Genomic DNA, 54,691 nt, shown 5'->3' with positions numbered 1-54,691 from the left:
GCGCTCTAGTTTCCAAAAACAAAACTAATTCGCTGTACTCAGGGTACTCGGAGCGCCGTAGTTTCCAAAAGCAAAACTAATTCGCTGTACGCAGGGTACTCGGAGCGCCGTAGTTTCCTTAAGTAAAACTAATTCGCTGTACGCAGGGTACTCGGAGCGCCGTAGTTTCCTTAAGTAAAACTAATTCGCTGTACGCAGGGTACTGGGAGCGCCGTAGTTTCCAAAAGCAAAACTAATTCGCTGTACGCAGGGTACTCGGAGCGCCGTAGTTTCCTAAAGTAAAACTAATTCATTGTACGCAGGGTAATGGGAGTGCTCTAGTTTCCAAAAGCAAAACTAATTCGCTGTACGTAGGGTACTGGGAGCGCCGTAGTTTCCTAAAGTAAAACTAATTCGCTGTACGCAGGGTACTCGGAGCGCCGTAGTTTCCTTAAGTAAAACTAATCCGCTGTACGCAGGGTACTCGGAGCGCCGTAGTTTCCTTAAGTAAAACTAATTCGCTGTACGCAGGGTACTGGGCACGCCTTGTATTCCCTGCTATCTCCCCCTTACCTACACGATGTTCCTTTACTAAATCGAAATCGCATCCTTGTGTGGACAAAATATTAAAGCCCCGGTCAGCCTGCTCCGGGGGCTTAATGTTTTCAATTCCGCAATCTGCTAAATCCGGCACGTCCCCAATCCGTCCCCAACTGCTTTATCTGATGTATTTTCAGCTTTTACATGTCCTCGAACAAAAATAAAAGAACCCTTATTTATCTAGGGGTCTCGGCGATATTTCATATGGAGCGGGTGAAGGGAATCGAACCCTCGCCTCAAGCTTGGGAAGCTGGCGTTCTGCCATTGAACTACACCCGCATGAATGCGATCCAAGAGGAACGAATGAGTTCTTGGAAGCTGTTATCAAATTATAAAACGGATCTCCCGACTTGTCCAGAAGGCGAGGCCCTCCATATAGAAAGTGTGGGCTGGAGTGGATTGTTCCCCAGTATAGACGCATGCACTGACCGTATATCCGTCTCGACATAAGCTAACCATGTGATATCAATCTTCACGGCAGGGTGGTGATTGCATGAGTTATCCGGTTGGCGGCGTTGGAACTGGCCATTGTTGCGGCGGCGGCGGTATGAGCGCAGCGGCTTTCGCATTGGTGCTGTTCATCCTGCTTGTCATCATCTTGCGTGCCGGTACTGGCATCTACTAAGCCTTAAACCTCCCTACCCGATTTGACGCTATGCCTGGATCGATCCCCGCGCGGACGCGAGAGCCGCGCGGGGATTTGTTCTACTGCTTCACGCAGGCCGGAACTTCCGTATGTCTCCTACGTAAATATACATAAGAGTGAACAATCGCGTAAGGAGCTGATCGCCATGAGATTTCGCGCCGGCGGAGTTATAATCGTGTGCCCCTGCTGCCAGAACGACACCTTCGACAAGGATTATCGCCAGTTGAATTCCAGAGGCGCAACCTTCTTTGGCCTGGATTGGGCCAACCGGAATGCGGTGCTGCTGACCTGCCGAAGATGCACGCACATTTCCTGGTTTATGTCGGAGCCACAGCAGGATCGGTGAAAGCCCCCTATTACAAAGAAACCTTTTAATTTGGAAACTTGTTCTTGCGAAACCCGGATCGGTATGATAAGATACTTTTTGCGTGTCTCAGTAGCTCAGCTGGATAGAGCAACGCCCTTCTAAGGCGTCGGTCGGGGGTTCGAATCCCTCCTGGGACGCCATGTTACTCCAGAAACGAAACCCGTCGACAGCACTCGGTGCTGCAGGCGGGTTTATTGTTTACAACGACATGCAGGTGATTCCATGACCATAAGAGAAGCTGCAAGCCAACATACTTCCGGCCTTGCCCGCCTGATTCTGCTCGCTATCGGGGATATCGCCTTACAGCTTACCGGCGAGACGAACGAGACCGACGCGCAGCATCGCCTGGAGACGCTGATCGATACCGAGGGCAATCGCTTCAGCCGTTCGTGTATCCTCGTCAAGGAAGACCGGGGCCGGCTTGCCGGGATGATTCTGTGCTATCACGGTCAAGACGCCGAACGTCTATACACGCCAATTGTTCAGCACTTGCGCCGCAAGAGCGGACCCGATGCCGTTGCGATCGACCAGGAGGCGGACTCGGACGAGTATTACATCGACGCCCTTGCCGTCGCCGAGCCTTATCAAGGCCGAGGATACGCCAAGGAGCTGCTCGCGGCTGCGGAGGACAAGGCCCGAGCGCTGGGACATCGCAAGATCGCGCTGAATGTTGAGCATTCGAATGAAAGCGCCCATCGGCTATACTTAAAGCTCGGCTACCAAGCCGATAAAGAGATTACAATCAACCGGAAGCCGTTCAGGCACATGGTCAAAATGCTCGGCTGATCTTTCGCGCTCATGTCCGCAAGCCGAATCCAAGAAGCCTACCGGAACCGTTCCCCAATCGGTGCTTGAACGGCGAAAGCATACGGGTAATAAAACGTAGCCCTATCCCGCAGGAGGTTACGAGATGACGATTCTCAGACGTCTATGGCAATTTATCCGGGCCCTGATCGCCCGCGTCCAGGAGGAGGACGTTCCTTCTCTCGGCGCTCAAATGACCTATTATTTGATTCTGGCCTTTTTCCCCTTCCTGATCTTTCTGGTCAGCCTCGTCGGCTACGCCAATCTGTCCACGGAAAGCGTCATGACCGAGCTGATGCGGGCAATGCCGTCGGGAACGGGGGAATTCGTCCGCGATATCGTGACGGAGGTCACCTCTAAGCGGAACGGAACGCTCCTGTCCGTCGGGATGCTGACAACGGTCTGGGCCGCCTCCACGGGCGTGAATGCGATGATCAAGGCGCTCAACAAAGCGTATCAGGCCAAGGAAACCCGGAAATTCTGGCTCGTTCGCATCTACTCCATTATCGCCACCCTGGCTCTCGGCGGGGTAATCGTCATTATTCTGTTGACGCTCGTATTCGGTCAATGGGTCGGCGAATACTTGTTTCGGACGATGGGGCATCCGGAGGTTTTCCCCCGCGTATGGAGCCTTCTGCAGGTCGCCATTCCGCTCATCGTCTTATTCGGGGTGTTCCTGCTCGTCTACCGGCTTCTGCCGAACCGCAAGCTTTCCTGGAAAGACGTCGTGGCCGGCAGTCTGTTCACTACGATAGGCTGGTTCATCATTTCCTCCCTGTTCTCCCTGTACGTGAGCCAATTCGGCAACTACGAGAAAACCTACGGAAGCCTCGGGGCCATGGTCGTCCTGTTGATCTGGCTGTACTGGAGCTCTATCGCTCTTCTGATCGGCGGAGAGATCAACGCAACCCTGACGCTGCGCAGACAGGAGCAATCCGAAGCCGGATTAAACAAAGGCGACAAGGAATCGCATGGGCTAAAGAAAAATCCATATCCTAAGGGTGTAGAAAAGCAGCTTTAAGGAGGCTTCGGGATGGGCATGTGGCTCATTTACGCGCTGCTGTCCGCCGTAACGGCGGCGCTGGTCGCGATCTTCGGCAAAATCGGGCTCAAGGAGATCGACGCGAACTCGGCCACGGCCATTCGAGCCGTCATCATGGCTCTGTTCCTGCTCGGCGTCGTCGCGGTTCAAGGGAAATTCGCTCAGCTCGGGGAAATTATCGCCCAGCGCAAAGCGATGTCTTTCATCGTTCTGAGCGGTGTAGCCGGAGCATTGTCCTGGCTGTTTTATTTCCTCGCCCTGAAGGGAGGCAAGGTCGCGCAGGTCGGCTCGATCGACAAGCTAAGCGTCGTGATCGCTGTCGTGCTGGCTTTTTTCTTCCTGGGAGAAAAGATCTCTTGGGTGAACGCCGCAGGCGTTGCCATGATTGCCGCAGGAGCGATTCTCGCGGCGTTGAAATAGGCTGCGCCATTCAGCGACTATCCCGCGACGTGCCTTAAAAATGCCGGAAGACCAGCCCCAACCGCTGATCCTCCGGCATTTGTTAACCTCGACTAGATGACGGGTCGCCAAGCCTCTTGAGCTTTACCGATTGTGGGGCTGGGCAGGGCTGTTCTGTGCGGGATGAAAGGTATTGTTCTTAAGCGTTTCTTCGACGAATTCCTCGCCCTTCTTGGCCAATTGATTGCCTTTGTTTTTCTTGAAGCGGTCCGCCATTCTCCTTCTCACCTCCCCCCTTATTCCAACTCCTTGAAGTCAAATCGGCCAGCTTCTCCCCAGGGCTTCGGAGACGCCCGGATATGCAAGAATCTGCGAAGCGAAGGAATCCCTGTCGTCCGTGCCAAGATGATCCGGCGAGGACAAGAGGGTATCCGTCACATCCACGAACGCATCATGCAGCGCATTGTCAAACCAGTCGATCTCCGTGTCCGCATCGTTGGCGACGACCCGCAGCAGCGCGAAGCCACCGCCCTCGCGCATGCGGAAATAAGCCAGCATCTGCGGATCTCGCGGATGATCGGTGAACACCTCCACCTCCGCGAACGCCTGGCCTCGCCGATCCACAATCCGGCGAAATTGGGCTTCTCTCACCTGCGTCATTCCTTTCCCCTCCCTCAAGCCTTCACGACAGTATGTTCATCTTCTCAATATGGCTTCTCGTCTCCGGGGTTCCCAGATCGTGCAGCATCCGATAAATGTCCTTAAAGAGCGTGTCATAGGTTTCGTTCTCCGGAGTATCCGAAATCGTAGGCGAGCCGCTGAAATTAAAGATTTCGTCTTCGTCGGCATCCTGGGTTTCCTGAAAAAGCTCCTCCAGCCTATCTATCTCCGCTTCGGTAGCCTGAATAGCGAATTGAAAAGGAGCCGCCTCACGGTCTGTCAGAATCTGTCCGGGGCCTAATGAGACATAATAGGTTTTTCTTGCTCGCTCGGTCGTTTCTTCGTCGCTCATGCTTCTTTCGTCTCCTTTCCTGATCGAGGGACGCGTTTTCTCCGGTATTTTCTCCAGAAGGACAAACATTTTATGCCTTTTTTCGCATATCCATCTTATGATCGGTTTTCATGGAGGGAGGGAAGCGCATGTGCGGGATTACCGGATGGATTGACTGGAATACGGATTTGACGACCCAGGCTGACATACTTGAGAAGATGACGGAGACGCTGGAGCTGCGGGGACCGGATGCAAGCGGGACCTGGCTATCCCGCAGCTGTGCCTTGGGGCATCGCCGGTTGTCCGTCATGGACCCCGCCAACGGAGCGCAGCCGATGATCCGTCCCGCCAAGGGCTCGGACATACACGATTGCGTGCTCGTATATAACGGGGAGCTATACAACGCTCCTGAGCTTCGCAAGGAGCTGGAAGGCCTTGGCTATCGGTTTCGCACGAATTGCGACACGGAGGTGCTGCTGCACGCTTACGTGGAGTGGGGGCCGGCGAGCGTCGAGAAGCTCAACGGCATATTCGCCTTCGCCGTCTGGAGCACGGCGGAACAATGCTTGTTCATGGCCAGGGACCGTCTGGGCGTCAAGCCGCTGTTCTACCGGCGGGAGGAAGGACGTTTGCTGTTCGGATCGGAGCCGAAGGCGATTCTGGCCCACCCGGACGTTCGTCCCGAGCTGGATGCGGAAGGCTTGGCGGAGCTGTTCGTCATCGGGCCCGCCCGTACGCCCGGGCACGGAGTATGGCGGGATTTTCACGAATTGAAGCCGGGGCATTGCCTGTTCTACGACAAAGAGGGCATGCGCCAGCGCGCATATTGGAAGCTGCAAAGCACCGAACATGGGGAAAATATCGCGCAAACCGCGGAAACGGTAAGGGCGCTGCTCTCGGACACGGTTGCCAGGCAGCTTGTCTCCGATGTGCCCATCTGCACGCTGCTTTCGGGCGGTCTGGATTCGAGCGCCCTGACCGCCCTCGCGGTCGATTATTACAAAAGTGCAAGCCAGGATCGGGTCCACACCTTCTCGGTCGATTACGTCGATAACGACAAGCACTTCAGAGCGCACGACTTTCAACCGAACTCGGACGGCCCGTGGATCAAGCGCATGAACGACTACTTGTCGACCGTTCATCATCCGGTGCAGTTCGACACGCCCGAGCTCGTCGAAGCTCTGGAGGCCGCGGTTCTTGCCAAGGATATGCCGGGTATGGCGGATATCGACGCTTCGTTGTATTTGTTTTGCCGCGAGATTAAGAAGGAAGCGACCGTCGCCCTTTCCGGCGAGGCCGCCGACGAAATTTTCGGAGGTTATCCTTGGTTTCATCGCGAGGACGCGCTGCAGGCCGATACATTCCCGTGGTCGCTCGCAACCGGACTGCGCGCCAGCCTGCTATCCCCGGAGCTCAGGGAAAAGCTGCGTCCGCAGGAATATTTGGCCGACCGCTATGCTGAGGCCGTAGCCGAGGTGCCCTATCTGCCGGGGGAGGACGAGACGCGAAGGCGCATGAGACGCATGTCCTACTTGAACATCACCCGCTTCATGCCCACGTTGCTTGATCGCAAGGACCGCATGAGCATGGCGGTGGGTCTGGAAGTCCGGGTACCGTTCTGCGACCATCGGCTTGTCGACTATGTGTTCAATATTCCCTGGGAAATCAAAACGGCGGGCATGCGAGAGAAGGGAATTCTCCGCAAGGCGCTCGAAGGGCTGCTTCCCGACGATGTGCTCTACCGGAAAAAGAGCCCCTATCCCAAGACGCACAATCCCAACTATCTCTCTGCCGTACGCGGTCTTCTTCTCGACCGGCTGGACGATCCGGCTTGTCCGCTCCATCCGCTCGTCGACGCAGCCCGCATTCGGGAGCTCGCTGCGGCCGGCGACGCCAGCTCTCATCTTCCTTGGTTCGGTCAGCTCATGTCAGGGCCCCAGCTATTCGCCTACTTGCTGCAGATGGACTTCTGGCTTAGCCGCTACAAGGTAAATCTGTTATTGTAACCATCGCCGGATCGTTCCTTGCGCCGCGAGTTTCCCAAATGCAAAAAATAAGGTTGGGCTACCGCACGAGCGGGCCCAACCTTATTTGTTACTGTTCGCCGATTCTGTGAAGAAGCTGCCGCAAGGCCATTCCGCGATGGCTGATCGCGTTCTTCTCGTCCACGCTAAGCTCCGCCATGCTGCGCCCGAGCGACGGAATCCACATCAGCGGGTCGTAGCCGAAGCCGCCCGCTCCCCGAGGCTTGTTCAGAATCTGGCCTTCCACATGGCCTTCCGTAACGAGCTTGCTCTTGTCCGACGGATCGTACAGGACAAGACAGCAGACGAAACGCGCCGCGCTAAGCCCAACGCTGCCCTCTCCCGCCTCGGGCAGCGGCATCGCAGCCCCGCCCAGACGGTTCAGCTCCCGAAGAAGCTTCTCGTTGTTCGCCGCATCATTCGCCGGCTCTCCGGCATACCGGGCGGAATATACGCCCGGCGCGCCGTCCAGCGCATCCACGCACAAGCCCGAATCGTCGGCGAGAACAGGCATGCCGACTCTGTCGGCAACCTCCTTCGCCTTCAAAAAAGCGTTTTCCTCGAAGGTGGTTCCCGTTTCCTCGATGTCCGGAACGCCTTCCACCTCATGCAAATCTTTGACTTCAATGCCCAGCTTCAGGAACGCCTCGCGGAATTCCTGCGTTTTCCCGCGATTTCGAGTCGCGAGCAGCAGCGTGCTTCCTTCGCGAATCATGGCTTCCCCTTCCCGATCCGCTCTCCGGCGGCTCCAAGCGATTCCTTCTGCAGCTCGATCAATTGCCGGATGCCGGCTTCCGCCAGCGACAGCATCTCGTCGAATTCCGCCCGCGTGAAGGGAGATTCCTCGCCCGTCCCCTGAACCTCTACGAAGGCTCCCGCACCCGTCATTACGACGTTCATGTCTACTTTAGCCTTGGAATCCTCATCGTAATTCAAATCCACGACCGCCTGATCCTGAATGATGCCGACGCTCGTAGAGGCCAGGTAATCCGTCAACGGATATTTCTCGAAGCCGACCGTACCGGACAGCTTATGTATGGCCAGAGCCAGCGCAATATAGGCCCCTGTAATCGAGGTCGTCCGCGTTCCTCCGTCCGCTTGCAGCACGTCGCAGTCCAGCGTAATCGTTCTCTCGCCCAGCGCGTGAAGGTTCACGACCGAACGAAGCGCCCGGCCGATCAGCCTTTGAATTTCCATCGTTCTCCCGGTCAGCTTGCCCTTGGCCGCCTCTCTCTGGTTGCGGGTATGGGTGGCCCGCGGAAGCATTGCGTATTCCGCCGTTACCCAGCCCTTGCCCTGTCCCTTCAGGAACGGTGGAACCCGCTCCTCCACGGAGGCGGTGCACAGCACCTTCGTGTTGCCGACTTCGATCAGCACGGAGCCTTCCGCGTATTTATTCGGGTGAAGTGTAACCGCGAAGGGTCGCAGGTCACTTTGTTCTCTGCCATCGGATCTCATTGCTTAACCTCCCAATTACTCCATCTCAGCTATTTTACCAAAGGTTGCACGCAAAAGCATCCGACCCTCGGAAATGTTATCCCCTCCGATCAGACGCATATGAATCCTTAACCTTGGGGCAATATACAAAGGATGGAAAATCAAGGAGGAGACGTCCCGATGCTCAGTCTGATCCAACAACAATTCAAAGACGCTACCGACTTGCTGACCGAGACGTTGGACAACGGCTACTGGAAAATGGAGCTGGCTTACTTCCCGTCCCTGTGCGACGAAAAGATTAAAGACGGCCTGTTCATTCCTTTCTCCTATCGCTTCGATCCCGATGAGTTCCGCCGCATGCTGCGCGCCAATCCGAAATACGAGAAGGCCGAAGACAGCGACAAGTGGGCTAACCTGCTGCTGAAGGGGTTTGTTCTGATCGAGATCGAAGGAGAGTGCTATTCCTTTAAATCCGATCGAACGCTGGTCTCGGAGCCGGGAACAAGCGAGGTCGAATCCTCTCTGCAAGGCCCGCAGTCGGCTTTCTCCGAGGATTTGGACATGAACATGTTTCTCGTTCGAATGCGCTACAACGTACCGACCTTGACTGCGGAGCCCTATGACAAAGGCAGCTACTCCAACACCTCGATCATGGTGCTGTATGACCGCGAGCTTGTCAACGCAGACATCCTCAAGAAGCTTCACCTGAAGCTGGATAAGCTGGAGCTTGATCTGCTGCATGCCTCCAGTCAGCTGGTGAAGGAGCTGACGGACCGCAACCATCGCCTGTTCCCGACGATCATGCAGACGGAACGGCCGGATCGCGTGGCGGTTATGCTTCGCAAGGGCAAGATTGCCATCCTGGTCAACGGCAGCCGCTTCGCCTTGCTGCTTCCCGTAAGGATGTTCGACTTCATGCATGCGATGGACGATGATTACGACTCTTATTGGGTCAACCGCTTTCTGACCGTCATGCGGTATGCTGCAATCGGATTGACCATGGTGCTTCCGGCGTCTTATATCGCTATTGTCTCCTATAACCCGGAAATCTTCCGAGTTCAGCTGGCCTTCACGATAGACGGCAGCCGAGCCGGGGTCCCTTATCCTTCCTTCGTAGAAGTATTCGTCATGCTGTTTATGATCGAAGCGCTGATCGAGGCCAGCGTCCGCCTTCCCCGCATCGTCGGCTCCACGGCCACGACGGTGGGCGGCTTGATTCTCGGCCAAGCCGCCCAGCAGGCCGGATTGGTCAGCAGCATTATGATTATCGTCACCTCGGTGGTGGCCATCTCCAACTTCGTCATCCCGAATCCCGATTTCAGCCAATCGATCCGGCTCATGAAGTATCCGTTCGTCGTGATCGCGATGATGTACGGCCTTAGCGGCGTCGTCGTGCTGTTCTTCGCGCTGATCGTCTATCTGTGCAATCTGCGAAGCTTCGGCGAGCCTTATTTGGCCCTGTTCGGATCGCGCGCGAAAAATTCGGCCGCCAAGGAGAAAGGGTGATCGCATGGCCCGCTACTTCTACTATCATGTCATCTATGTCGGCCTGATCAACGTCATGATTTTCGTGCCGTGGACGCTTATGCAGCATCGCTTCAACGGGGCGGTATCCGGCATGGCTATCGCCATCGTGGCAGGCACGCTGATGGCTTACGTCACGACCGCTATGTTTCAACGTTTTCCCGGAATGGGCTTGCCCGATCTGGTGAGAGCCTTCTTGCCGCGCGCGCTCAGAATCCCCTTTAACCTGCTAGGCTCTGTGGTATGGGTAACGGCCGGCATTCTTGTCGTGTACGCCTATTCGACGACGATCCAGCAATTTTTCAACCCAGATATGAATCCCTATCTGTTCTTGCTGCTGATGACGCTTGCGGGGGTATGGGGGGCCAGCAGATGTACGCGAACGGTGCAGTTCGCCCAAGAAATTCTGCTGCTGATATGCGCCCCGCTGATCATTATGATCTTGTTCAAAGCGGTGTTTAACCCTTGGCTGGACTGGAATGCCATACGAGTAACGGCCGGTTACGTGAACAAGCCTCCCTCTTTCGTTTCGCTGTGCGCGGCGCTTTTCGTGTTCGCGGGCTACAATACCTTGGCCGTCTTTAATCGCCTGATTCCTAAGGGAGTAAAAATCCGCCATCTGTGGATTATCCCTTTGTTTTGTTCCTTTTTCCTGCTCGTCTCCTTTTTTATCCCCATCGGATTTCATGGAACGGTAGGCGTTGGCGAATTTCTGTACATCTGGAGTCTCACCGCCGATTCGATGATTATGGAATACGGCTTTGTCTATCGGGTTCTCTACTTGTTCCTGCTGCTCTACACGGCGCTGTCCTTAATGTTCGCCATGAATACCTGGCATACGGCGATGGAATTCATTAAAGCGTGCCACCCCAAGTACGAGCCTCAGCCGGATCAGTACCCGATCAAAGCGGTCAACTGGTGGATCACGCTGACCTTCGGCGCGATGACGATGGCTTATGCCCTATGGTCCAATGAAGAAAGAAATCAGTGGGTGAATCAGCACTGGCTCATCTTTCGTTCCATCACAGACGTTGTGCTGCTCTGCCTGCTTGTCTGGTTTGTGATTCAGAAGAAGCGCGGGCACCCGGAGCTCGTTCCCCCGAGCAAGGGTGCGACCCATTCTCGTTCGTAGGGAGGTGATGCATATGCGGCGGATCGCTCTGCTGATCGCGCTTGCGATAGCGATGATGGGCTTAGGGAGCGGCTGCGGGTTCAAGGATATCGACAAGCGTTTTTTCGTCGTCGCGATGGGGGTAGACAGCGGCCGGCAGCCGAATACCTACAAGGTTACGCTCCGGCTGGCCGTGCCGTCGTCGAAGATTGAAAGCGGCAAAGCCGTTAGCGAGGTGGAATCGTTCGAAGCGCCAACCGTCGCAGAAGCGGTACGCCATCTGAAGTCGCTGGTCGACAAGGAGCTTGATTTCGGTCATTGCCGCGTCATTCTATTCGGCAAGCGGCTGATGGAACAGAGCATGGACGAGCCGCTTAACTGGTTGTCCCGCCGCCGCGACATCTCCATGGTCGCCTTCATGGCGATGGCGGAGCCCAATGCCCACGAGGTGCTTCAGCTCAGCCCCTTGTCGGAGCGCTATCCCGGCAACGCCTTGCTGCTGTCGTTCGGCAGCGAGGGCACAGAATCCTCCTATACGCTGACCGAGTATCTGTTCGACTTCATGCGACGTCGTACGGAAACCGGTATGGACGGTTATCTGCCGATCATCCGGCGGGACCTCGACGGCAATTCGTACCACGTCGACAAGGTCGCGTTCATGGACAAGCGCAAGCTGCGTCTTAGTCTCACCCCGGAAGAAACGCAGCTGTTCAACATATCGGCCAAGCGCTTCGACAAATCGTTCATCGCCATTCCGTACCAGGGAACGCGAATCGTGCTGGCGCTGACTCAGGTCAAGGTCCTGATCCAAGTAAGCGAAGCCGATAATCCTCAGGTAACGCTGCGCATCCGCGCGTCAGGCTTCCTGGAAGAAGGCCCGCCGAATCTGCTCAAAGGAAACGCTTCCATGATCGAGAGTCATCTGCAGAAGGAATTTGGCGGACAACTGGAAGACTTGCTGTACAAGATCCGCAACAACGGCGTCGATCCGTACGGCTTCGGGATTCGTTATCTGGCTCAGCATTTCGGCCAGGCGAAGGAATGGGAGAAATGGAAGAAAGCTTACCCGCAGGCAAGCTTTCGAGTCGTTACCCGCATCGTGATCAACAAAGCCGGCTTGGTCAAATGATCGCTTCGTCTCAATATTGCGGCGTCGGATTCACATAGAGCGGCCGAGACACCGGACGGCTGTAGGAGCGCTGCTCCGAATCGAGGAACGAGTCGTCTCCGTTCATCACGACGCTCACCTGCGGCGCGCCCGTGGCTTCGGTTAAAGTCAGCACGAGAGACTCCATCATCATCGCCGGAACCGGCGATTGCGAAATCAGCGAATCGTCCTGCAAGGAAACGTTGACGGTATCCGCCAGACGGCTCAGCTTCTCGATGGCCACGCCGGGGGCCAATGTAGCATGGAGAGCCTGCGTATCCCTCGGGCCGAGGATAAGCTGCTCCAGCGCCGCTTTGGCGGAATCGGCCTGCCGCTTGATCAGACGGGTAACCGGAACGAAATAGCCTTCGCCCTCCGCCGATTGGGAGGAGAAGTACAAGGTGACGCCCATCGCGTGAGAAGGCTCCACATTTTTGGCCTTCTCCAGATTAATGCCCATGCCACGGGTCAGGACAATGTCCACGGGAAGACCCGAGGAAGGAAGCGATCTGATCGGCTTCCCGCCGACGGAAAGCTTGACCTTGTCGATGCCGGGCAGCTCCGTCAGCGTCCAGACCAGCGCCTCGATGACTTTGCGCTCCCGCGAGGCCGCAATGCCCGGAAACGGAGCCTTGAAGTCAACGGAAATCGTGCGCTCCGGCGTATTCTCGGTAACCGTACTAACCTTCGTCCCCTCCGGAAGCACTGCCGTGAATCCGGGCGGAAGCTGCGAGGCCAATTGCTTGTTGACGGTCATCCAGGCAATCGCGCGCTCCGCAATCGCCGAAGACTGCGACGCTGTCGGCTCTTCTCTTAAAGACATCGGGGCCAAATAGCCGTTGCGGTCGAGAAGGTAGACGGTAATTCGATCGTTGCCGGCCGCCCATGCTGCCTCTTCTACGTTGCTCAGCATGGCCTGTTCAATATCCGATGGCGGCGGATCGATGCCAGCGGCGTTCCCGCCCGTCTTTCCTAGCCCCAGATTACAGGCCGACAGCAGCGGCAGCAAAAGCAGCAGCGCCGACCACCTTGCAAGCTTGCCTGTCTTACGCGATTTCGTCGTCATACATTAAACCTCCCTCAGAATGATGGCCGTCCCCTAGGCTGCCGTTCCGCCGACACTCTATTTGTAGTACTATGTATACGAGTCCCTTGGACAAAGTATGAATGTTTGTCCCGTTACAGTTCACGACGGAGGCCGGAAGGCTTCGGAAAGAGGTGTTGTTCATGTCCCAACCCAATGTATATCGGCTTAACAGCAAGGAAGTCGCCGCAGCGACAGAGGAATGGCTGGCTAAGCGCGGCGTGACCAAGGAACAGATCGGCCAGCTCGTCATGCTGCTGCAGAAGGATTATTTTCCGGAGCTTACGCTTGCCGAATGCGTGATCAACGTAGATGCCGTCCTGTCCAAGCGCGAGGTGCAGAACGCGGTGCTGACCGGCATTCAGCTTGACATTTTGGCGGAAGAGGGCAAGCTGCTGCCCCCGCTTCAAGATATGATCGCTTACGACGAAGGATTGTACGGCTGCGACGAAATATTAGCCTTGAGCATCGTGAATGTATACGGGAGCATCGGGCTGACAAATTTCGGCTACGTCGACAAGCTAAAGCCCGGCGTCCTGAAAAAATTGAACGACAAGAACAGCGGAGAGACCCACACCTTCCTCGACGACATCGTCGGCGCGATCGCTGCGGCCGCTTCCAGCCGGATCGCTCACCGCAAGCAAGCGGAACGTGAAGCGATTGCAGAGGCGCTGCAGAGCGATCAAGAGAAAACCTAAGGGCTCCAGCAGGCGGGTAATCCGCACGTTTCTGCCCAAGCCAAATAGAGTCTGCCGGCAAAGGAAGCTCCTCCCTTGCCGGCAGACTCTTGTCATGATGTTCGGCGATAACCGGCTGCCGCCGACGTTATCCCTTCTGAATCGCGAACGAAATCTGCCCGTCGGCTTCCCCGTTCCGGGCGATCCTGCCCTCATCTTCCAACCGCACGAGGTGAGCGATCGTCTCCGCAAGGGCGAAGCGAAGATTGTGCATATTGCCCCGCAGCCTCGCCCCGAACAGCAGCTCGCACAGCTCGAAGGCCGTCAGTCCGCTATCGCCCAGCAGCTCCTCCATCCGCCGCAAGCGGCGCTCATGGTGCTCAAGCAGCTCTCCCACGCGTTGGCTGAAGGCCTCGAACGGGTTGCGATGCCCCGGATACGCCATGCTTACCTCCAGTGCCCGCAATGCTCGCAGGCTCTCCAGGAAGGACTGCAGCGGATCGGGATCTCCGCCGGGCATCCACCCGATATTCGGGGAGATGTCCGGAAGCACGGCATCGCCGCACAGGAGCTTGCCGCCGCTTCGGTCGTAGAAGAGCAAGTGCCCCGGCGCGTGGCCTTCTGCCCCGTATACGTCCCACTCGATTCCGCCCATTGTAAACCTGTCTCCGGGAGAGATCAGCCGCACATCGGACGGCTGGGGGGACACCCGCTCCGGGAAGCCGCGCATATGAGCGTTCATCCCTTCCTCCAATTCCTTGGGCAGCCCATGCCTGCAAAAGGCTTCGGTCAGCTCGCGGGAGAACGATTCCCCTTCGCCCCACAGCCTTCCTGCGCTGGCGAAGGCCACCGGGGACATCCATACGGTCGCTCCCGTACGCTGCTGGAACCAGCCTGCCATCCCGTAATGGTCGGGATGATGATGCGTCACCACGATGCTGTGGATAGCGCTCATCGGAATCGATCTGGCTGCCAGAGCCTCGCTCCAGAAAGCCTCCGTCTCTTCCGTTCGGAGGCCGGGATCGATCAGCGTCCAGCCGGATTCGTCCGGAAGCAAATAGGCGTTGACCCATTTTAGGGAATAGGGCAAGGGGGCTTTGGCTTGCAGCCAGCCTCCGTCCAATTCGCGGACGGCTTGCGCTTGCTCGCTCATACGTCTCTCCTTCCCAGCAGGATAAGCCGCTTTGAAGTCATCGTCTCATAGGCATTGCCCTCGTAGTCCCCGTACACCAGATCAAGCGACAGAGCGGCCTCCTGCAGCATTCCCTCGAATTGGGCCAGCTCGATCAGACGCACGCGTTCCTCGTAATGGCGCCTTGCGCTGCCGATCTCATCGGCAGGCGAAGAGACGGTAATCCGCTTGACGACAAAGTCCCCCTCGATAGTCCGGGCCTCCCTGATCCGATAGCCTGTCGGCTCGTCCACCCTTTCCGAAACGGGAATCAGATGCTGCCTGAGGTAGGCCGGATTAAGAAAATCGATCAGAAAACGCCCTCCCGGCTTAAGCACTCTCTTCATCTCGCCGAGCACTCGCACATTATCCCCGACGTCGGAAAAGTAACCGAAGGAGGTAAACCAATTCACCGCCGCGTCGAACGCGGCCGTCTCCAGCGGCAGGCTGCGCATATCTCCCTGAACCCACGATACCGTCTTCCCCGGATCGTGCTCCCGGGCTTCGCTAAGCAGCACCTCCGACAAGTCCAATCCCGTAACCTTGTAGCCCAAATCCCTCAAGGCCAGCGCATGCCGCCCCATCCCGCAGCCGATGTCCAGCACCGAGGAGCGCGCCTTGAGCTTCATCCAATCCATCATCGCGCCGATCTCGCGCGCGGCGCTCTCCCGATTCCTATGTCGATAAACAAGCTTATAATCCTCGCCAAAGCTTTCCCGATACCATGCACACATACGTCCTTATCCCTTCTGCGCCTCTTGTTCCAATAATCTTAGTTCCCATCATAACTCATTTTTGCGCCAGTCCCAATCCCTCTAGGGCAATCACCGATGAATAGATGTCCTCATATGATGGAGTATTCTCGCTAGCCCCCGGGAAGGAAGCCTAGAAGCCTTCTCCGCGACACTCGCAAAGGTGGAAGGAGTACGAAGCATGTCCACCCCGAAAATCGACGTCCAAGTCATCAGCTCCGGCATCCTGTCCGACGATGTCTTGATGCTGGGGGAGTCGCTGATGAAGCAGTGCCGAATACCTGCCCAGCAGAGCCTAGCCTTGCAGTTCGGCTCGTTCCGCCACTCCGTTACCGTCGTGCCCGTTCCCCGTTACGAAGGCCTTCGGATCAGCCAGACGCTGGCTCGCAGAATGGGCATCTATTCGGGAACGCCCCTCCGTCTGCTGTACCAGGCGACTACTCGGACGCTTGCGCTTGGCCCTCTGATCGGCGTGCTTGTCAGCCGGGATCACCCCGGTCAGCCCGATAAGCCCTTCGGAGACATTACCCTGTTCTGCCGCGAATTGACGGATGCTTGCCGCAGCCAGGGCGCTTACGTGTATTTTTTCACTCCGAACGCCATCGGGTCAAGTTTCTCCTCCGTAGAGGGCTGGGTATACACCAAAGGCTGGCACAAAATGACGCTCCCGCCGCCGGACGTGGTCAACAACCGTCTCACGACCCGCAAGCTGGAAAATCTCCCGAATGTCCAGCAATTTATGGCGGAAATCAAACGGCGATTCGGCGCGCACGTATTCAACGAGAAATTTCTCGACAAGTCCGAGGTGTTCGATGCGCTTAAGCGGGACTCCGGTTTGCAGCGGTATTTGCCCGAATCTCACGCCCTGCACAATTACACGATGCTCAAAAGCATGTGCTCCCGCTACAGCACCGTTTTTCTCAAGCCGGTCAGGGGAAGTCTCGGCAAGGGCATCATCCGCGTATCCCGCATCGGTTCGGACAACTGGCAGGCCTCCTACGCCACCGTCGGAGGCACGAAACGCCAGAGCTTCGGCAGCCTCGTCAAGCTGTTCTCGACGCTCGCCGGCAAAATGAAAACCGTCCGTTATCTGATCCAGCAAGGCTTGAATTTGATCGACATTGGCGGGCGCCCGGTGGACTACCGAGCTTTGACTCAGAAGAACGCCAGCGGAAAATGGATCATTACCTCCATCGTCGCCCGAACGGCGGGGAGCCAGCATTTCGTCTCCAATCTCGCCAGAGGCGGGACGCTCTCGACCGTAAGGGAATCCGTCGCCAAATCCAATCTTCCCGTCCAGTTTCGGGGAGACGCTTCTTCGCGCCTATCGAAGGCCGCTCTGGACATTGCCCGCGGCATCGATACGCATATTCCCGCCCACTTCGGCGAGCTTGGCATCGATCTCGCGCTCGATACCGGAGGCCGGGTGTGGCTGCTGGAAGTGAACTCCAAGCCGTCCAAGAACGATAACACTCCACTTAAAGAAGGGAAAATCCGGCCTTCGGTGCGGATGATGATTCAATATGCCCGTTACATCTCAGGTTTCTAGCCTCCCTGTCCCCATCGGTTCGGACGTTGCGCTGGGCGTACTCGTCTGCGAGCGCCTCCGACAGCCTCCGTTCGCGGAAGCCGGCTTCATTAAGCGGCTCTGCCGAATCGGCCGCAGCCAAGGGATACGGCTATTCGCCTTTGCGCCTTGGACTTGGAGTCAGGAGGACGATACGGTCAGAGGCTGGAGCTGGGACGATCGGAACGAATGCTGGTCCTCCGGCCCTCGAAAGCTGCCGACAGTCGTCTACGACCGCTCATGGCCCGAGTCGGAAGCGGAGAGAAATCGGTTCCGTCTCGCCCTGCGCGCGATTCGGGACGCCAGGCGTCTCTTGTTTCTGAACGGAAGCTTGCCACATAAAGGCGGGGTGTACGAAGCTCTTATGCAAGACAGGGAGATCGCTGCCCTTCTGCCTCCTACAGCGCTTTACCGGGGGGCCGATTCTCTGGCCGCATGGCTTCGCAAGCATTGCGGCTCGGCATTCCTTAAGCCGGTTGCAGGCAGCCAGGGCAAGCGGGTCGTCGCCGTGTCTTCCAGGCAGGACGGCTCCGTTCTGCTGGACGGCAGAAACAGCCGCAACCGGCCGATCAGCCGTCGGTTCGACAATGAAGAAGGCGCATTGCGCCGGCTGGACGGCTGGATCGGCAGAAGGGCTTACCTCATGCAGCCGCTTCTGGACTTGAGGACCCCTTCAGGCAGTCCTTGCGACATTCGCGCCTTATTGCAAAAAAACCGCTTTGGCCGCTGGACGATTACCGGAATTGCGGCGCGTCTCGGGGCTCCCGCTTCCGTTACGGCAAATCTCCATGGAGGCGGAACCTCTGCCTCTGCAAGCGATACGCTGATTCGGCACTTCGGAGCAAGCCGTGGAAACGAGCTGCTGCGGGAAGTGCGCCGTTGCTCCATCATCATCGTCGACAAGCTGGAACAAACCTTCGGGCGATTTGCGGAAATCGGATTGGACTACGGAATCGAACGCAACGGAAAATTGTGGTTTCTAGAAGCCAACACCAAACCTGGACGCGCCGCAATGGATTCCGCAGGCCAAGAAGCCTCGATCCTTGCCGCGGAGCAGCCTCTGACCTATGCCAAATCTATTTTGCTTCGACCACCTGGGAGGGTAATTCATGAGTTTGACCATCTGTAACGTCCATTTCACACAGCAGCCGGAACGTATCGTATGGTTCTCCAGCCCGCTTGCGAAGCTGCTTAAGCTGGGCGGACGTAAATCGGTTAACGTCAAGCTCGGCAACGATGTCGTACCCGCCACCGTCAGGACGATTAAACGAAAAGGCAACCATATGTACATGTCCGCCGGGCTTCGTCGTTCCGTCCGGGTGCCTAAAACCGGCAACGTCTATCTGGCCAACGACGAAGGCGAGGAAATCCAGCTTGGACCGTTGATCGGAGTTCTGACGGACAGCGGCTCTCGTTCCTCTGCTGCACCGTTCGGGGAGAGGACCGGCTTTGTCCGGAAATTGCTTCAGCTCGGCCAGAAAAAGGCATACATGTTCGCCTTTACGCCCCGCGACATCAATTGGCATCAAGAGAAGATCAACGGCTGGTTTCTGGATGGCGGAGGCGGGTGGACAAGACGCATCGTGCCGCTGCCGGACGTGATCTACAATCGGCTGCCCAACCGCCGGGCGGAAACGGGCTCGACGATTACTTCTTTGCGCGAGCGTTTCGTACGCAAGAATATCCCTTTCTTTAATTGGAGCTTCTTTAATAAGTCGGACGTCTACAAGCTGCTGGATAACGATCCCGAAGCGCTCGTGCATCTGCCCGAGTCGGTCAATAGCCCTACCCCCGAGAAAATCAAGGAGCTGCTGGAAAAGCACCAGTTTCTCTATTACAAGCCAAGCGCAGGCAGCTTGGGCGCAGGCATCTACCGGCTGACCTACCATCCGCGCAGAGGCTACTTTATTCGCTACAGGCGCAGCGGCGGCAACGTGCTGCTTCGCTTCAGCACATTCGGCGGCTTGATGAAGATGCTAAGAGCGCGGCACGGCGGCAATCTGAGCCAATATGTCGTTCAGCAGGGCATTCGCCTGATCGAGATCGATAACTGCCCAATCGATTTTCGCTTTCATATGCATAAGGACGGGCGCAACGAATGGGTCGTCGCCGGAATCGGCGCCAAGAAAGCGGGACGAGGCAGCGTAACGACGCACATCAAAAACGGCGGATCGCTGATGACCCCCGAGCAGGCGCTAACGCGAACATTCGGAGCCAGATCCGACGAGGTGCTGAGAGAGGCAAAAGCAGTAGCGATCAAGCTGTCCGAGGCGATCGAGCGGAACTACTCCCATCAGTTGGGCGAGCTTGGGCTGGACATCGGCATTGATCGGGACGGAGAAGTCTTCATGTTCGAAGCGAATGCGAAGCCGGGACGCTCTATTTTCAAGCATCCCGCCTTGAAGGATCAGGGCAAGGCCTCCCTCGATTACATCTTGGAGCACTGCCTGTACTTGAGCAAATTCCGCAGGAGGGATGAATCTTGACGATTCCTAAATCTCACTTGCCGATGCTCAGTGCAGCGGAAGCGGCGGCCGACAAGCCGGTCGTCGCCATTCTGACCATCGAGGACGATCAGCAATTTTTTCGGGGGAACCGCGCCAATTTTGCCGATCTCATTCAAACGGGGCAGCAATTGGGCATCCCCACATATGTCATAACCGTCAAAAATCTGAAGCTTCAAGCCTCTCGCGTGCTGGGCTTTACGTTCCGCGAGGAGGACGAAACGTGGGTGCAAAGCTGGTTTCCCCGTCCGACCATCGTGTACAACCGGATTCCCCAACGGGAGGACGAGAGGCTTCCGAGGGTGAAGAAAAAGCTCGCCGCCTTGACAAAGCAGCCTGATATTCGCTTGTTTAACCGCCGTTTCTTCAATAAATGGTCGTTGTTTCAATGGCTGAACGCCAATAAGTCGACTAGCGCCTATATTCCGGAGACGAGAAGGCTGACCAACGCACTCGTGCTGAACGGTCTGCTTCGCAAGCACAGTCTGCTCTATTTGAAGCCGATTCGGGGCAAAGCCGGCGTCGGCATTATGACCGTCACGGTTCAGCCGGAGAAGAAGATGCCTTATCGCCTTCAGATTCAAGAAGAGAAGGGAAGCCGAACCTACCGTTCAGGAACGCTGAAGCGGCTATGGAACCGCGTTGTCCGGCAGTCCGACGTCCTTGGCGAGCCTTATATCGCCCAGCAGGGCATCCGGCTTGCTTCGGTGAACAATCGCCCGTTCGATCTTCGCGCGCTCGTGCAGAAGAACGGCCAAGGGCAGTGGGAGCTGTCGGGAATCGGCGCGCGGGTCGCCGGCGATTCCAGCATTACTACGCATGTTCCGCGCGGGGGATATATCGACGATCCTGAGAAGCTGCTCAACTCGATCTTCGGGCAAGAGACGGCCGGCAAGGTGCTCGTCAAGGTCAAGGGGACGACGCTCGCTCTGGCCAAGCAAATCGAGCGCTCTGCCCATTATCGGCTCTGCGAGATGTCGATGGACCTTGGCGTGGATTCGGACGGACACGTCTGGTTTTTCGAGGCGAATTCCAAACCGATGAAATTCGACGAGCCGCACATTCGCAACAAGTCGCTCGAACGCATTTTTCAATATAGTCTGTACCTTCATCGGAAGAAGCAGGAGAACAGAGGGGGCGCAGCCACTTGACGTCGATATCGGCTATCCGCCTCCGGGGCGCCTCCGGCTCCGCAATCGATCGCCTTGGCGGAGGTGAACCCCCATCGGACAGCCCGTACTCGGAATACTGACGCTGTATTTGAATGAGGCTAAAGCTCTCGAAGAACGGCCCATTTACGAGAAAATGACCGCTGAAGGCAAACGGATCGGGCTATCCGTTTATGTGTTCACGCCTCAGGATGTAGACGACGATGCAGGCAAAATCCATGCGCAGGTTTACGACCCGACTGCGAAAAAGTGGAGTCGGCGTTGGGTGCGTTTCCCGAACGTTATCTACGACCGCTGCCGCATCCAGAAGAGCTATCGCTTCGAGCAGCTGCTCGCTTTCCGCAAGCGATACGGACATCTTCATTTCTTGAACCGGCCGCTCCGCAACAAGTGGACCATCTCCCGCACGCTGGCGAGAATTCCCTCCTTCCGGCAGCACCTGCCGGTAACAAAGCTGTATCAATCGTCGGAGGATGTCGCTTCGCTTCTAAGGAGGTTCCCGACCGTCTATCTCAAGCCAATCAACGGAACGGGGGGAAGAGGCATCCTTCGCATCGACCGGGCGAAGGATGGCACCTTGCTGCTTCAAGGACGCAATCACTCTCGATCCATCGTGAAGCCTAAGCGCATTGCAAGAGGCAGTCTCTCCGCCGCGCTTGAAGGCTGGGATAAACGAGGCGATCGTTACATCGTCCAGCAGGGACTGAACATCAAGCTGCGAAGCGGCAGGGTGCACGATTACCGAATGCTGGTGCAGAAGAACAGCTCCGGACATTGGGAGCTTACAGGCTGCGCCGGACGGGTCGGTCCTTTGCGCAGCATCACCTCCAATCTTCATGGCGGAGGAGAAGCGGCATCGATGAATGCCCTGCTGCGCCAATCGATCGACAGCGAGGATGAAATTCGGAAAATTCGCGATACGGCGGAAAGGTTCGGCATCGGAGTTGCCCGGCATCTGGAAGCGACTTACGGGGCTCTGTGCGAGCTTGCGCTGGATTTGGCAATTGACCGCGATGGCCATATTTGGCTGATTGAGGTCAATCCGAAGCCGTCGAGAGAGGTGTTCAAGAAAGCGGGCGAGCGCGAGGTGTACCGGAGAGCGATTATGCGTCCTATTGAATACGCCCTGTGGGCCTATCGGGAAAAACGAGGCTTGAACAGCTCGAAATCCGGCTCGAACAGAAGTCATGATGCAGAGGATTGGAAGCCAACTGACGACGAGGAAACGGACCGCACCTACGACTCGCTCGGCTAAGATCGCTCAATGGCATTGCCGTATCGTCGCTTCCTGCGAATCTGGCGGCATTCTAGCGTACACGAGGTCTTTTCATATAATAAAAGCAGCAGGGCCGCGCGAGTCCATACTCCCGCGCAGCCCTGCTTCCGCTTCTTAGTTTAACCCGCGTGCCTATCCATCGCGCGCTGGACAGGCCTTCCTTCCCTCCAAACAGTAAGGACCGCTTATTCGCCTGCCTGCGGGAGCAGCTCCAGCAGCTCCGGGAATGCGCGAATCACCGCATCGGAGCCTTCCAGCTCGCCTTCGCGGCGGAAGCCGGCATAATCGCAGCCGACGACGAACAGGCCGTTGCTTTTGCCCGCTTCCACGTCCGACGAACGGTCTCCAACCATCCAGGCGTGTTCGATGCCGAAGCGATCGAGCAGCTGCCGTACCAGGTCCACCTTCGTCGCAGTCGCGAACTCTCCCGCGCTATACAGCGCTTCGAACTGATCGGCAATACCTTTAACGGCAGGGACCGCCTTTACATATTCCTCCAGGCCGTTGCTTGCCACGAACAATCGCACGCCTCTGCTCCGAAGCTCCCCGAGCGTCTCGGCAACGCCCGGATACAGTTGGCCGCAGCCCGATTCCAGCTCCTCCAGCTCATATTGCAGCATAAGCACGTTCGCCCTCTCGTGCGCCTCGGGCGACCCGTCCGGCATCACTCTGTGCCATATATCCGTCAGCAGCATACCCAGCGAACCCAGAAGCAGCTCGATGGGCGGCTGCGGCTTCTCGTACAGGCCCTCCTCGCGGAGCGTATCGAACACTCTTCGATGAACCGTCTCCAGCAGCGTCTCGGTCTGAAATAACGTACCGTCCAGATCGAAAATGGCGGCTTGCGGCAATTGACTTGCTATTTTCTCGTTCATATCGGTCTCCCCTGGATGTTTTACCTTCATCATACCTCATCTGACCGCGGTTCGAAAGAAACGCTAAGAAGAAACTCTCTGCATGCCTACCCTGCGAATGGAGATATTTGTCCACGCTAAACGCCTCCCGGCAACATACGTTGTGGAGTAGCCTTCAAGGCAAAATTCACGGAGTAGGTGTTCGTACATGCACATATTAATCGTCGCTCCCGAGCAAATTCCCGTTCCCCCTCTTCTGGGAGGCTCGGTGGAAATCTCGATTCTGGCGATTGCTAGACAGCTTGCACGCAGCCACCGCGTAACGATCGTCAGCCGCGCACATGCGCGATATCCGCGCCATTCTGTCATCGATGGCATTCATATCTATCGCGTGCCGACAGGAAGCCCTGCCGTGTACCTTTCCCATGTCATGAACTTTGTTCGGGGCAGACGCTTCGACCTTGTCCAGATCGACAACCGCCCGCGGTTCGTCATGCCGTTAAAGCGATTGTTGAAGAAGACGCCCGTATCCCTATTCCTGCACTCCCTGACCTTCGTCGGTCCTCCCTATGCTTCCAAAGCCGCTGCGGCTCAAGGGCTGTCCTGCGCCGATGTCATTATCGCGAACAGCTCGTCCTTGCAGCAGCAGCTTGGCGCCCGCTTTCCCGCATCGGCCGGGAAAATTCGTAAAGTGTGGCTGGGCGTGGACACGAAGCGTTTTGCCCCGGGCCCTGCCGCGAGGAAAGGACGCGCCTTTCGGCTGCTGTTCGCCGGAAGGGTGATTCCTCGCAAAGGCTTGCCTGTCCTGCTGAAGGCGGTGAAGCTGGCCCAGGCGGAATGCGGGCAGCCGATTCACACTCTCGTAGCGGGAAGCTCGACTCGCGCAGGCTATGTCGGCCGCATGCGATCGCTGGCGCGCAAGCTGCGCGTAAGCGCCCGATTTTTGGGCACGGTGCCTCATAGCCGCATCCACCGGGTTTACCGTCAAGCGGATGCGTTCGTCTGCCCTTCTCAGAAGCATGAGGCATTCGGACTTGTCAACGTCGAAGCCATGTCCAGCGGGCTGCCGGTCATCGCCTCGCGCAATGGCGGCATAAAGGAAATTGTCGACAACGGACGCAACGGCTATCTGATCCGCGATTATCGACGGCCTCGAGCGTTCGCGAAAGCGATTGTTCGGCTTGTCCGGGAGGATAGAACGCGCCGCCGAATGGCCCGGCAGGCCCGGCAGGATTGCCTGCGGCGCTTTAGCTGGAAGGTCTCGGCCAAGCGGCTGAGCGGGATTTACGCCGCAAAGCTTCGCAGGTAGACATCGTTGGCCAGCGAGCTCGACATCCGCTATAAGCATTGAAGGAGCGATCCCCGTGCAGGGAATCGCTCCTTATCCTTTTCCTTCCGTCACAGGCGTCCATAAGCTCTTGCATAGCGACGAATCGTACGGAACACCGCCGGATTGCTCAGCTTGCGGAAGATATAGGGATCCGGACGCGTATTGACTTCGATAATCCAGGGCGTAAGACTCCGGTCCAGGCCTACGTCTACGCCAACCTCGCGCACGCCCGTAAAGCGCTTGTGCATCGCCCTTCCGGCACGTTCGCCAAGCTTCTCCAGCTTGCGAATCTGCGAAGGAACGGCAGCTTTGCCCATTCGGCCCGACAGCAGTCGGCCTACGGACAACAGCCTGCCTCCGCTGTGATAATTGGTCACGATTTTGCGCGGAGCCGCGACGCGTCCGATCAGACCGGTCGTTTGCCATCTGCGGCTGGGATTCAATTGAACCATGACCCTCAGATCGAATACGCGGCCTTCATGCTTAAGCAAGCGAATGCCTCTCTGAATCAAATAGCGTTTGCCTCTCATTCCCCGCTCGAGCGCAACGGCCATTGCAGAGAAAGACGCGAACGAACGCAGCCTTCGGTCATGCTGAAGCCGATAGCGCATCCTTCTCCGTTCGACCCTCATGACCCCTATGCCATGCGTGCCCACGTCCGGCTTAACGTAGACCATCCCGAATCGATTCAGCATTTTTTCCAGCTCGGATCGCTTGTATCGAACGGTTTGGGGAATGATTCGCCTTAACGAATCACTGCCCATGAGCGCGCAGGTTTTTCTCCATTTGCTTCTGACATGCTGTGGCAAGCGGCACACTCCCTGAACTCAGTTTGCGGGATTTCGCAATCAGTGTATGTGCAAGCCTGCCCCAGGGGGACAAAAACAGGCGAGGGTACCGGACGCGCACGTGCTATGCGTTTAATTCCGACTTGAGGAAGGGTTGCCCCGCCTCCACCCTGTTGCGCCCTTGGTGCTTCGCCCGATACAGCGCTTCGTCCGCCACGCGGAATAATTGCTCGGCGTTGCTGGCGAAGCCGGGATAATGCGCCACGCCGACCGACAGCGTCACTTTATCGCCCGTCGGACTGTCGGTCTCCGCCATGAATTTGCGTATGCTTTCGGCGCTTTCGAGCGCGATCTCGAAGCTTTCGTTAGGCACAAGAACGACGAATTCCTCGCCTCCCAGCCGACAACAGGCATATTCGGACTTCAGCAATCTTCGCATGCTAATCGCGAGAAACTTAAGCACCTCGTCACCGACATCATGGCCGTACGTGTCGTTGACTCGCTTAAAGTGGTCCAGATCCAGAATGATGATGGAGAACGGGCTGCTCTTGGCAATCCAGCTCGCGATGAAACGATCCATCGTTCGGCGGTTGAAGAGTCCCGTTAACGGATCGGTCTGGGCTTCCTGGGACAAATGATCGAACTGGTAGCGGAAATGCCGGACCGCTCTTCCGAAAGCCTTATGCAGCTCGTTGGCCTCGTAATTCAAAGTATGAATTTTGGGCAATTGATCCATATTGCTGTTGGTCGGGGCCAGCATAGACGCGAAATCAGCCAGCTTGGCAAGCGGTTCCGACAGCTTGCGGATAATCCAGTAGATCGCGAACAGGAAAATCAGAAGCGCGGGCAGCATGTAAGCCAAAATGTTAACGACCAACCGGCTCGCGGAATCCAGGACAACCTGCGTCGGCGTCTGCGCAACGATCCCCCAGCCCGATTCCTTGATATAGGAGAAGCTGGCCAGCATATCGATTCCGCGGGAGTTGATGACTCGCTGGGCCCCGCTCTTCCCGGCCATCAGCTGTTGAACGACAGGATTGCCGACGACGTTCTCGCCGATCCGATCGGCATCCGGATGATAGAGCAAGATGCCGGTCGAGCTGGTCACGTAGGCATAGGAGCCGTCAGCCCGATTGGCCTCGCTGCCGAGCACCGTCTGAAAAATATTCGTCTCGTGCAGTCGGATCGAGCCTCCGAGATAACCCATGTAATTGCCGGAAGAATCATAGAGCGGCTCGCTGACCATCACAATAAGCTTGTTGGTCGCGGCGCTGACGAATGGCTCGGAAATTAAGGGCCGCTTTTCCTTAAGCGCCTGTCTGGTGCCGTCGGACAGCAGCACGCTGCCGATCTTGCTCTGGGATTCGCCGGTCGCCTCAAGCAGGACGCCATTCTTGTCCAGAATAAAGACCGAATTGAAAGAAGGCTTCGTTTGCTGGAAGAGATCAAGCTGCTCATGCAGATCGGGCCTGGAGAGATCCTTGGAAAGATACTGTCCCATCACCGCAAGGCTTTTCTTCATATCTACGAATATTCCGTTTGCGGTGTCCGAAATCTTCTCCGAATACATTTGATTGAGTTGAAAAGTCATCCTCGTAAGCGATTTTTTCTCGCTTTGGTAAGCAACCATGGAGCTGATTGCAACCGTCGTAAGAACGGTCAAAAAAACAAGCGCGTTGACGGCATATCTAAGCTTAAAGCCCTTCTTGAGCAACATATCCATGACCCCTATAGTCCTCTTGTTAATCCTGTTGTTATTTTCTATTTATTCGACAAATATCTACAATCCCCTGTACAATTCCAAAATCTATTTATTTCCTTTGGCCTATATGTACAAAGAGGGCGCTCAAAGCGCCCTCTGCTTCGTGCACAGCGTTATTCCGCCGGGGGAGACTTCTTATCGATGGAGTTGTCTCCTTGCGCCAGTTTGCGCAGCCATTGATTCACGTCGACGCCGGTAAGCGCCCCCACCGTCTCGGGCATCTTGGCCAGCAGATCCGTCACGTAACCCGTAACCTTGCCTGCCCCGCCGTTCGCGCCGCTTCCGCCGCCGTCGACGATGACGATCTTCTCCGTCTTCGACAGCGGCTCCGCGATCGCCCTGGCGATCTCCGGAAACTTCTCGACGATCAGCTCGATGACCGCCGCCTCGCCGTATTTGCGCAACGCATCCGCGATCTTGTCCTTCGCCTCCGCCTCCGCTAGACCCTTCAGCCGAATGACGTCCGCTTCGGCGGTGCCCTCCGCCCGCTCCTTGTCCGCGTTCGCGTTACCGGCGAGCCTTACGGCCTCCGCCTCGGCTCTCGCCTTGGCCTCGATCTGGTAGCGGTCGGCTTCCGCTCGCTGCTCCTGGGCAAATCTTTCGGCTTCCGCCTGCTTCTTCACCGTCGCCACCAGCTCGCGTTCGCGGCGATCGATTTCCTTCGCTTCCAGCTCGATCTGTTTTTCCCGCTCTATGACCTGAATCTGCATTTCCTCGGCCTTAACCGACTGCATCGTGCGGGCCTCCTGAAGCTTGTAGGCTTGATCCGCCTCTGCCTTCTTCATGTCCTGCTCTTGCTTAAACGCCGCCTTCTTCACCTCCATCGCCTTGTGCGCTTCGGCGATGTTGGTCTCTGCGGTAAATTCCGCTTTCTTGCCGTCCTCGAGCGCTTTCGACTTCGCCACCTGCTCGTCCCGGAATGCGTTCGCTTTAGCGATCTCGGCATCCCGCTTCACGGAGGCGATCTGCGGCTGCCCGAGCGCTTCCAGGTAGCCGTTCTTATCGCGCACGTCGCGGATCGTGAACGATACGATCTGCAGCCCCATCTTATTCAAATCGCTTGCGGCTACCTCCTGCACGTTCCTGGCGAACTCCTCGCGGTTTTTGTAGACATCCTCCACCGTCATGGTGCCCAGAATCGCCCGCAGATGGCCTTCCATCGTCTGAGTCGCGATGCTCTTCAGCTCTGCCTCGGGTTTGCCGAGAAATTGTTCGGCGGCCGTCGCCATCGACTCCTGGTCGCCTTTTATTTTGATTTGCGCCACTCCGTCTACCATTACCGGTACCCCGTGCACCGTATAGACCTCGGGCGTATGTACGTCAACCGTCTGCACCTGCAGCGACAGGAAGGACGCATTCTGCACGACCGGCCATACGAAGGTGCCGCCTGCCTTGACGATCTTCATGCCGTCCCGGGTCAACGCCCCCGTGACGATCATCGCTTCATCCGCCTTGACGGTGCGATATCTTGAAGCAAATACAATGATAAGCAAAATAACGACGATAGCGATGCCGGCAGGAATATAAACCGTTGAGTTCAGCTCCATATCCAAGGTCATCTCCTTTGCAATGGGAATGATGTTCAGACTTTCTCTACGACGAAAGTGCCCGCCATTTCATCCACGATCCTGACCTGGGCTCCTTGGGGGATCGTTGCATCCTCGATCGCCTTGGCGGGAGCGCTGTGCCTCGTTCCGCCTTGCTCATATACGATTTCTCCCATTCTCAGAGCTTCAATGGAGATAATCACTTTAGCTTCCAGGCCGATCATCTCCTTGGAGGATTTCGCCGTTCCCTTCTGGGCGGCTTGAAGCGGAATCACAACCATGAACAGAACGATAGAGGACACTCCGATAGCCGCGAGCAGCGATAAACTTGCCACAGGAACGGGCGTTAATCCGGTGTTGCGCAGCAGCATGTACCCGACTCCGCCGAACACGGTTAGGAAGGTCGCGATAATCGTCGGCGATAGGAAAGGCAGCTCTCCCGCGTGCATCTCCAAACCGAATACATCACCGACAACAGCCGACAAAATCGCGTATCCCGCCCCAATGGCGAACAGCACAATCATCATCGTTTCCAACTCGGGTCGCACCTCCTGACTCCATCTTGGCCTTACTTCTAGGTAATACGGCTCAGGGCAGGAAAAGTTTCCTTCATCTTACAATTGGGCAGCTTAACGTTCTCTTTTCATCCTATCATACTGTTGATACTTTTTGACAAATTACCCAAACTCTCTTCGCCAGAATTGCATTCATTGTAACAATCGGATGAAAGAGGTGATCTCCTAACATGTCTCGATTCAACAAGCAAAAGCGCCTTCGGCGTCCTCTTATGCCGGTGAAGCTTTGCGGAGACGATTCAGGTAATGATAAGCGTGAAACTGATAAATTTTGTCTCGTACAAAAAACCTGTCAGATCGACAGGTTGAACAGGTTCAAGCGGGACCGCTTCGGCTGGGTATCCGGCAATTGGAGCGGCTATGCCGTCTCCGGCCAAAAAGGGGCGTTCCGTCGAGTATCCGCGGAATGGACGGTGCCTTTCGTGCTGCCCGCGTCCGGCTCCGCTTATTCCTCCGCATGGATCGGCATCGACGGCTTCCGCAACAGCAATCTGATCCAGACGGGAACCGGCCACGATCTCATTCAAGGAAAGCCGCTCTACTACGCCTGGTGGGAAATCCTTCCCGCGGCCGAAACCGTCATTCCCTTGCCGGTTCATCCCGGCGACCGGATTCGAGCGGCCATCGTCAAGCGCAGCGGCTCCAACTGGCTGATTTGTCTAAGAAACATGACGCGGGGCTGGATCTTCCGTACGCTGCAACGCTATGCAGGACCCCGGACTTCCGCCGAATGGATTGTCGAAGCGCCGCAGCTCGGAGCCTCTATCACGCCGCTTGCGCGCATCAGCTCCGTCGCCTTTCGGAGCTGCCGTGTCAACGGCGGAAGCCCGAAGCTTGCCCTGTCCGATGCGGGCATTATGGTGCAGAACAATCGGGTTGTCTCCGTTCCCTCTACCCCCAACAAATCCGGTGACGCCTTCATTGTCAGAAGAAGAACCTGAGGCCCCGCTCCTGGCTTCATATCTTATCGACGATGCCGAACCCGAGCTTCGAATCCCGGTCAGGTCGCCGGACTAGTAAACCTTCTTATGCTCCCTGTCGTCCTTAAGGATTTCGACCGCTTCCTTGAAACGCAAAGCATGCACAATCTCGCGCTCCCGCAAAAATTTGAGCGAGTCCTGAATATCGACGTCGTCGGTATAGTCGATCAGCCACTGATACGTCGCTCTGGCCTTCTCCTCCGCCGCGATATCCTCGTACAAATCGGCGATCGGATCACCCTTGGCCGCTATGTAGGCGGCCGTCCAGGGCACGCCCGCAGCGTTGTTGTAGAACATCGCCCCGTCATGGTTGACGAAATTCGCTCCCAATCCGGCAGCCTCCAACTGCTCCGGAGTCGCGTCCTTGGTCAGCTTGTAGATCATCGTCGCAATCATTTCCAAATGCGCAAATTCTTCAGTTCCAATATCTGTAAGAAGACCGATTACTTTGTCCGGAATGGTGTATCGTTGATTCAGATATCGCAGAGCCGCCGACAGCTCTCCGTCCGCTCCGCCATACTGTTCGACCAGATACCGTGCCATCCGAGGATCGCACTTGCTTACTCTGACGGGATATTGCAGCTTTTTCTCATAGATCCACATGTCCAAGCCCCCTCCTTATACTTGCCAAGGCCACGGAGTCTCGATCCATTGCCAGGGAAAGCGGCTGTAGCTGAGGCCGAATTGCAGCAATGGACCGTATTTCATTTCGAATTCGCTGGCAATCTGTCGCCGTCTCTGCGAAAGCTGGTTGAACTGCTGGACCGCCTGCATGTCTGCTGGATGGGTATCCAGGTACAAGGTCAGTTCGACCAAAGCAAAGTCCGTCCTCTGAAGCTCCAGAAGCTCCCGGCAGTATGCCTCGTCATCCCTGGCATGCTGCGCGGGGAACCCCGAGCCCTGCGACGGGCTTTTGCCCTGCTCGTTCCTTGAGCTTCGCTCATGGCGCTCTCCCCGGTCATAGCGCTCCATCCTCTCGCTGCGTTCCTCGCGGTCGAATCGCTCAACCATTCGCTTTCCCCCCCTTCACCGCTCGTCTGGACGGGTAAGAGCTGTACAAGGCCGGCCATAGCGTACCGCGTTCGAGCGCCTCCTCCAGCGAAAATTGCGGCAGATTCATGGGCTGAAATACGATGTATTGGTTGGGCGGGACGACAAACCACTTCACGCGGATGGGCGGGCAGGGATCATGCGGGCCGACATAAGGCGTCCAGCTCCGCCATTGAGCATCGTTCATCCGGCTACCTCCTCTGTATCCATCGATGAATGCACGCTTTCCGTTCGGGGATTCCGCGCTTCCGGCCAGAATCCGGACCGTCCGGCGTCGTTTACATTTTATTGCGGCAACGGGTCGTCTCATGACGGGAATTCGGATTTTCCGGCCGATCGCATCAAAAAAAAGCCCGCGTATCGGCGCGAGCCTTACTGTCCAAGCCTTATTGGAACTTGATTTTGAAGTCGAACAAGCCCGCTTTGCGCATCGCCATGAACAGGATGACGGCGATCGGTCCCAGGAAGACCCCGATAACCCCGACCAGCTTATAACCGACATACAAGCTGATTAATGCGGACAATGCGCCGATGCCTACCGCATCCCCGAGAATTTTCGGTTCGACGATTCGGCGAACGATCGTAATCACGAGGAACAACAGAATAAGTCCGATGCCGGTGTACAGGTCCCCCGTCACGATCTGGTAGACAGCCCATGGCACAAGAGCCGAACCGACCCCCAGAACGGGAAGAATGTCCACGGCCACGATCAATAACGCAATGGCAAGCGGATAACCGGTTCCTATGATCAGCAGCCCGGCGAACGACAGCACATAGGTAATGACGCTAAGCAGCAGTTGAGCGCGAAGAAAGCCGAACACGGACCTGCGGAGACTGTTCAAGACCTCCTCTACCTGAAGCCGAGATTTTTCCTCGAACAAGGATAAGAACGAGCTCTTCATAACCGGCAAGCTCAGCGAGAAGAGATATACGGCGACGAGGAAGACGATAAAAAAAATAAAGAAATCGGGGATGCCGGAAGCGAAGCTGAACAGCATGCCGGAAATTTTCGTCGACAGCTGCCCGAGCGCGGCCATCGCGTTGGACACCCAATCCTCCAGCTGATTCGGCAACGGCGCGGTTCCGCTGTCAGAGTAAGCCTGGGCTCGTTCGATCCACGTCTGGAAATAGTAGTCGGCGTTCTTCAGCATGGCGGGCATCTTATCCAGGAAGGCCCTCAGCTCGCTGACGAGCTTCATGCCGATCAGCCCAAGCATGCCGAGAAGGAGAACCGTGAAGAGCGTGCTGGAGAGGGTGGACGCGGCGAGCCGATTCATCCGCGTTCTGTTCATGAGCAGCAGCGTCAGAGGCTCCAGGAAGATCGCGGCCACAAGCGCCAGAAGGAACGGAGCTCCGACTGTAAACAGCAAGTACAAAAACGCAAGCGATACGACCATAAGCACCAATACGCGTATCGGCACGGTCTATCCCCTTTCTCCCGCTCCCCGCTATTGCTGCTTTTCTTTCGATGCTCCGGTAGAAGCCCCGCCGTCTACGACGGTGATTTTGTTTTTGAAAATATGAACGCGCTGCACCCTTAACCGCTCCGTCTGCGCGATCTCGAACACATATCCCTCGTGAATGACCTTCTGGCCCTTGGATATATTGCCTTCGAGATGATTGAACAGCCAGCCGCCGATGGAGTCGACCTCTTCGTCCTCGATCTCCAGATCCAGCAGATCGTTCACGTCTTCAATAAGCATACGCCCGTCCACGGACGTTAATTCCCCTTTTACGACGACTGTAGGAAGCTCATCGTCGAATTCATCCTGAAGCTCCCCGACAATCTCCTCCAGAATCGTCTCGGCAGTCAGCATGCCCGCGGTTCCGCCGTATTCATCGATGACGATGGCCACCTGCGATTTTTTGCGCTGCATGAGCCTTAGCACCTTGCTGACCTCCATAGACTCGGGAACGCTGAGAATGGGTCTTAGAAAATGCTTGATGTCATGATCTTCATCCGGGTCCGCCGTAAGCAAATCCGTAATATGTACGAATCCGATAATCTGGTCCTTGTCCTCCAGGCCGACCGGATAACGCGTATGCTTCGTAGCGTATACCTGCTTCATGTTATCCGCATAGGACACGTTCGCGAATAAACAGTCCATGTCCGTTCTCGGCAGCATGACCTCGCGGGCCACCCGATCGGCAAATTCGAACACATTATCAAACAACGTCATTTCGTCCTTGTCGATAATGCCGCTTTTGGCGCTTTGATCCATCAGTATCCGGATTTCTTCCTCCGTATGCGCCGTGTCGTGCTCGCTGGCCGGCTCGACTCCGATCAGCTTCAGCAAGCGATTCGCTGTGCCGTTCAGAAACCAGATGACAGGCAAGAACAGCCTGTAGAACATAAGCAGCGGCCACGAGAGCCACAGCGAGACGCCTACCGACCTCTGGATGGCGAGCGACTTGGGCGCAAGCTCCCCGAGCACGATGTGCAGAAAAGTAATGATGCAGAACGCGGTGGCGAAGGCGATCGTGTGAATGACCGTTTCGTCCGTTACGCCGAATTCATGCAGCAGCGGCGAGATAATCAAATCCGCGATCGCAGGCTCTCCCACCCAGCCGAGTCCAAGGGAGGCGAGCGTAATGCCCAATTGCGTCGCCGACAGATACGCGTCCAGCCTTTGGTTGACCTTGAGCGCATACTTCGCGCGAACATTGCCCTCGTTGTTCAGCTGCGTGAGCCGGGATTGCCGAACCTTCACCAGTGCGAATTCCGAAGCCACGAAAAATCCGTTAAGAAACACTAAGAACAGTACGAGAACAATGTTCCAGAAAATTAAATCCCATTGAAGTTCCAAGTAGATCGCGCTCCTCCTCTTTCTCTCCGCGGGTCAGTCGCTTCGCGAAGAGTTACGGGAATGCCTGTCTTTTCGTAAAATCGACGCCGCGATAATACATATCGGACACCAGCAGGTTTGGACCGCAGCAGGAGGCCGTCGGACAATGGCAATTAATCGCTTGCTGCATCGGATGCTCCTGCCACTTGGCAAACACGTCGTCCAGCTTCTCGCCGCGGATATTGCCGAACGGGGGAATCGCGGCAAAGTCGGTCACATAGACGTCGCCGCTGAACAGATTGACATTCACCCGATTTCTTCCATCCGGATCGTTGCGGACGGTCACATTCGCTTCTTCCTTCAGCCGGCGGAGCAATCGTCCCTCCTCGGCATTGTCGTTGCAGGCGTAGAACGGCAGCGTACCGAACAGCATCCAGATGTCCGGGTGACGGACGTCCAGCAGCGCGTTCACCGCTGCCAGCATCTGCTCGCGGGTAATGGACGGCAGACCCGACGCGAACGAGCTGGGATACATGGGATGAACCTCATGGCGCACACAGCCCATCTCGGCAATCAGTCGGTGAATATCCGCGATTTTGTCATGCGTGCGATAATTGATCATCGATTCCGCCGAGACGAATAATCCGCCCGCGGCCAATCTGCGCGCATTGTCGATCATTCGCTCATATAGCTTGCTTGTCGTTTCCAGGCGCACGCTTCGGCCCGTACGGGCAAAGCCGACCTGATGAAAATCTTCCGCCTGCGTGTAGTTAAAGGATATGTGCATGACATCCAAAAAAGGCGCGATCAGCTCGTATCGTTCGAAATCCAGCGTCACATTGGAGTTCAGTTGCGTACGGACGCCCCGTTCCCGGGCGTACTTCAGCACCGGAAGCAGAATGTCGCGAACCGTCTCCAGACGGAAGGTAGGCTCCCCGCCCGTCATGCTGATCGTCTCCAGATGCTGCACCTCGTCTAATCTGCGGAAAACAAGATCGAGCGGCAGATGCGGCGCCTCCGACATCGTCAGACTGTCGCCTACGGCGCAGTGCTCGCACCTCATGTTGCACAGATGGGTCACCGTCAATTCAACGCTCGTCAATTCATGGCGTCCGAAGCGCTGCAAGGACCGGATCGGGTCCCAGGGATCATAAGACGGCGAGAGGACCTTCCAGTCGCTCGGCGGCGAATATGGCCCCCGGTCCGTCGTTGGGGTTAAGGCTTGTTGCATGTTTCATGCTCCTGTCGTTCTATACGTTGCTTATATTGTAGCGGTCGAAGAGGATAAAAACAAACCTCCCTCTCCCGGAAGTCGAAACAAGCTGCCCGCCAAGGGGGCAAAGTTCCTCCTGTGCGTGCAGCCTATGGGTTTAGACCGATATCATTTTCTTGTTCTCGGCATCCAGCTCAATACTCGTAATCAGGACGTTCAGATGCGTAGACAGATCCAGATCGTACGGCGCCTTCAGCTCGATGCCGTACTCGTCCGTCAGCACCCGGATAATCGGACGATGCGCGCAGGTGGAGTTGATATCGCATACGACGGCGCTCTGTCCCGTACTCAGCTTGACCGTCATGCCGATCGGATAGATCGCGACCTTATCCCGGAACAGCTGAAGCATGGATGTCTCGTACAAAGTGCCGCTCCCGGAATACAGCATCTCCACCGCCTGATGGGGTAACATGGCTTCCCGGTACACCCTTCGGCTGGTCATGGCATCGTAGGAATCGACGATGCCGATCCATTTTGCATACTCGTGAATTTCGTCTCCCTTAATGCCTCTCGGATATCCGGTGCCGTTCAGCCTCTCATGATGCTGGAACGCGCAATGCGCCGCAAGAATGGGGATATTCGGCTCATCCTTCAGCAGATAGAATCCCCGGTCGGTATGACGCTTCATCTCATCGAATTCGTAATCGGACAGCGCTCCCGGCTTCTGCAGCACCTGCATGGAGATTTGCGTTTTGCCTACGTCGTGCAGCAGGGCGCCAAGACCGAGGGTAACCAATTCTTCATGCGCGTACCCTCGCGCCATGCCCAGCAATGTCGTATAGACGCACACATTCATCGAGTGCATGTATAGATAATGGTCGACCATGTGCAGATTCATCAGCATAATCATCGCGTCCTTGCTTCTGCCGAGATCCTCCATGATCAGGTTCATCACTTCGCGCATTTTGCGACCTATGTAAGGGTAGCTGCCCGATTTGTTGCGATTAGGCGTATTATTGATCAAGTCCCGAAACGTCGATCGGATCGTCTGGAGCGTCCGCAGCTGCGTTTCATCGCTTAGCAGCTCGGGCAGGAGGATATCATCCGTTCGGTGATCCTGCAAGTATAAGAAGCTGATTCCGCATTCTCCTAAGCGACGGATCAGGGTAGCAGTTAGCTCGACGCCTTCAGCCAATAGCACAATGCCATCGTCGGAGTAGATTCTCTTGGCCAGTCTCATGCCGGGTCGGCAAAGAGAAATCGGCATCATGCGCATTCGTAATCTTCCCCCTTGGATGTCTGGATCGGGTCTGAAGGCATTATTTCTATACCATTACATCGGTAGCCTTTTCCCGTTATTGAAGAGTGGATTGAGGAAAAAATTCAATCGTCCCGCACGGATCGACATTTCTACCCGGCTATAAGGCATTATCTCATAATAAAGAAATAGAACAATCCCGCGACGACAAAACGATACCAGGCAAAATATTTAAGCTTGAACTTTTGCAGCGCCTTCAGAAAAGCGACGACGACAAGCCAGGCCACGAGAAAAGAGACGATAAAGCCGGTCAGCAGAAATCCCGCATCGATTTGTCCGGATCGGAAATTATCGAGGTTGCTCAGCACTTCGTAGCCTGTAGCTACGGTCATAATCGGAATAGCGATGAAGAAGGAAAAGTCGGCGGAGGCCCGGTAGCTGACCCCTCCCAGCATTCCTGCGGCGATCGTCGAGCCGGACCGGGAGAAGCCCGGCCATACGGCGGAGACGCATTGCAGCACTCCGATCAGGAGCGCCTGCTTGTACGAAATATCGTCCATCGTCTCTGCCGTTCGTTTGATCTTTCCCGAATCGTACAGCGCTTCGCTTACCCACATGTATATGCCGCCCGCGACAAGCGCCCATAGCACCGGAGCCGTATGAAACCCGATTTCTTTAATATAATCACGAAACAGATAGGCGACGCCCAGCGGAGGAACGATCCCCAGCGCAACATGCAGCAGATTCAGCCTGCGCTTCGGGAAAGCGTTGACGGACAGCCCGCGCACCGCCTGCGGCTTACCCAGCCCGAATACTTGCAGAATCTTGCCGCGATAGACGAGCGCTATAGCCAGAATCGCGGCGAACTGAATGACAATCTCGAACGTCTTCAGCTGCTCCGGCGCTTCTTCATAGCCCAGCAGCTTATTCGTCAGAATCATGTGGCCGGTCGAGGATACCGGCAGAAATTCCGTAAGCCCTTCGACAATTCCTAGCACAATCGAATCAAACCAATGCAGCATGGCTCCATTCACTCCTCATTAGGAATCGTTCAGTCTGCCGGGTCGCGGGTTCGATATCAGGGCTATTTTTCTTCATACCGCCATCTCGGCGTCTTGGCGCGCTCCACCAAAGCTTCGTCGTTAAGCGCGCGGGAAAGCACGTCCCGGATGAACTCCGGAAGGAAATAACGAACATCCTGTCCCTCGTGCAGCCCGAGGTAACCGACGCCGAACGTGAACATATCCAGCGTGGCGACGGAGTATATCCGGTGCTCGTCCAAGGGCGCCCCGTTGACGGTTGCCTTCTTGATACGGTTGTAGGGCGCCTCGGACAGATCCGCAATCGCCTCAAGGCCGTCCATGCACAATAGGCCAAGCACGCGGCCGCGGAAGCCGAAGCCTCTGATCTCCAGGTTCTGAAACTCGGGCAGCAGGCTCTCCTCCAGCGAACGAAGAATGAGCCTTCCCGGAAGCCGTATCAGGCAGGGATTAATCGGGGACGGACAGATGGTATGGATGGTTTCTTCCGTCACCCCGCCGGCGGGCAGCCCTTCCAGAAATTGTCCTGCATTCACGAGAGCGAGCTCCGCCTGCGCCAGCTCGCGCAGCGCCGCGGCCAGCAGCGTCGGCAAGACGGATTCCCGATCATGGCTCCAAGCCAGAGGCTCTTTCAATAAGGCGACCCTCCGGCTCATCTTGTGTTGAGCCTGTCGGCGATGGGCCGCAATCAACGCATCGAGCTCCGGGCTGGACGTCATGCCGTCGGTCGAGCGGCTTCCTCCCTTAACGCTGAGCCGTCCGCTGTCCGTATCGAACTCCAGCTCCAAATGCCCGATATAGGCGCCGAACTTCCCTGCCGCACACACTGCGGTGTTTCCGATTAGGAGCGGAACCTCCAGCAGATGATGCGTGTGCCCCCCCAGAATAAGATCGATTCCCGGAACGGTTGCGGCGATTTGCTCATCCGCACGCAAGCCCAGATGCGACAGCAGGATCAAGACGTCCACCTCGGTCCGCAGGCGGTCGATCTCCGCCCGCAGCGTCTCCATCGGATCCGCAGACTCCCAGCCCAGCAGCCGGTAATATTCTCTGTAAGACACCGTGAGTCCGATCAGGCCGACGCGCACGCCTGATTTGACCAGCACAAGCGAAGGAATCATCCAGCGGGGAGACCGTCCCGTCTTGAGAAGCTTCATGTTCGCGCAGACGAACGGAACGGAGAAGCCCTCGAATATGCGGTCCAGCTCTTCGGGCGTGTAGCTGAGCCCTTCGTTATTCCCCGGAAGGACCGCGTCGTAGCCGATTCGTTCCAGCAAAGCCCGGTTCACATCGGCCATCGTGCCTTCGGTTTCCAACCGTGCCCGATCCAGAAAATCGCCGCAATCGACGACAATCATGGACTCCTCATCGATGCCGGCTCTGGTCTCGGCAATGTATTTTCCGATTTTCGAGGCTTCTTCGAGATGACTATGTAGATCATTGGTATGCAGCAAGGTCAGCTTGACATTCGATTTCTTCATCGGCGGGACAATCCTCGGCTCAGCTCGTCCGGCGAGATTTCGTTCTTAAAGCCGAAGGAGGCCTCCGTTCCCTTCTTTTTGTCGCAGGCGAACAACAAGGATACGACGTTCTTGACATTAAGGCAAGCGCTCGTGCCGTTCGGGACGTACAAGCGCAAGCGACCTTCCTTGGAGACTTGGAAGAGCGCATCCTTGAGCTGCTCCCAGGGAACAGTCGCCTCGAAGCGATCTCCAGCCGTCGCAACAAGATGCGTAGGCACGGGGCTGGCTTCTGCAAACAACCTATACCAGGCGAGGACGTCAATCCCCTCTCCTTCGATGCCCGGCACCCGGTCGCTTACGGGAACAACCGCGCCGGCAAGCCCGGCCATCTCCGCCGGCGTGGTTGCGAGTCGGCGATCATTGGGTAATGTAACGATAACGGACAATACGATTCTCTCCTAACCGCCGATCTGCGACATTCGCCGCTCCGTCGGCACATGGCGTAGTGGGTCCCCCGCAAGCAATGCGGCCATCTCGTGATTCTCGGGCTTCAGTTCCATCGCTTTCCGAAGTATCTGCTCCATCTCCTCCGAAAATCCGAGCGCGGGCTTGACGTTTAATTCATCCATCCAGTACAAGCACGGCTTGATATGGCCGTCCGCTGTCAGACGCAATCGATTGCAGTTGCTGCAAAAATGGCTGCTGACCGGGTGAATCAGCCCGAAGGTGCCTGCTCCCCCCTCGATCCTCCAGTTTTCCGACGGCCCGCTGCCTTCGGGCCCGTCGATCTTCTCAAGCGCATAACCGAGCTGCGAAGCTTCCTCCAGTACGCGGGATAGCGGCAGATAGTGCTCTCGCCAGCCGGCATCGTCGTGTCCGATCGGCATGTATTCGATAAATCGGACATGAACCGGCCGCTCCGTCGCAAGCTTGAGAAAGCGGCCAATCTCGCTCTCATTGACTCCCTTAAGCAGCACGCAATTCAGCTTGATCGGCAGCAATCCGGCTTCGGAAGCCGCCTCAATGCCCTCCCAGACGCGCTGAAGCTCCCCGCGCCGCGCGATGAATTTGAAGCGAATCGGGTCCATCGTATCCAGACTGACGTTGACGCGGCGCAGTCCGGCTTGCTTGAGTCGATGCGCCTGCTGGGCCAGCAGCAGTCCGTTCGTGGTGAGAGAAATATCCTCTACGCCCGGCAGATCTGCCAGCCCGGCCACCAGCTCCTCCAGCCCCGGCCGCACAAGGGGCTCGCCGCCCGTAATGCGAAACCTGCGCACCCCTAGCCTGGCCGCGGCGCTTGCGACCTCGAGAATTTGGGAATAGGACAGCAGCCGCTCCTGCTCCATGAACTTCATGCCCTCCTCAGGCATGCAGTAGAGACAGCGCAGGTTGCATTTATCGGTGACGGATATACGGAGGTACGTATGTTTTCTCCCAAATCTGTCGATTAAATCCGGCATGCCAAGCCCCCCTGAAGCGCCATTCATGTGTCCTTTTAGCATAACATTTTCCTAGGGGATATGGTATGCTTGCCAAAGGGAATGTTTGTCATGAGCATGAAGGAATTGGAGGCGGAACATGAGCGCAGGATGGACCATTCAGCTGTTCGCCGGGTTGGCGGAACGGTTGGGACAACGCCGAATTCGTCCGCAATGGCCGGAGAACGAGCTGACGGCGGGTCAGATCAAACGCAGGCTTGCGGAACAGCATCCGGAGCATGCGGAGCTCCTGGCTATTTGCTTCGTGGCCCGGAATCAGGAGTATGCCCCCGAATCGGCTTTAATCGGGGATGACGACGAAATTGCCCTGTTGCCTCCGGTGTCCGGAGGGATGACGGACGAGAATCATCCGAATTCCGCTCTGTCCGAAGATAAACGATACGAGATTATCGAAGGGCCCATCGACCCCGGCAGAACGCTTTCCCGGGTGTCTCACCCTGATCGCGGCGCTTCGCTGGTATTCGTGGGCACGACGCGGGAGTGGACCTTCGGCAAGCGAACGGTCACTCTTGAATACGAAGCTTACAAGCCGATGGCCGAAGCCGCTCTCGCCTCAATCGGCGAAGAGATTGCCGCCCGATGGCCCGGCACGCTAAGCGCGATCAGCCACCGGATCGGAATGGTTGGCATAGGCGAGATCAGCGTCGCTATTGCGGTCTCCTCCGCGCATCGTGAAGGCGCCTACGAAGCGAGCCGATATGCGATCGAGAGGCTGAAGCAGAAGGTCCCGATATGGAAAAAAGAAATTTACGAGGACGGAACCGAGTGGAAGGGTCATCAGCTCGGCCCTTGGAATCCGCTGGGTTCGCTTGACGGAACTGAGGGTCAGCCGTAAGCTTCCTCTAACGTGAAGGTCGGATGCCTGAATATGATCGGATAGGAGGCTACCCATTAGTTGAGTAGCTGACCTTCCACACCACCGTACGTACCGTTCAGTAACGACGGTTCAACCGCTTCGTACTGAGCAGGGAAGTCATAATACCCTGCCTGTGCGAGCTTTTCGTTTGTGACAGGACGATGCAGTACCGCACTACCGGCTATGCGCCAGTACCCGAGCCTTGTATTTCCCCATTGGTAGGCCTGCCACTCCGGAACTCCCAGCTTGCGCAGGTTTTGCACCTTCGTTTTCGGCTTCTTCCACTGCTTCCATATGTACATGCGCATCCGTCTTCGCAACCATTCATTCCAGTTCTGCAAGATTCGCTTCATGTCGGGTACGTAGAAATAACCAATCCAACCGCGAATGTAGATCTTTACATTCTCCATGACCTGCCGTGCATTTCTGCCTTGGCTTCGATTCGTTAACTCTTTCAGCTTCTTCTTCGCCTTGGCCAGGGATTGACGATGTACGCGTATGTATACGCCGTTTCCGTTCTTCCCCATTGCAAATCCGAGGAATTTGAAGTGCTTTTGTGCCACGACGCTGACTACCTTGCTCTTCTGCGTATTCATCTGGAGCTTTAGCCGATTTTCCAAATAGGTTCGGCTGGATTCCAGGAGCCGCATCGCTGCACGCCTGCTCTTCGCAAGCACCACGATGTCGTCCGCATAGCGGATGACCGTCACTCCCCGTCTTTTCATCTCCTGATCGAATTCGTTCAGATAGAAGTTTGCCAAAAGCGGTGACAACGGTCCGCCCTGAGGCGAGCCTTCTTCCGTTTCGCGGCGTATCCCGTTTTCCATAAATCCGCTTTTCAGATACTTCTTGATCAGGTCGATTACGCGCTTATCCTGGATTTGTTTGCGCAAGAGGTTCAGAAGCAGTTCATGGTTCAACGTGAAGTATTTCGACAGATCAATTTCGACCGCGTGGTCGTACCCCTGCTCCGCATAAGCTTTTACTTTTCGGATGGCTTGTTGCGCACTTCGCCCCGGGCGGTAGCCATAGCTTCCCTCCGAGAAGAGCGGCTCGAACAATGGTTGCAGTTGCTGGGCGATGGCTTGCTGAATGATGCGATCTACGACTGTGGGGATACCGAGCTTCCGCACGCCGCTGCCATCTGGCTTGGGGATCTCCTTGCGTCGCACCGGGCTTGGCCTGTAGCTTCCATTCCGAATGCTTTGCAGGAGTTCATCTCTGTTTTCCCGCAGCCATGGCAGCGCTGCCTCGGCGGTCATCCCGTCGATTCCCGGCGCTCCGTGGTTGCGTTTGACCTGCTTGTAGGCTCGGTTCAGATTTTCTCCGCCCAGTATGCGTTCCATCAAGTCGATTGCACCGTCTCTTTACTTTTCCTTCCCGAGCTTCGATGCTCCGCGCTCCTGCAACCTTATGTAAAAGTGAACTAGTGCGCGAGAAAATGGGGAGAGTGAGCGGACATTAGTTATGTAAAAGCGAACTAACGCGTGAGAATGAGGGGCGTGGGCGGGCATTAGTTATGCAAAAGTAAACTAACGCGTGAGAGTGAGGGGCGTGGGCGGGCATTAGTTATGTAAAAGTAAACTAATGCGTGAGAGTGAGGGTGTGATCGGACATTAGTTATGTAAAAGTAAACTAATGCGCGAGAGTGAGGCGCGTGAACGGCATTTGTTTCTTTTTTTCCTACTCCACGTCTGTGAGACCTCCCCGGGTAAGAGCGATAACTTTCCCCTCATCCATCTGCCACATCTACATGATGAGATTCGGGCAGAATTGGACTTTGCTTTGACTTGCAAGCTCGTCCGTCTCACCATGCCTTCTATGTGATTATCTGTTCGTCAGACCGAGGGTTTGCCTCCGGCTTCCTTCAGATTCGGCCTCACGACTGACACCCTTGCCTTCAGCTAACAGTTCCTACTGCCAAGTCTGTAGTGGACTTTCACCACCTAGTTATCGCCCATGCCGGGCGCACAAGCTCAAGCCGCCCGGCGCATATGCGCCGGGCGGCTTGATTAGCAAGTCAGCAACATTATCTATCGTTTCTTGGGGCTCAGAGCCACTCCTCTACGGAAATGTCGCTAAGCAGTTTGTGCACGTCGGACAGATTAACGTCTCCCGTCGTCTGCGTTAAAGCATTGGCGCTCCCCGTCGCAGCCGCATACCGCAGGCAATCCGCCGGAGCTTCTCCCCTTACGTGCGCGAATGCGTATCCCGCGACGAAAGAATCTCCGCTGCCTACCGTGTTGACAACCTGCAGCTTCGGAATGCGAATTCGGTAGAGCCGACCGTCTACGCCGGCAACGGCGCCTTGCGCCCCAAGCGTTGCCACGACAATCGGAAGACCTTGCCCCATCAGCTTCTGAAGCGACTCGCGCAAGTCGGAGCTCCCTCCTTCAGGCAGCAGGGCGGCAAGCTCATCCTCGTTCGGCTTGATGAAGGTCGGCTTCGCGGCAATGCCCCGAACAAGCGCTTCTCCGCTTGTATCCAGGAATACGTCGGCTCCGGCCGCACGGGAAAGGGCGATCAGCTCCGCATAAGCGTCCGCCGCCATCCCTCCGGGCAAGCTGCCGGAGAAAACAACCAAAGACGACTCGGCGCTCAGCCGGGCAAGCTTATCCCTGAACAGCGCGATCTGTTCGCCGGATACCGTAGGTCCAGGCTCCAGCACCTCCGTGGAAGAGCCGTCGCGGCCATCGATGAAATTCAGGCAAAGCCTCGATTCCCCCGTCGCCTCGATAAATTCCGAACGAATGCCGGCTTCCTTCACCCGATTGGTAATGAATTGTCCGTTATACCCGCTCGCAAATCCGGTTGCGGTCACTTCCGCATGGCCCAGCTGCCTCAGCACTCTAGCCACATTAAGGCCTTTGCCCCCCGCGGTGGACAGCACCTTCTCCGCTCGCGTCACCTTGCCCTTATCAAGCGCCGGCACATAATAGGTTTTGTCGATGGCCGCATTCAAGGTGACGGTCGTAATCCTATTGGTCGTGGATCGTTTCAACTTCTGCACCCGCCTTGCTTAAGCTTTGCCGATCGATCCGCACAAGCGCATCTTGGCGATCGCCGCTTCCTTGAGCGCTTGCTTGGCCGGGACCATATATTTCCGGGGATCGTTCTCTTCCGGATTACCTGCAAACACCTGCTTGATCGCATCGGAGAAGATGATCCGCAGCTCTGTCGCCACGTTCATCTTGGACATGCCAAGCGAGACCGCTCTCCTCACCTGCTCGTCGGGGATGCCCGAGCCGCCGTGAAGAACGAGCGGGACCGATACTTTGCCCGCGATACGACCGATCCGGTCAAAGTCGATATTCGGATCGCCCTTATAGATTCCGTGAGCCGTGCCGATTGCCGGCGCCAGCGTATGAACGCCTGTCAGCTCGACGAATCTGGCGCATTCGTCGGGATCGGCCAGCTGGGCGTCGCGCTCGTCCACGACGATGTCATCCTCTACGCCGCCCACACGGCCCAGCTCCGCTTCGACATTCACGCCCACGGCGGAAGCCGCTTCGACAACCTTGCGGGTCTGGGCGACGTTAAGGTCAAACGGATCATGCGACGCATCGATCATTACCGAAGTGTAGCCCGCTCTAATGCACTGCATAATCGTACCGAAATCCGAGCAGTGATCCAGATGAAGCGCGATCGGAACCGAGCTGCGATTCGCTGCCACCGTAGCTGCGGCCGCGATATAATCGGGTCCCAGATGCTTAACCGTTCCTACGGTGGATTGAATGATCAACGGAGATTTCGTTTCTTCAGCAGCCTCTACGACCGCCTGAAGCATTTCCAGCGTATGGACGTTAAAAGCCCCGATGCAATATCCGCCTTCGCGGGCCGCTTCCAAAAGCGGCGTAGATGATACGAGTGCCATAATGGGTTCCTCCGGTTTCTCTTCTCTTATTTTGACTCTAAGCTGCGCCGGGCGTACAACGCGCTTCCGATAATGCCTGCGTCGTCATTATGCTCTGCCGTCAAGACTTGAAGGTCCTCGCGGAAATTATCCAGCACCGAGCGATACAGCTCTTCGCGCAGCGGCGCGAGCAGGCGTTCCCCGGCCAGCGCCCCGCCTCCGCCTACGACAATGACCTGCGGGCTAAGCGTCATCGTCGCGGCAGCCAGCGCCTGGCCGTTTAATCTGCCGGCACGGGTTATAATCTCCGTGGCCAGCGCATCCCCTTCGTCCATTGCCGAGGACAAATCTGCCGCCGTCATCCGCTCCAGCCCTTCTCCGGAGAACCGCTCCGCGAGCAAGCTGGCACGGCCGGCCTCCAGCGCTTTGCGAGCTTGCCTGACCATGCCGGACGCCGAGGCGACGGTCTCCAGGCAGCCGATTAGGCCGCAAGAGCAAACCTCGTTTACGCCCTCCATGCGGATGTGCCCGATTTCTCCCGACATTCCCTTATAGCCGTAGTACAAATCTCCGCCGTTAACGATCGCAGCGGCAATCCCGGTTCCGATCGTGATGCCCAGCACATGCTCGTACCCTCGGCCCGCACCGGCTGCCGCTTCTCCGAAGACATACATCCGGACGTCGTTGTCGACGAATACGGGCAAGCCGATTCGCTGCCCGAGCTCTGCGGCAACCGGAATATCCCGCCACTTCAGATTGCTGGCAAAGCGCGACACGCCCGCCGCCGGATCGACCAGTCCGGGAATTCCCAAGCCAACACTTTCAACGGAGACGCCAGCTCCTGCCGCTGCCCGAACTTCGTTTACCATATCGGCGATTCGATCCAGCACGGCGGCCGAGCCGTCAGACGCGCCCGTCGGCCGCTTGACCTTCGCCAGAACCCGGCCGGAGGACTCCACCGCTCCGCAGACAATATTCGTACCGCCGACGTCCACGCCAATCGTAATCTTCACTTTACGTCTCTCCTCCCGAACGCGAGCGGCCAGCCGTCGTATAGACTTTTACGCCGCTCAGCTCGTGTTCGGCGTCGGATGACTCTTCGGGCAACTCATCGGTAATACAGGCATGCAGCTCATCCAACGCCGCTACATGGAAGAGCGAAGATTTGCCAAGCTTCGTGTGGTCGAACACCGCGATCGTTTGACGGGATCTCTGCATAAGCAAATTCGCAATGTTCGCTTCCAGCTCCGAGTAGGTGCTCACGCCCTGCTTCGTCACGCCGTCCACGCCCATAAACATTTTGTGAATATTCAGCGCCTTGACCGTTTGCTCCGCCAACGGACCGCACAGCTCAAAGCTGCGGTTGCGCAGCACGCCCCCCGTCAGAACGACCTGCAGTTCCTCTCCGTCGGCAAGCTCCATCGCGATATTCACCGCATTGGTGACAACCGTAATGTTCCGCTTTTTCTTCAGCTCCTTGGCAATCAGGAAGGTCGTTGTACCGCCCGTCAAGCCGATGACGTCGCCTTCCTCCACCAGGGAAGCGGCAAGCTCCGCGATCGCCTCCTTCTCCCGATACAGCGCGCGCTGTTTCTCCCGAAAAGGAACCTCGCGGATCAGCCCCGCTCCTCCGTATTTCGCTCCGCCGCCCATTGTGCGAATGACCTTTCCCGCTTTGACCAGATCGTCGAGATCCCGTCTTGCCGTCGCTTCCGAGCAATCGAATTTCTCGGTCATTTCGGGTAAGGAAATGCTGCCGTACCTTTCGAGATAAGCAAGCACCTGCTCCTGTCTCTCCGATTTGTTGCGTGTCATTCCACAGGCTCCTTTATGATCAAATCTTGACGACTTGCGTCAAATTCCGCGGTTGATCGGGATCGACGCCGCGTTTCATAGCCGTATAAAACCCAAGGTATTGCAGCAATGGCAGGTACAGCACCGCGCGGGCTTCGTCGGACAGTTCGCCGGCTCCGATCTCGAATACAGCATCTGCGAATACCGTATCCTCGCCCTTGGCCGTCGTCACCAGCAGCACGAACGCCCCGTATTCCTTCATCTCTTCGGCGACCTTCAGCTCGTAGGCCCGGGCCTGCTCGGAGACGAGCAGACAGACAAGCGTGCCCGGCTCTACAACCGACTTCGGCCCATGACGGAATTCCAGCGTTCCGTAGCTTTCCGTCCATACGTAGGACATTTCTTTCAGCTTAAGACAAACCTCTTGGGCCAGTCCGAAATATGCCCCCATGCCTAGGTAAATATATTTATTAAAATCGTTCTCCGCAACCAAGCTTTCCGAGAAGCTTTGGCCGTTGCGGACAATCTCGCCTTGCAGATTCAGCACTTTCTCCATCTCCGAAGCGTAAGGCCCCTCGGCAGCGATTGCGATCGCAGCTTGCATCATGTAGGTCATGCTGCTGAACGATTTGGTCATGACCGTGCTCCGTTCCTTGCCTAACGGGGAAACCAGGCAGGCGGTCATGCGGCCAAGCTTGCTGTCTTCGTAGCAGGTAATGCCGCAGGTTGTCCAGCTGTCGAGTCCCGCTACCGATTCGAGAGCCAGAATCACCTCCGAGGATTCCCCCGAGCGGGATACCCCGACAAGCAGAACCTTGCGATTGCGGGCGACAGATTGGTCACGGAACAGGAAAATATCCGAGGACGGCAGGGCGGAGGCTCCGCGTCCGAGCCATAACCGGAATGTGGCGGCCATAACCTGCGCCTGATAGTAGGAGGAGCCCGAGCCGATAAATACGACCTCATCGAATTCGACGTTACCCACATAGTCCTTGATCCATTGCTCCTGCCGCTTCAATTGCTCCCACGCTGCAGCCAAGGCTTCCGGCTGTCCGCCGATCTCCGGCAATGTCAATTGACCTCTCAACACTGAAACCACTCCTGTCTTTATCCATTTTATAATGATATTATATTTCATTAATATTGAAAATTTCAATCATAATTTTGATTAAAAGTTTCATTTTTATGATTTAGTGTTACTGAGAGCAGTTTTATTTGGATTTTATCTCCCCGCTTCCATTATTTATCTCAACTACTTATTGCAAGAAAACGCTTAACTTGATAGCATAGGTATTGAAGACTAGCGAAAAATCCCGAATGATCAAGTTTCCTGTCGAGGTGTTATATGAGGGTCCATATCACAGATGTTAGGTCAGGAGATCGATTGTCAGAGGACGTATTTAACACCTACGGCCTACATGTCCTCTCCAAGGGAACAGATCTGAACGAAAAAGAAATCTCCCGCATCTTTCAACATCAGATCGATTTTGTTGAAATCGAACGGCGGACAAGTCCGATTCCGGACATTGACGAAGAAGCAATCGTCGAGACAGCTCCGGGCTATAATCCTTTGCTTCGCCCGCTCTACAGCGACGCGGTTGCCGGAGCCGAGCAGCTTTTTCAGAAAGCGCTTGCGGATGGCCGAATCTATGAAGACGACGTCAAGGAGAGCTTCCAGCCGCTCGTCGAGAATTTTCGTTCGGAGCGGGATGTCGTATCCCTGCTGCTCATGCTGAACAGCCAGGACGACTACACCTACCAGCATTCGGTTCAGGTCGGCATGCTCAGCTACTATATTGCGCGCTGGCTGAGCTGGAACGATGAAGAGACCGTACGTGCCGGCAAAGCGGGATTTCTGCACGACGTAGGCAAGTGCAAGATCGCCGATGCGATCCTTAACAAGCCCTCCCGGCTTAATCAGGATGAATTTCAAGAGATCAAGAACCACCCGCAATATGGGTATGAGATTCTTAAAAACTCGTTTGACGATACAGCGGTAGCGTTAGCCGCATTGCAGCATCATGAAAGAATGGACGGCTCAGGATACCCCCAAGGCTTGAGCGGAGACGAAATTCATCCCCTGGCCAAGATCGTGGCTGTTGCCGACGTATACAGCGCCATGATCTCCTCCCGGGTTTACAAGGAGAAGAAGGACCTGTTGCACGTTCTGCGGGAGCTGTACGAGCTGAGCTTCAAAGAGCTCGACCCGGACATCACCCATACCTTTATCCGGCATATGGTGCCGAATTTTATCGGCAAGCCGGTGGAGCTTTCCAACGGCGAATTCGGGACGATCGTAATGACCCATCCTACGGATTTCTTCCGTCCTCTAGTCAAGGTTGGAGACGAGTTTATCGACCTGTCCGTCGAACGCGACATCTCGGTCAAGCATGTCAAGATGATATGAACAAACAAAGGCAATTCCCTCGTCCAGGGAATTGCCTTTGTCGTTTGCTCTCTATGAGTACCGCTTCGCGAACAAATAAGTGTCTTTCCAGTACGCCTTGTCGATCGGGGTAATCTGCACGCCATCCTCCGGCTTCGGGCTTGCGTGAATCATATTGCCGTTTCCCTGATAAATCCCGACATGCCCGACCACTTCATTGCTCTTGAACCTTCCCGGCACATAGAAAAAGAGCAAATCTCCCGCTTGGAGCTCATCCCTAGGCACATATTTTCCTTTCTCCGCCTGAGAGCTGGCTACACGGGGCAAATCGATATGGAATTGTTCAAACACATATTGCGTAAAGGAAGAGCAATCGAACGTCTTCGTCTGCGTGTAAGGCCCCGTTCCGAACTCGTACTTTACGCCCAAATACTTCTTTGCAAAGGCCAGCAGGTTCGACGCCGTTTCCCCCTCCACGGCCGCGGTCATTTTCGGCTGGTCAGGCAGCTCCTTCGGAGATGCCAGGCTCTTCCCCGCTAATCCCGATTCCTTCTGATTGGGCTTGGGGAAGAATGCGATCTCCTCGGGACTCGCATGAAATACGGTAACGCCTCCCAATAACTTCTGCAGGACGGAAGCCGGTATAAACAGCTCATTCCCTTCCTTAATTGCGGGAGAGGGCATTAGCGACTTCTTTCCGGCGACCTTTACCTCGCTCTCTCCTATTCGAAAGATCCACATCGGATCATTGTCGCCTAATCCATACTCGCCGGTATTCAGCCAAGCCCCGTGAAAGCCTGTCGCTTCCGCTATAGCCGTCAGAGAAACATAGCCTGAGTTCTGAATTTCCCGGACAGGAACGATATGCCGCCCTTCCTCCAATACGGAAAGCGACCGCTGCTCGGATTTGACCTTAACCGGTCCCGAATGCTGCTTCAAATTCATCGTGTCGCCGGGATTCCTTACGCATCCGGCCAGCAGAAGCAGGCCTAACCCTATCGTCATTTTGTTCGTCAGCTTCATTCTGGCCCCGCCTCTCGCTTAGAAATGCATTTCTGTTAGAATGGCATTTCATCCTGGAGTTTATGCCCGGGGAAAGCCGAAGGAACAGAAAACCCGCCGGCCAGCGGCCGGCGGGAGTCGGGAACGAAGCTTAGAAGCGAGCGGTCTGTCCGGCCAATTGCTGCTCGGCCATCTGAACCAGTCGGCGCGTAATGTTGCCGCCGATGCGTCCCGTATCCTTGGTCAGCATGTCGCCATGGTAGCCGTCGCGAGAGAACTGAATTCCCAATTCCTGCGCAACCTCGAATTTCAATTGATCCAGAGCGGCACGCGCTTGCGGAGTCGCAAGCTGGTTGCTGTTGCGGTTGTTTGCCATATGATCTCACCTCCATGATTTACCACGTATTATGCTTCCCTGCTTTTCCGTTTATTCATTTTTTCCAATTCGACGTGAATTCTCTCCAACTGGAAGCTTAACGATACGCTGCCAACGTTCCACTAGTGGCAAATCTATACGAATGATCTATCATTAGTGATAGATCAGCGAGCAAGCCTGTCGCTTGCAGCTTTTCTTGATAACCTATACTCTTTGGAGTCGCCGCAAGTGACTCCCTTTTTTTGCTTGCGGACCATGACGGAAAGGGGCAAACGTTCGATGTATTTGGCTCCTATGCTGCCGGTTGCCGGGTCAGCGCCTTTTGATGACAAGCGGTACATATTTGAACCCAGAATTGATGGTCAACGCCTGCTGCTCTCCATGCAGAACGGTCTTGTTCATCTGTTTACCCGCCATGGAAACGAGATCGCCCCCCGTTATCCGGAGCTGCATCGGGTCCCGATAGACGACAATTCGGATGTGCTGCTGGACGGCGTAGTCACTTGCTTGAACAGGGATACCGGAATGACCGATTACGAAGCCCTGCTCGATAGATCCAAGTGCATCAAGCCTATGCATATTCAGGAAGGAGTCCGACAGAGCCCGGTTCATTATTTCGTATTTGATATTTTGCGCTACCGGGGCAAGGACGTCCGGGGCAAGACGCTGACCGAACGGAAAACGCTGCTTCATAAGGCCCTCACCGGCAATCGTTACTTCTCCTTCATTCCGGGTCTTCCCGATCATGGAGTGGCTTTGTATCGGGCATTGACGGCTAAAGGCTTTGGCGGCATAGTCGCCAAGCGAAAGTCCAGTCCTTACGTCAGCCGAGCAGACGACAATTGGCGGTCCATCGTTCACTACAATTACGCCATTGTTCAAATTGCCGGCTATCGCAAAAATCAATTCGGATGGCTGCTGAAGCATCGAGAACGAATCGTCGGCTTGCTGGACGGCGATGTGCCTTCAGCCTACCGAAACGCGTTTCTCGGAGTCAGCTCGATTCTCAAGCTGAACGAGGACCGGGACTACGTCTATGTACGGCCTGACATTGAAGCTCGCGTACGCTTTCGCCGCTGGACGCGAGAAGGCAGGCTTTATGCCCCGGAGCTTATCGATTTCGTTGCGCCATGAGCGAATCGACAGCAGCGGCGTGAGCTCTAATCTTCTTCCCACCATCTATAAGACACAAGCGCCTCCTTCACCGGTTGAACCTCCCAGCCCTGAAGCACCCTCAGCTCTTCATGGCGATCCGGCGTCCACGCGATATAATGCCCGACAGACAGCACTCTCAAGGCCATCTTGACCTGCCCTGTCGTTCTGCCCGCCCGGCGTGCGAGCTCCGGGATCGGAGGCACATGCCGGGTATTATACAAGATGCGAAGAACCTTTCGCGAGGTGTCGTTTAACATCTTTATCCCCCTCATTAAATGAGAACATACATTCGCATATTTGTATTATAATACGAAGAGAAGCCGTTCTCAAGTGCGTATTCCGACACAAAAAAACGCCTGCCGGAATTGGGGAAGAGCCCCGATGCCGGACACGGCGTATTATGAATCAGATCGGTAATGTTTATCTTAAGAGAGGCATTCTGATCTCTTACTCAAGACTGCACTGCTATGAAGGATTATGGCCAATTTCGTCGAAAATCACTGTATACCTAATTTTAGGGGGCGCTTCAATTTGAAGTACATGGCTGCTGCTGACGGTAACCTTGAGCTCAAGTGCTTTTCTTGCGGTAAGAAGCACCTCGTTCCTGCCGGTAATTTCAACTGCTCTTATCCTGTTTGCTCTGTTTTTTCCACTGATTATTTTGTTGGCAATTATTATCCTGGCTCTAGCCGGAAGTATTTCTTGATCCTTCGCTATTCTTCATGGTACTGCTTGCATGCAGAGTTCATTCCTTGCTAGCGCTTCACTGGCTCCTCTCTCAATTCCACTTTCCTCTCCAGTAAAAAAATACACCCGCCGGAATTTCATCGGCTAAACCAACGGTTTAGTCCAATGTCTCTTCGGGGGTGTAAGATCATATTTTGCGAATTAGGCGCTTACTGTCGACGGCTGCGACGTCTCTTTTTTCGCTGCGCTAACCATCAGCATAACGGCCGTAATAATATGCATGATCATGCCTACAATTGGAATCCACGCTACAACGGATGTCACGATTCCAAGAATAGACCCATACTTGGTTTCATTATTTTTTGCGGAAAGAACGAGCGTGATGATGTGCAGAATGAACATGATAAGAAGCGGAGTATAGTAGGTTCCCATGATAATCAAACCTCCGAACACTGGAATGCCTAAGATTGCCTCGAATGCCCCAGTGACCCACTTCATAATTTTTGACCCTGTCATTTTTATCCTCCATCTCGTGATTTGCTAGGATTAATATACCAGAATAAATGGTACATATCTACTATTTATCTCTTATTTTGATATGAAATCGCTTTATTTTTTTAGCAATAATGATGCATAATGTCGTAAAGTGTCATGTGCAGATCTGCCTTCCTTTGAATCAGCATTCCTCCAATTATAAGAACTGTGTTCCAAATGCGATGGGAAAGGTGTTATTTTAACAGCATTTAAAAAACATTCTTAACGAGGTTTGGGAATACGGTTGCATAAAAAAAGCCCCGAGAGCCTAAGCCCCCGGGCTGATTGTTATTGACTGGGCTACCAGTTCCGCTTACGCATTTAAGGGGTAATTCGGGTTGTTTAACATCTCGTTAACGATAAACAATAGGTCTTTGTCATCGATGATTCCATCTTCCACTTGATCGGCATCATGCTTAGAAGAGTCCGTCTGAACTGCCGTTTTTCCATAATAGAATCCGTCAATCGCCAAGTCCACAAGCGTATATTCTCCGGATCTGTTTACGTCTTTTATCCCTTCTACTTCGATGTTATCTTCCAAGCAGGAATCCTCATTTAGGTCGTACTCCGACTCGGTATCCGCAATTCTGCACTCCAATGCATCGATCTTGGCGGTTCCCTTTGCCTTGCCTGTAAATTTCAATTTCAAAAATACCTTTTCTCCAGTAATTCCATATTGCTCACCTTGACTGGCAACAATGAAACGGAGAGTCCCGTTCTGGTCGGTTGGTTGGTTATAAATTTTGTAGCCTGGAACTTCCTCAAAACCAACGTAATTCAACAAATTGCTGTCATAATTGATCTTGAAGTCCTCGGCATAAATGTTGCTTACGTTTTTCAACTCAATGTTGGATGTAAACTGCTCTCCGACTCTGATTTTATCTTTCCCTATGACAACATCTAAGGTAGGATTTAACGGTTCAGGCGTGCCAGGTGCTGTCGTATTAAATACGTCTAACTCATAAATAAAGCTGTTCGTCTGAATCGGGTCAAATACCACTTTGGAGACATTTGTTACGGTTTGTGCGAGATTGTTGTGTTGGGTGCTTGTCGAAGTTGAAAGAAAGTGTGCTGTATGCAGTAGATTATTATTGCTATCATAAAACAATACATCAAAGTTCCGACTCGCAGTGAGTTTATATGATTTAACTGTTTGAGGCGTAGAGAAAGTATATGAAAGAGAGTTATCAATGTATATGCCCACACCGGATGACTCATTCCCATCGGTATAGAGTGAAGACCAACGTTTCTCCATGTCATCGTAAACTGGATTTGGTGCAATGAGCCCTCCTGGATACGCGCTGGCAGACGGCGCAAATACCCCAATTATTAACCCTAAACTTAATACGAGCCCAGCTAACTTTTTCAATATAAGTCCTCCTCTTATGTAATGTAACCATCATACAAGGGAAATTCAGGAATTTACAGACTGATAATCGACAGGATTCTACAATATACTGGAAGGTTAGGCGGAAAACCCCTTGTTGAATCGGCTGACAGCTCCTCGACAGCCAGCATTCGGCATAAAAAAGAAGGGGCTGTCCAATAAGCCCCAAAAATAAAAGTTGGGCGGGAAAACGTCATGTTTTCCGTCCAACTTTTTTGGTTCTTTTGTTTTTGCTGGAAAGTGGC

Annotated in this window: 55 protein-coding genes and 2 tRNA genes; 21 read left to right on the top strand and 36 right to left on the bottom strand. The window is 55.5% G+C overall.

The window, feature by feature from the left end; all coding sequences use genetic code 11:
- Positions 1–784: 784 nt before the first annotated feature.
- Positions 785–858 (bottom strand) — tRNA-Gly (locus tag ACFO1S_RS21975).
- A 214-nt stretch (positions 859–1,072) separates the two neighbouring features.
- Here ACFO1S_RS21975 and ACFO1S_RS21970 point away from each other — a divergent pair.
- The 6 genes from ACFO1S_RS21970 to ACFO1S_RS21945 all read left to right on the top strand — a co-directional run bounded on the left by ACFO1S_RS21970 (position 1,073) and on the right by ACFO1S_RS21945 (position 3,858).
- Positions 1,073–1,204, top strand: coding sequence for a sporulation protein YjcZ (locus tag ACFO1S_RS21970; RefSeq protein WP_204601801.1), 132 nt, complete (start codon positions 1,073–1,075; stop codon positions 1,202–1,204).
- A 166-nt stretch (positions 1,205–1,370) separates the two neighbouring features.
- The gene (locus ACFO1S_RS21965) at positions 1,371–1,571 is read left to right on the top strand and encodes a hypothetical protein (protein ID WP_204601802.1); all 201 of its coding nucleotides are present in this window, start codon (positions 1,371–1,373) and stop codon (positions 1,569–1,571) included.
- An 84-nt stretch (positions 1,572–1,655) separates the two neighbouring features.
- A tRNA-Arg gene (locus ACFO1S_RS21960) sits at positions 1,656–1,732 on the top strand.
- Positions 1,733–1,814: 82 nt separating this feature from the next.
- Positions 1,815–2,378, top strand: a complete 564-nt coding sequence (locus ACFO1S_RS21955) for a GNAT family N-acetyltransferase (protein WP_204601803.1) — start codon at positions 1,815–1,817, stop codon at positions 2,376–2,378.
- Positions 2,379–2,502: 124 nt separating this feature from the next.
- Positions 2,503–3,417 carry a YihY/virulence factor BrkB family protein gene (locus ACFO1S_RS21950; RefSeq protein ID WP_204601804.1) on the top strand — a complete coding sequence of 305 codons (915 nt, stop codon included), beginning with the start codon at positions 2,503–2,505 and terminating at the stop codon, positions 3,415–3,417.
- A gap of 12 nt (positions 3,418–3,429) precedes the next feature.
- The gene (locus ACFO1S_RS21945; protein ID WP_204601805.1) at positions 3,430–3,858 is read left to right on the top strand and encodes an EamA family transporter; all 429 of its coding nucleotides are present in this window, start codon (positions 3,430–3,432) and stop codon (positions 3,856–3,858) included.
- Positions 3,859–3,981: 123 nt separating this feature from the next.
- On the opposite strand, the gene ACFO1S_RS21940 is transcribed toward ACFO1S_RS21945, so the two are convergent.
- From ACFO1S_RS21940 to ACFO1S_RS21930, 3 genes are read right to left on the bottom strand one after another with little or no spacing between them, the layout of a single operon-like run.
- Positions 3,982–4,113 carry a hypothetical protein gene (locus ACFO1S_RS21940; RefSeq protein ID WP_378127583.1) on the bottom strand — a complete coding sequence of 44 codons (132 nt, stop codon included), beginning with the start codon at positions 4,111–4,113 and terminating at the stop codon, positions 3,982–3,984.
- A gap of 39 nt (positions 4,114–4,152) precedes the next feature.
- Positions 4,153–4,497, bottom strand: a complete 345-nt coding sequence (locus ACFO1S_RS21935) for a hypothetical protein (protein ID WP_204601806.1) — start codon at positions 4,495–4,497, stop codon at positions 4,153–4,155.
- A 22-nt stretch (positions 4,498–4,519) separates the two neighbouring features.
- The gene (locus tag ACFO1S_RS21930; protein WP_204601807.1) at positions 4,520–4,849 is read right to left on the bottom strand and encodes a hypothetical protein; all 330 of its coding nucleotides are present in this window, start codon (positions 4,847–4,849) and stop codon (positions 4,520–4,522) included.
- A 128-nt stretch (positions 4,850–4,977) separates the two neighbouring features.
- Between ACFO1S_RS21930 and asnB the strand changes: the two genes are divergently transcribed.
- The gene (asnB, locus tag ACFO1S_RS21925) at positions 4,978–6,834 is read left to right on the top strand and encodes an asparagine synthase (glutamine-hydrolyzing) (protein ID WP_204601808.1); all 1,857 of its coding nucleotides are present in this window, start codon (positions 4,978–4,980) and stop codon (positions 6,832–6,834) included.
- Positions 6,835–6,922: 88 nt separating this feature from the next.
- On the opposite strand, the gene ACFO1S_RS21920 is transcribed toward asnB, so the two are convergent.
- Both ACFO1S_RS21920 and rph read right to left on the bottom strand, forming a co-directional pair.
- The gene (locus tag ACFO1S_RS21920) at positions 6,923–7,567 is read right to left on the bottom strand and encodes an XTP/dITP diphosphatase (RefSeq protein ID WP_204601809.1); all 645 of its coding nucleotides are present in this window, start codon (positions 7,565–7,567) and stop codon (positions 6,923–6,925) included.
- Positions 7,564–8,310, bottom strand: a complete 747-nt coding sequence (gene rph / locus ACFO1S_RS21915; protein ID WP_204601810.1) for a ribonuclease PH — start codon at positions 8,308–8,310, stop codon at positions 7,564–7,566. The genes ACFO1S_RS21920 and rph overlap by 4 nt, the downstream gene beginning before the upstream one ends.
- 159 nt (positions 8,311–8,469) lie before the next feature.
- Between rph and ACFO1S_RS21910 the strand changes: the two genes are divergently transcribed.
- The 3 genes from ACFO1S_RS21910 to ACFO1S_RS21900 are packed head-to-tail and all read left to right on the top strand — an operon-like array spanning position 8,470 to position 12,053.
- Positions 8,470–9,795, top strand: a complete 1,326-nt coding sequence (locus ACFO1S_RS21910; protein WP_204601811.1) for a spore germination protein — start codon at positions 8,470–8,472, stop codon at positions 9,793–9,795.
- Positions 9,796–9,799: 4 nt separating this feature from the next.
- Positions 9,800–10,945 (top strand): hypothetical protein, encoded by a 1,146-nt coding sequence (locus tag ACFO1S_RS21905; protein WP_204601812.1) that lies wholly within the window; start codon positions 9,800–9,802, stop codon positions 10,943–10,945.
- A 13-nt stretch (positions 10,946–10,958) separates the two neighbouring features.
- Positions 10,959–12,053, top strand: a complete 1,095-nt coding sequence (locus ACFO1S_RS21900; protein ID WP_204601813.1) for a Ger(x)C family spore germination protein — start codon at positions 10,959–10,961, stop codon at positions 12,051–12,053.
- A 10-nt stretch (positions 12,054–12,063) separates the two neighbouring features.
- Here the strand turns inward: ACFO1S_RS21900 and ACFO1S_RS21895 are convergent, their stop codons facing one another.
- A complete protein-coding gene (locus ACFO1S_RS21895) occupies positions 12,064–13,137 on the bottom strand; it encodes a GerMN domain-containing protein (protein WP_204601814.1) in 1,074 nt (357 codons plus the stop codon).
- Between the two features lie 161 nt (positions 13,138–13,298).
- Between ACFO1S_RS21895 and ACFO1S_RS21890 the strand changes: the two genes are divergently transcribed.
- Positions 13,299–13,853, top strand: coding sequence for a phosphatidylglycerophosphatase A family protein (locus tag ACFO1S_RS21890; RefSeq protein ID WP_204601815.1), 555 nt, complete (start codon positions 13,299–13,301; stop codon positions 13,851–13,853).
- 127 nt (positions 13,854–13,980) lie between these two features.
- On the opposite strand, the gene ACFO1S_RS21885 is transcribed toward ACFO1S_RS21890, so the two are convergent.
- Together ACFO1S_RS21885 and ACFO1S_RS21880 are read right to left on the bottom strand one after the other, a co-directional pair.
- Positions 13,981–14,985, bottom strand: coding sequence for an MBL fold metallo-hydrolase (locus tag ACFO1S_RS21885; RefSeq protein WP_204601816.1), 1,005 nt, complete (start codon positions 14,983–14,985; stop codon positions 13,981–13,983).
- A complete protein-coding gene (locus ACFO1S_RS21880; RefSeq protein ID WP_204601817.1) occupies positions 14,982–15,737 on the bottom strand; it encodes a class I SAM-dependent methyltransferase in 756 nt (251 codons plus the stop codon). Before ACFO1S_RS21880 ends, ACFO1S_RS21885 begins: the two co-directional genes overlap by 4 nt.
- Positions 15,738–15,936: 199 nt before the next feature.
- On the opposite strand from ACFO1S_RS21880, the gene ACFO1S_RS21875 reads away from it, so the two are divergent.
- The 5 genes from ACFO1S_RS21875 (at position 15,937) to ACFO1S_RS21855 (ending at position 22,250) form a co-directional block, all read left to right on the top strand.
- On the top strand, positions 15,937–17,304 hold the full coding sequence (locus ACFO1S_RS21875; protein WP_204601818.1) for a YheC/YheD family endospore coat-associated protein: 1,368 nt from the start codon (positions 15,937–15,939) through the stop codon (positions 17,302–17,304).
- Positions 17,279–18,451 carry a YheC/YheD family endospore coat-associated protein gene (locus ACFO1S_RS21870; protein WP_204601819.1) on the top strand — a complete coding sequence of 391 codons (1,173 nt, stop codon included), beginning with the start codon at positions 17,279–17,281 and terminating at the stop codon, positions 18,449–18,451. The genes ACFO1S_RS21875 and ACFO1S_RS21870 overlap by 26 nt, the downstream gene beginning before the upstream one ends.
- Positions 18,432–19,808: a YheC/YheD family endospore coat-associated protein gene (locus ACFO1S_RS21865; RefSeq protein WP_204601820.1), complete on the top strand. Its 1,377-nt coding sequence runs from the start codon at positions 18,432–18,434 to the stop codon at positions 19,806–19,808. Before ACFO1S_RS21870 ends, ACFO1S_RS21865 begins: the two co-directional genes overlap by 20 nt.
- Entirely contained in the window at positions 19,805–20,977 is a 1,173-nt protein-coding gene (locus ACFO1S_RS21860; RefSeq protein WP_378127581.1) for a YheC/YheD family endospore coat-associated protein, read from the top strand. Before ACFO1S_RS21865 ends, ACFO1S_RS21860 begins: the two co-directional genes overlap by 4 nt.
- A 154-nt stretch (positions 20,978–21,131) precedes the next feature.
- A complete protein-coding gene (locus tag ACFO1S_RS21855) occupies positions 21,132–22,250 on the top strand; it encodes a YheC/YheD family endospore coat-associated protein (protein WP_378127580.1) in 1,119 nt (372 codons plus the stop codon).
- 206 nt (positions 22,251–22,456) lie between these two features.
- Here ACFO1S_RS21855 and ACFO1S_RS21850 read toward each other — a convergent pair whose 3' ends face one another.
- Entirely contained in the window at positions 22,457–23,146 is a 690-nt protein-coding gene (locus ACFO1S_RS21850; RefSeq protein ID WP_204601821.1) for an HAD family hydrolase, read from the bottom strand.
- A gap of 187 nt (positions 23,147–23,333) precedes the next feature.
- On the opposite strand from ACFO1S_RS21850, the gene ACFO1S_RS21845 reads away from it, so the two are divergent.
- Positions 23,334–24,434 (top strand): glycosyltransferase family 4 protein, encoded by a 1,101-nt coding sequence (locus ACFO1S_RS21845; protein ID WP_204601822.1) that lies wholly within the window; start codon positions 23,334–23,336, stop codon positions 24,432–24,434.
- Between the two features lie 89 nt (positions 24,435–24,523).
- Here ACFO1S_RS21845 and ACFO1S_RS21840 read toward each other — a convergent pair whose 3' ends face one another.
- The 4 genes from ACFO1S_RS21840 to ACFO1S_RS21825 all read right to left on the bottom strand — a co-directional run bounded on the left by ACFO1S_RS21840 (position 24,524) and on the right by ACFO1S_RS21825 (position 29,079).
- Positions 24,524–25,264: a YheC/YheD family protein gene (locus tag ACFO1S_RS21840; protein ID WP_378127577.1), complete on the bottom strand. Its 741-nt coding sequence runs from the start codon at positions 25,262–25,264 to the stop codon at positions 24,524–24,526.
- A 103-nt stretch (positions 25,265–25,367) separates the two neighbouring features.
- A complete protein-coding gene (locus ACFO1S_RS21835; protein WP_204601823.1) occupies positions 25,368–26,960 on the bottom strand; it encodes a sensor domain-containing diguanylate cyclase in 1,593 nt (530 codons plus the stop codon).
- Between the two features lie 158 nt (positions 26,961–27,118).
- Positions 27,119–28,552 (bottom strand): flotillin family protein, encoded by a 1,434-nt coding sequence (locus tag ACFO1S_RS21830; RefSeq protein WP_204601824.1) that lies wholly within the window; start codon positions 28,550–28,552, stop codon positions 27,119–27,121.
- Positions 28,553–28,587: 35 nt separating this feature from the next.
- Entirely contained in the window at positions 28,588–29,079 is a 492-nt protein-coding gene (locus tag ACFO1S_RS21825) for a hypothetical protein (protein WP_465251303.1), read from the bottom strand.
- A 353-nt stretch (positions 29,080–29,432) separates the two neighbouring features.
- Here ACFO1S_RS21825 and ACFO1S_RS21820 point away from each other — a divergent pair, with 353 nt between their 5' ends.
- Positions 29,433–30,068, top strand: coding sequence for a G1 family glutamic endopeptidase (locus ACFO1S_RS21820; protein ID WP_378127576.1), 636 nt, complete (start codon positions 29,433–29,435; stop codon positions 30,066–30,068).
- A 72-nt stretch (positions 30,069–30,140) separates the two neighbouring features.
- Here the strand turns inward: ACFO1S_RS21820 and ACFO1S_RS21815 are convergent, their stop codons facing one another.
- The 11 genes from ACFO1S_RS21815 to moaA all read right to left on the bottom strand — a co-directional run bounded on the left by ACFO1S_RS21815 (position 30,141) and on the right by moaA (position 40,377).
- On the bottom strand, positions 30,141–30,710 hold the full coding sequence (locus ACFO1S_RS21815) for a manganese catalase family protein (RefSeq protein WP_204601827.1): 570 nt from the start codon (positions 30,708–30,710) through the stop codon (positions 30,141–30,143).
- A gap of 15 nt (positions 30,711–30,725) precedes the next feature.
- Positions 30,726–31,079, bottom strand: coding sequence for a spore coat protein CotJB (locus tag ACFO1S_RS21810; RefSeq protein WP_204601951.1), 354 nt, complete (start codon positions 31,077–31,079; stop codon positions 30,726–30,728).
- Positions 31,080–31,110: 31 nt separating this feature from the next.
- Positions 31,111–31,344, bottom strand: coding sequence for a spore coat associated protein CotJA (locus ACFO1S_RS21805; protein WP_204601828.1), 234 nt, complete (start codon positions 31,342–31,344; stop codon positions 31,111–31,113).
- 199 nt (positions 31,345–31,543) lie between these two features.
- On the bottom strand, positions 31,544–32,578 hold the full coding sequence (gene ytvI / locus ACFO1S_RS21800) for a sporulation integral membrane protein YtvI (RefSeq protein WP_204601829.1): 1,035 nt from the start codon (positions 32,576–32,578) through the stop codon (positions 31,544–31,546).
- Between the two features lie 27 nt (positions 32,579–32,605).
- Positions 32,606–33,964 carry a hemolysin family protein gene (locus tag ACFO1S_RS21795; RefSeq protein WP_378127574.1) on the bottom strand — a complete coding sequence of 453 codons (1,359 nt, stop codon included), beginning with the start codon at positions 33,962–33,964 and terminating at the stop codon, positions 32,606–32,608.
- A gap of 52 nt (positions 33,965–34,016) precedes the next feature.
- The gene (gene yfkAB, locus ACFO1S_RS21790; protein ID WP_204601830.1) at positions 34,017–35,174 is read right to left on the bottom strand and encodes a radical SAM/CxCxxxxC motif protein YfkAB; all 1,158 of its coding nucleotides are present in this window, start codon (positions 35,172–35,174) and stop codon (positions 34,017–34,019) included.
- A gap of 139 nt (positions 35,175–35,313) precedes the next feature.
- On the bottom strand, positions 35,314–36,432 hold the full coding sequence (locus ACFO1S_RS21785; RefSeq protein ID WP_204601831.1) for an HD-GYP domain-containing protein: 1,119 nt from the start codon (positions 36,430–36,432) through the stop codon (positions 35,314–35,316).
- Positions 36,433–36,584: 152 nt separating this feature from the next.
- Complete coding sequence (locus ACFO1S_RS21780) at positions 36,585–37,436, bottom strand: undecaprenyl-diphosphate phosphatase (protein ID WP_204601832.1); 852 nt, start codon at positions 37,434–37,436, stop codon at positions 36,585–36,587.
- 62 nt (positions 37,437–37,498) lie between these two features.
- On the bottom strand, positions 37,499–38,935 hold the full coding sequence (locus tag ACFO1S_RS21775; RefSeq protein WP_378127571.1) for a bifunctional metallophosphatase/5'-nucleotidase: 1,437 nt from the start codon (positions 38,933–38,935) through the stop codon (positions 37,499–37,501).
- Positions 38,932–39,363 (bottom strand): hypothetical protein, encoded by a 432-nt coding sequence (locus ACFO1S_RS21770; protein WP_204601833.1) that lies wholly within the window; start codon positions 39,361–39,363, stop codon positions 38,932–38,934. The genes ACFO1S_RS21775 and ACFO1S_RS21770 overlap by 4 nt, the downstream gene beginning before the upstream one ends.
- Before the next feature lie 12 nt (positions 39,364–39,375).
- Positions 39,376–40,377, bottom strand: coding sequence for a GTP 3',8-cyclase MoaA (gene moaA / locus ACFO1S_RS21765; RefSeq protein WP_204601834.1), 1,002 nt, complete (start codon positions 40,375–40,377; stop codon positions 39,376–39,378).
- A gap of 118 nt (positions 40,378–40,495) precedes the next feature.
- Here moaA and ACFO1S_RS21760 point away from each other — a divergent pair, with 118 nt between their 5' ends.
- Entirely contained in the window at positions 40,496–41,251 is a 756-nt protein-coding gene (locus tag ACFO1S_RS21760) for a molybdenum cofactor biosynthesis protein (RefSeq protein ID WP_204601835.1), read from the top strand.
- 56 nt (positions 41,252–41,307) lie between these two features.
- Here the strand turns inward: ACFO1S_RS21760 and ltrA are convergent, their stop codons facing one another.
- From ltrA to ACFO1S_RS21730, 6 genes are all read right to left on the bottom strand, one after another.
- Positions 41,308–42,618 carry a group II intron reverse transcriptase/maturase gene (ltrA, locus tag ACFO1S_RS21755; protein WP_204601836.1) on the bottom strand — a complete coding sequence of 437 codons (1,311 nt, stop codon included), beginning with the start codon at positions 42,616–42,618 and terminating at the stop codon, positions 41,308–41,310.
- A 704-nt stretch (positions 42,619–43,322) separates the two neighbouring features.
- The gene (locus ACFO1S_RS21750) at positions 43,323–44,273 is read right to left on the bottom strand and encodes a 1-phosphofructokinase family hexose kinase (RefSeq protein WP_378127568.1); all 951 of its coding nucleotides are present in this window, start codon (positions 44,271–44,273) and stop codon (positions 43,323–43,325) included.
- An 18-nt stretch (positions 44,274–44,291) separates the two neighbouring features.
- Positions 44,292–45,146 carry a class II fructose-1,6-bisphosphate aldolase gene (fba, locus tag ACFO1S_RS21745; RefSeq protein ID WP_204601837.1) on the bottom strand — a complete coding sequence of 285 codons (855 nt, stop codon included), beginning with the start codon at positions 45,144–45,146 and terminating at the stop codon, positions 44,292–44,294.
- Between the two features lie 26 nt (positions 45,147–45,172).
- The gene (locus ACFO1S_RS21740) at positions 45,173–46,138 is read right to left on the bottom strand and encodes an ROK family protein (RefSeq protein ID WP_204601838.1); all 966 of its coding nucleotides are present in this window, start codon (positions 46,136–46,138) and stop codon (positions 45,173–45,175) included.
- A gap of 1 nt (position 46,139) precedes the next feature.
- Positions 46,140–46,940 carry a DeoR/GlpR family DNA-binding transcription regulator gene (locus ACFO1S_RS21735; protein WP_204601839.1) on the bottom strand — a complete coding sequence of 267 codons (801 nt, stop codon included), beginning with the start codon at positions 46,938–46,940 and terminating at the stop codon, positions 46,140–46,142.
- A 19-nt stretch (positions 46,941–46,959) separates the two neighbouring features.
- Positions 46,960–48,006 (bottom strand): SIS domain-containing protein, encoded by a 1,047-nt coding sequence (locus ACFO1S_RS21730; RefSeq protein ID WP_378127683.1) that lies wholly within the window; start codon positions 48,004–48,006, stop codon positions 46,960–46,962.
- Between the two features lie 258 nt (positions 48,007–48,264).
- Here ACFO1S_RS21730 and ACFO1S_RS21725 point away from each other — a divergent pair, with 258 nt between their 5' ends.
- Complete coding sequence (locus tag ACFO1S_RS21725) at positions 48,265–49,326, top strand: HD-GYP domain-containing protein (RefSeq protein ID WP_204601841.1); 1,062 nt, start codon at positions 48,265–48,267, stop codon at positions 49,324–49,326.
- Positions 49,327–49,377: 51 nt separating this feature from the next.
- On the opposite strand, the gene ACFO1S_RS21720 is transcribed toward ACFO1S_RS21725, so the two are convergent.
- Positions 49,378–50,328, bottom strand: a complete 951-nt coding sequence (locus tag ACFO1S_RS21720; RefSeq protein WP_378127566.1) for a C40 family peptidase — start codon at positions 50,326–50,328, stop codon at positions 49,378–49,380.
- 130 nt (positions 50,329–50,458) lie between these two features.
- Complete coding sequence (locus ACFO1S_RS21715; protein WP_204601842.1) at positions 50,459–50,683, bottom strand: small, acid-soluble spore protein, alpha/beta type; 225 nt, start codon at positions 50,681–50,683, stop codon at positions 50,459–50,461.
- A gap of 279 nt (positions 50,684–50,962) precedes the next feature.
- Between ACFO1S_RS21715 and ACFO1S_RS21710 the strand changes: the two genes are divergently transcribed.
- Positions 50,963–51,817: an ATP-dependent DNA ligase gene (locus tag ACFO1S_RS21710; RefSeq protein WP_204601843.1), complete on the top strand. Its 855-nt coding sequence runs from the start codon at positions 50,963–50,965 to the stop codon at positions 51,815–51,817.
- Positions 51,818–51,843: 26 nt separating this feature from the next.
- Here ACFO1S_RS21710 and ACFO1S_RS21705 read toward each other — a convergent pair whose 3' ends face one another.
- The 3 genes from ACFO1S_RS21705 to ACFO1S_RS21695 form a co-directional block, all read right to left on the bottom strand.
- Entirely contained in the window at positions 51,844–52,095 is a 252-nt protein-coding gene (locus ACFO1S_RS21705) for a hypothetical protein (protein WP_204601844.1), read from the bottom strand.
- 631 nt (positions 52,096–52,726) lie between these two features.
- Complete coding sequence (locus ACFO1S_RS21700) at positions 52,727–53,041, bottom strand: hypothetical protein (RefSeq protein ID WP_204601845.1); 315 nt, start codon at positions 53,039–53,041, stop codon at positions 52,727–52,729.
- A gap of 331 nt (positions 53,042–53,372) precedes the next feature.
- Positions 53,373–54,428, bottom strand: coding sequence for a cohesin domain-containing protein (locus ACFO1S_RS21695; RefSeq protein WP_204601846.1), 1,056 nt, complete (start codon positions 54,426–54,428; stop codon positions 53,373–53,375).
- Positions 54,429–54,691: the final 263 nt, after the last annotated feature.

The sequence above is a fragment of the Cohnella boryungensis genome (assembly GCF_042651945.1).
Taxonomy (GTDB): Bacteria; Bacillota; Bacilli; order Paenibacillales; family Paenibacillaceae; genus Cohnella; species Cohnella boryungensis.
This window is presented reverse-complemented; position numbering and strand designations above follow the sequence as displayed.

Coding starts and splice junctions, on each gene's coding strand:
- ACFO1S_RS21970 (WP_204601801.1), top strand. CDS start 1,073: ATGAGTTATCCGGTTGGCGGCGTTGGAACTGGCCATTGTTGCGGCGGC.
- ACFO1S_RS21965 (WP_204601802.1), top strand. CDS start 1,371: ATGAGATTTCGCGCCGGCGGAGTTATAATCGTGTGCCCCTGCTGCCAG.
- ACFO1S_RS21955 (WP_204601803.1), top strand. CDS start 1,815: ATGACCATAAGAGAAGCTGCAAGCCAACATACTTCCGGCCTTGCCCGC.
- ACFO1S_RS21950 (WP_204601804.1), top strand. CDS start 2,503: ATGACGATTCTCAGACGTCTATGGCAATTTATCCGGGCCCTGATCGCC.
- ACFO1S_RS21945 (WP_204601805.1), top strand. CDS start 3,430: ATGGGCATGTGGCTCATTTACGCGCTGCTGTCCGCCGTAACGGCGGCG.
- ACFO1S_RS21940 (WP_378127583.1), bottom strand. CDS start 4,113: ATGGCGGACCGCTTCAAGAAAAACAAAGGCAATCAATTGGCCAAGAAG.
- ACFO1S_RS21935 (WP_204601806.1), bottom strand. CDS start 4,497: ATGACGCAGGTGAGAGAAGCCCAATTTCGCCGGATTGTGGATCGGCGA.
- ACFO1S_RS21930 (WP_204601807.1), bottom strand. CDS start 4,849: ATGAGCGACGAAGAAACGACCGAGCGAGCAAGAAAAACCTATTATGTC.
- asnB (WP_204601808.1), top strand. CDS start 4,978: ATGTGCGGGATTACCGGATGGATTGACTGGAATACGGATTTGACGACC.
- ACFO1S_RS21920 (WP_204601809.1), bottom strand. CDS start 7,567: ATGATTCGCGAAGGAAGCACGCTGCTGCTCGCGACTCGAAATCGCGGG.
- rph (WP_204601810.1), bottom strand. CDS start 8,310: ATGAGATCCGATGGCAGAGAACAAAGTGACCTGCGACCCTTCGCGGTT.
- ACFO1S_RS21910 (WP_204601811.1), top strand. CDS start 8,470: ATGCTCAGTCTGATCCAACAACAATTCAAAGACGCTACCGACTTGCTG.
- ACFO1S_RS21905 (WP_204601812.1), top strand. CDS start 9,800: ATGGCCCGCTACTTCTACTATCATGTCATCTATGTCGGCCTGATCAAC.
- ACFO1S_RS21900 (WP_204601813.1), top strand. CDS start 10,959: ATGCGGCGGATCGCTCTGCTGATCGCGCTTGCGATAGCGATGATGGGC.
- ACFO1S_RS21895 (WP_204601814.1), bottom strand. CDS start 13,137: ATGACGACGAAATCGCGTAAGACAGGCAAGCTTGCAAGGTGGTCGGCG.
- ACFO1S_RS21890 (WP_204601815.1), top strand. CDS start 13,299: ATGTCCCAACCCAATGTATATCGGCTTAACAGCAAGGAAGTCGCCGCA.
- ACFO1S_RS21885 (WP_204601816.1), bottom strand. CDS start 14,985: ATGAGCGAGCAAGCGCAAGCCGTCCGCGAATTGGACGGAGGCTGGCTG.
- ACFO1S_RS21880 (WP_204601817.1), bottom strand. CDS start 15,737: ATGTGTGCATGGTATCGGGAAAGCTTTGGCGAGGATTATAAGCTTGTT.
- ACFO1S_RS21875 (WP_204601818.1), top strand. CDS start 15,937: ATGTCCACCCCGAAAATCGACGTCCAAGTCATCAGCTCCGGCATCCTG.
- ACFO1S_RS21870 (WP_204601819.1), top strand. CDS start 17,279: ATGCCCGTTACATCTCAGGTTTCTAGCCTCCCTGTCCCCATCGGTTCG.
- ACFO1S_RS21865 (WP_204601820.1), top strand. CDS start 18,432: ATGAGTTTGACCATCTGTAACGTCCATTTCACACAGCAGCCGGAACGT.
- ACFO1S_RS21855 (WP_378127580.1), top strand. CDS start 21,132: ATGACCGCTGAAGGCAAACGGATCGGGCTATCCGTTTATGTGTTCACG.
- ACFO1S_RS21850 (WP_204601821.1), bottom strand. CDS start 23,146: ATGAACGAGAAAATAGCAAGTCAATTGCCGCAAGCCGCCATTTTCGAT.
- ACFO1S_RS21845 (WP_204601822.1), top strand. CDS start 23,334: ATGCACATATTAATCGTCGCTCCCGAGCAAATTCCCGTTCCCCCTCTT.
- ACFO1S_RS21835 (WP_204601823.1), bottom strand. CDS start 26,960: ATGTTGCTCAAGAAGGGCTTTAAGCTTAGATATGCCGTCAACGCGCTT.
- ACFO1S_RS21830 (WP_204601824.1), bottom strand. CDS start 28,552: ATGGAGCTGAACTCAACGGTTTATATTCCTGCCGGCATCGCTATCGTC.
- ACFO1S_RS21825 (WP_465251303.1), bottom strand. CDS start 29,079: ATGATGATTGTGCTGTTCGCCATTGGGGCGGGATACGCGATTTTGTCG.
- ACFO1S_RS21815 (WP_204601827.1), bottom strand. CDS start 30,710: ATGTGGATCTATGAGAAAAAGCTGCAATATCCCGTCAGAGTAAGCAAG.
- ACFO1S_RS21810 (WP_204601951.1), bottom strand. CDS start 31,079: ATGGAGCGCTATGACCGGGGAGAGCGCCATGAGCGAAGCTCAAGGAAC.
- ACFO1S_RS21805 (WP_204601828.1), bottom strand. CDS start 31,344: ATGAACGATGCTCAATGGCGGAGCTGGACGCCTTATGTCGGCCCGCAT.
- yfkAB (WP_204601830.1), bottom strand. CDS start 35,174: ATGCAACAAGCCTTAACCCCAACGACGGACCGGGGGCCATATTCGCCG.
- ACFO1S_RS21785 (WP_204601831.1), bottom strand. CDS start 36,432: ATGCGCATGATGCCGATTTCTCTTTGCCGACCCGGCATGAGACTGGCC.
- ACFO1S_RS21780 (WP_204601832.1), bottom strand. CDS start 37,436: ATGCTGCATTGGTTTGATTCGATTGTGCTAGGAATTGTCGAAGGGCTT.
- ACFO1S_RS21775 (WP_378127571.1), bottom strand. CDS start 38,935: ATGAAGAAATCGAATGTCAAGCTGACCTTGCTGCATACCAATGATCTA.
- moaA (WP_204601834.1), bottom strand. CDS start 40,377: ATGCCGGATTTAATCGACAGATTTGGGAGAAAACATACGTACCTCCGT.
- ACFO1S_RS21760 (WP_204601835.1), top strand. CDS start 40,496: ATGAGCGCAGGATGGACCATTCAGCTGTTCGCCGGGTTGGCGGAACGG.
- ltrA (WP_204601836.1), bottom strand. CDS start 42,618: ATGGAACGCATACTGGGCGGAGAAAATCTGAACCGAGCCTACAAGCAG.
- fba (WP_204601837.1), bottom strand. CDS start 45,146: ATGGCACTCGTATCATCTACGCCGCTTTTGGAAGCGGCCCGCGAAGGC.
- ACFO1S_RS21735 (WP_204601839.1), bottom strand. CDS start 46,940: ATGACACGCAACAAATCGGAGAGACAGGAGCAGGTGCTTGCTTATCTC.
- ACFO1S_RS21725 (WP_204601841.1), top strand. CDS start 48,265: ATGAGGGTCCATATCACAGATGTTAGGTCAGGAGATCGATTGTCAGAG.
- ACFO1S_RS21720 (WP_378127566.1), bottom strand. CDS start 50,328: ATGAAGCTGACGAACAAAATGACGATAGGGTTAGGCCTGCTTCTGCTG.
- ACFO1S_RS21715 (WP_204601842.1), bottom strand. CDS start 50,683: ATGGCAAACAACCGCAACAGCAACCAGCTTGCGACTCCGCAAGCGCGT.
- ACFO1S_RS21710 (WP_204601843.1), top strand. CDS start 50,963: ATGTATTTGGCTCCTATGCTGCCGGTTGCCGGGTCAGCGCCTTTTGAT.
- ACFO1S_RS21705 (WP_204601844.1), bottom strand. CDS start 52,095: ATGTTAAACGACACCTCGCGAAAGGTTCTTCGCATCTTGTATAATACC.
- ACFO1S_RS21700 (WP_204601845.1), bottom strand. CDS start 53,041: ATGACAGGGTCAAAAATTATGAAGTGGGTCACTGGGGCATTCGAGGCA.